This is a genomic window from Desulfofundulus thermobenzoicus, assembly GCF_009428905.1.
GTDB lineage: Bacteria > Bacillota > Desulfotomaculia > Desulfotomaculales > Desulfovirgulaceae > Desulfofundulus_A > Desulfofundulus_A thermobenzoicus.
In genome coordinates this window covers 1-42,789 of sequence record NZ_WHYR01000028.1, presented here as the reverse complement: position 1 = coordinate 42,789, position 42,789 = coordinate 1, and the positions used below count along the sequence as shown (strand labels likewise).

Genomic DNA, 42,789 nt, shown 5'->3' with positions numbered 1-42,789 from the left:
GCTTCCTCCGCCGCTATTCTTTTCACTGAATCTGGCATTTATACCATCTCCTTAATTCGTGATTTATAGGCTTTCTTATACCCGCACGACCCGCACTTCAATGCCGGCCGCCAGGGCGTCGTCGATGCCTTTCTTTTCTTCCCACACCGCCCGGCTGACCGCCAGGCCGTGCTTTTTCAGTTCCACTTTCAGTGTCAGGTATGCTCGCGCCACTTCCGGGTTGGTTTCCACATCCCGGTCAAGGGCGATTACTACTTCTTTTGCTTCAAGCGCCAGGACGGCCGGTATGGCCGGCCGCCAGGTGCAGGCGCTCAACGCGCCCACCACGACGGCGCCCAGGTGCTTGCTGGCGACGTCCGCCTTCAGCGGGCCTTCGGTGATCCAAACCCGGCGGTCTTTCACTTCCTCCGGCCTGGCCACGTGGGCCGGGGTGCCGCAGGAGCAGCCGCCCCGGCTTTGATGACCGCTGAAAAGCCTGTACTTCCCGCCCCGAGTGAAGTCCATGCGCCGCTGCAGGGCCTGGATCCGGCCCTTTTCGTCCCGCACCGGGATAAAATATCCCGGCTGACGGTCGAAGGTCCAGTAGGTGCCGCCTCGCGGCCCCCGGGCCTTGTAAAACCCGGGGATGCCGGCCAGGTCATAACCCATTTGGATCAGGCGCCTGCAGATCGACCAGGGTGCTTCGGTTTCGGGGACCGAACGGTAGCCGTTCTTCCGGATTTCCTCTTCCGTTAGGCCGCGCCGGTGGAGGTCTTCCATATGGCGCGGGTGCAGGTAAAGGAGTCGCAGGAAATCCCGGTACACCCGGTCACGGACTTCCACTGGTGCGGTTTGCGCCGCTGGTATCGAGTCGCTCTCTATCAGCGCCGGCAGGTTTATTCTGCCAGGTTCCAGCCAGTGCTGGTAGGCGGGTTTCCCGTTTTTTTGAATCACTGTTTTAAAAGAACCTTCCTCTATCCTCATGCAGCTTACCAGGCCGAAGCTTGTAAATCCGCACCAGTCGCCCTTGCCGCAGATGGGGCAGGGACGCCATGGTTTGACCGGAATGAAATCTTCATCGGGATAACGGTGCTCGGCATGCATCCCTGATCCCCCTCCTGTTGGCAATTTAAGCGATTTGTGTTGAACCTTTCCGGTACTGTTCGACTACAATCATATCCCTGCCCGCGTAGCCGTCCAGAATGTCTCCCCCTTCCAGGGTTAGCCGGACGTACCCGGCGTGCAATCTGTGCAGGACATCCACAACTTTTTTCCCGTTAATAAGGCAACCTTCTTCCACTTCTTCAATGGGGATCTTGATTTTCATTTTTCCGGGGCGGCGCCTGGCGCCGCCCCTTCACCTCCCTTGTGGTGATGGGCGGACCGGGCCGCCGTTAATCTTAGACCTCGCAGTCGGCCATTTCCCTTGCTTTGTTCCGGGAATCAACTTCCGCCACCAGGCGGCCCAGTTTCATCAGCAGTTTCCCCCAGGCTATTTCTTCCCGGAGGGAAATTTCCCGAAGCGCCGATACGGCCACCAGTGAAACGGTATCTTCACCGAGAACCTGTGCTTCATACACCCTGTAAACCGGCTTCATGCAGCATTTCCCCTTTCCTGGTTTTGGTTGCCTGCGGTCGCCCAGATGCGGTCCAGCACTTCTTCCACGTCGGCAAGCACTTTCATGACGAACCTGAGCGCCTGTCGCGGTTCACCGCCGGCGTAGCTCTGGATGTACTGCCACCCATGCCAGGCATAGCCCGTGTAACCGTAGATCTCGCAGAGCGTGCAGGCCACCGTTTCGGCAACCACTTCCCGCGCCGGATCCTGTCTTCCCACGAGCGGGCGGATGGTGTTATGCACCGCGTGCGCTAACTCGTGGAAGTACGTTTTAACGTCATGAGTGTGCAGGTTGATCCTTTTAAGTCCGGGCTGGAAACTGCCGTAGCAGCTGCCGTCGCCGGGGGCGTATTTGACTTCCCCCTTCTACTTTCACCGGGATGACTTCCTCATTCCGGCAAAAGTGCACCAGGTGGTCTCCGTCCACGGCCCGCGCGTTCCATACGGCAATGGTACCGCAAGCGTGGCAGGAACCGAGTTCCGGCCACGGTTGGGGGTCCGGTACTTTATAGAACAAGCGGTTCTCGTGCCACGGGGTACGGAACAGCACTCCCGGCTTGATCTTGTCGAATTTCACTTTCATGGGACGGACCCAACAGGCCCGCCCCATCCCCTCCTTTCCGTGGAAATGGTTTGGGCCGGTAGGCCAAGCTACAATAAGCCCCGTCCTTTTAACGAAACAAACTCCCCATCTCTGCCGACCACAACGTGGTCGAGCAGCTCAATCCCGAGCAACTCTCCCACTTCGGCCAGTTTCTTCGTTAAACCCATGTCCTCCCTTGAAGGAGTGGGGTCGCCGCTCGGGTGGTTGTGAACCAGGATCACTGCCGCCGCATTGCAGAGCAGAGCGGCCTTGAACACTTCCCGCGGATGCACTGGGGAAGAATTCAGGGTACCCACGCTGACCACGTGGATCGCGTTGGGTTCGTTCTTGGTGTTCAGATACACCGCCAGGCACTTTTCCCGGTCGGCATCCTCCAGAAAGTCCCTGACCAGGGCAACAACGCTCTCCGGACCGTTAATTCTCCGGGCGTCGTATGTCACGCTCGATTCCCTGACCATCTTCAAGCTCACTATTTGCACTCTCTTCGCGGGCATATTTACGGGGCGGACCGTCCCGGCCCGCCCCATTCCCTCCTTTTCATGAGAATGGTTCGGGCCGGGAGAGGCCCTGATGGTCTTAAAAACACAAAAAGAGGACGGTTAGGACATGAATGTCCTGTTTTCCGTCCTCTTTCTGGCCTTGGCGGCCGTATTCCAATCTTCTTACCTGCGGTATGCTTTGCTCCGATGGACTACCTCGGCAATATGAACCTCCTGGTTTTCAAACCGATACCGGAAGGTCACACGCCAGTCACCCACCCGAAGCCTAAAGCGATTATCCGCGTATTCCAGCTTAAGAACATCACCTTGGGGTGGAAACACCCGCAGGTTTCTTTCAATCGCCACTTTGATTCTTTCACGCACTTGTCTTTCTAAAGACTTGAGTTGCCGAATAGCCTTGGGGGAAAAGACTATCTTATACACCGAGTTCCCTCCAGACATCTTCGGCTTTTACGCCCTTACCGGCATCTATTTCGGCAAACGATTCTTCGATTTCAGCCGCTTCTTCCGGTGAAACCTTTTCAGTTGGCCAGGCCATGGAGTTAAGAATAACCCACAATGCCTGCACCTGTTCATCGCTCAACCGGTCAATAAGGGCCTTGACATGCTCCCTCGCAATAGCCATGGTAATCACCCCGAGATCATTATATCTCGTAGAGACCGTGTTTACCACTCCTCTTTCACTTACCATCGGCTTCCCTTTCACTCGTCTACCGCAAGGTCACCGCCAATGTGGCGATGATGCCGCCGAATCCCAGCAGCATGGTCACCAGAAGGCCGATTGACCAGCGGTATACACCGCGCATTTCCTGCCTGACTTCGTTTACATCTTGCCTGATCCCGCCAAGTTCTTGCCGAAACTCGCTTCGCAGGTTGTTCTCCATCCGGTCCATTCTTTCCACCAGGTAGAGAAACCAGTGCGGCGGCAACTCCGGCGGCAGTTCGCCGGTGGCCGCCGTTTCTTTCATGTTTTCCACGGTGATCACCCGCTTTCACCCCCCGGTTTATATCATCCCGGGGGTTATCCGGCAATCTCCACTTTTACGGCGAAGAGCTTATCCTTGCCCAGTGTACGATACCGGACTTTCGCCTGCTTGCCCACGGCTTCCGTCAGGGCCTTGCCATCGCCGTTTTTGGCGCAGATGCTAAATTTAACGCCATCAGCGTCAATTGCTTCAGCCCATACGGTGCCTTCCTTCTTACCGGGCTTGGTCCCATCAATGGTAAACAAGCCGCTTTTCAGCTCTTCTTGATCTTTTGCCTTTTGGGCAGGCTTGCTTCCGTCATTTTGCTGCGCCGGTTCCGGCTTGCCTCCACTCAGCGCCGCCAGCACTACCTGGGCGTCTTCCGCCTTGCCCGCGCCGATGAGGGCGGCGAGCAGGTTGATGGTGGCCACGGCGGCCGCCTGGCGGGAGCGCAAACATTCCAGTTCTCTTTCAGTATGCCCTATGTTGTTGCGGAGCTTTTCCCGGTTTTCGAGGTCCTGTTCGACCAAAAACTGGTCTTCCAGTTCGTTCATTTCGCCGGCGATTTTCTTGATTAACGCCGGGTATTCCATTGATTCTTTCACTAATTTTGCCAGCATGTCTTTCATTTTCCGGGCTGCGGGCCATCCAACCCGCGCCCATCCACCTCCTTTGAAAATGAATGGTCCTGCGGGCCGGAGGCCCTGTTTTCGTTTTTACGCTTTCTTTGCGTTATCGCACTGCCAGTTCGGAAGAAATGTGAAACTCAGCGCCGACATCAATGGTGCCGCGACCTTCAACATTTCCCTCCTTGAACTCCTTGATTGCCCGTTCCACGAAAACCTCAACGTCAAGGTCGTAGGTTTCTTCCCCGCAGCGCGGGCAATGGTAGTAAGGAATTCTTTCCAGATGCAGCACTGCGCCATCTCTTTTCACCGTTTCTTCTCTGAACCGAAGCTCGGCCTTTGGGAAGTGACATTCCGCGCAGATGTCAAACGACTCAAGCGGCTTTTCCACGATTCGCATCTCCTTTTACTATCGGGGCCTGAGGGTCCGGCGATCATTTTCCCAAATTTCCGGGTCAGGCTCATAGGCTGTGACCAGAATCACGGTTTTCCCGTGCAACGCCACAACCAGGTGCAGGATCCGTTCACCATTCCCACGGCCCATAATTACTCTCACGGGATCCGGATTGTTCCGGTACATCCCCGGCGCATGGCCCTGGATGATTTCCCCGCTTTTTATTACGCCGGCCAGTTCCTCCGCCGTTATGCCTCTTTTCCTGATCCGTTTCCAGCAATGCCTGGAAAAACGGATACGGGCACGGCGGATGCGGGCCATTTCTTCTTGCCACCGGTCTTTGCCGTCATACATTTCCCGGACTGCCTCCTTTCTTGCGAAATAGAAGCGCCCGGGGATTTTCCCGCGGGCGCTGGTTTCCAACGCCCGCGGAAGGGCTTGCAAAAAAGACAAAAACACCTTAACAGAGCAAGCCGGTTGCTTCTTGCTTTCGTCTGCCAAAGTGTTCTCCCTGGATGAGGGCGCAATGATGCCCTCACTTTTTCTTCTTTTCATGAACTTCCCAGTTTAACCATGCTGGGCCATGGACATGTCCGCCACATGCCTTTCCCGCCGCCGCGTTTATTTTTCGCCCTGGCGGCCCGCTCATAGTCCCAAGTATGTGGGCCACATATCCTCGGGGGTTAGCTCGGTATTTGGGTGTTGAGCGCACCTGGACAACCTTCTCTGAGGCTACTACGGCCGTCTTCGGGAGGGTGTCCAAATCTCCGCCGCCGCTGCGGGTATCAACCCGCTCACCCCAGGGGCCTCTGCAGCTCGGCCACGCAGGGCTAATCACCGCTCATCACTGTGATCGCGCCCCTTTGCCCGCTATGTCGGTTGGGTCCCACCGCCAGCCTCTGCTCATCGCTGAGACCAGGATATGGCGCGTCTGCTCATCGCCGTGACGCGCCCGCCATGAGAGTACACCCTGCTCATCGCGAGGAATTTTTCCCATGGCACCTTGCCAACGCATCCGCCTGCTCATCGCTGACGGCCGTTCCGGGGCTTCCACCCGTACCAGAAGAAGACATTCTGAATAGGCAAGGGGGTTTAAAGAATGTGTTTTTTTATTGATTTAAAATTAGCAGGTTGCCAGGCGGCTGTCAAGAGGTTCTCTGAAAAATTTTCCGGCGCAGTTCGCCCGGCGTGAAAAGCAATTCGTCCGCAGTGTACATTTTCCCCACCGGGGTCAGAGTTTTTCCTTCCCCGATGGTCGGGAAAATATATACATCAGCACCTGGAATAGGGTTCTCATCCCGGCGGGGGGCGTCAATAACCCACCGGGATATATTGTTGGAGACAGTGAATAGCATTTCCGCCGTAACGCCATTCTTTCCGTTTCGAGTCACGCGCCACTTGAATCCGGGTACTTCGTTTTTCGCCAGGGCATAGAAAAGACCCAGCGCCGCCAGGCGGCAGGCTTCTTGAGCATCCTTCGGCGGTCTGGCGTCGGCTGGATACCAAAGACGAAACTGCCCTTTATATTCCCCAATTTCGGCAAACACATTAACCCAGCGAACCATGCCCGACCACCATAGACTGGTAAACGCCGAACCGGCCACCTTACGATGGCAGGACAATGTGGTGGCGGCTGCCCCGGTAGTCAATGCCGTAGCTTCAGCCAGTATCTCCATAAGTTCGAAGGCTCTACCGGTATAATCTATGGATTCGCTGTCTCCTCCTCTGTACTGGGCCGCTCCCATGGAAATTCCTTTCGCGTAATTAACATTTTTACTCATGCCGGCTGCCAGTCTCCTTCCCCTTCCGGTTCTGGTTCAGGCCAATCTGCCGCGTATCTGCAGGTGCATTTTTTTCGCCGCCGGGTCGAACATCGTAACCATAACGGCTACGCGCTCACCTCTCCGCAGCAAGCCCCGCAGCGGGGCGGAGGCGATTCCCATCAGGCCGGGCTTCACTTCCACGAACACCAGACCGTCCCGCTGGGCCAGCACGGTGCCGGCCACCACGTCACCGCGCTTGTACTGGCCGGCCCACGGATCGCTTTCCAGGTCGGCCATGTTCAGCCGGATGACGCCGGTCTGCGCGTCCACCTGCACAACCTTTGCCTTTGCGGGCTGACCGGGACGGAAAAGCTCGGTCAAGCGGGCTGTCTGGTTTTTTGTGGCCTGGCTGCGGGTGAGTTCCACCAGCACGCCGCCGCCGGCGTCCACAATCAGGCGATCAGGTTTTTCGTTTGTACGTGGAAAAACAGCTTTAACCATCACGTCGATCACCATGTCCGGCTTCAGTGCGGCTAACAATTTCTCGGCGGCGTCCGTCACGGCCTTACGGCGGGAGCAGGCCGCAATGCCGTTTTCGCGATCAAGATTGATGATTTTTACGGCTATTTGCTGGCCGACAAAGTGGAGCATCAGGCTCTGGTCGTCCAGGCCGGATTCGCTGGCGGGGACGACGCCTCTTACGCCGCCGCCCAGGTCCAATTCCCACACGGCAGTGTCAAGGTTGTCCGGAAAGGTGACTTTTTCCACCTTAGCGGGGACGGTAAATCCGCGCCGCTTCGCAAAATACAGGTACTCCCATCGCTCTTGCTCCTGGATAAAACCTTCGGGTTTGATAACAGCCGACATTATGGTTCACCCCTTTTTTCAAATTCAAATTCCACTTTGCCGCCTTCTCCCAGGACCAGCGCGGCGTTGAAGTCCTTGCCGGCCCTGGATTTGAAGCCCTTGATTATGCCGGTTTTGCCTTTCTGGAGGAGTTCCTGGGCCTGTTTGGCTGTGATCTTCTTACCGGCTATTTCTTTCCAGATGACGAATTTGCATCCTTCCTTCCAACCAACACAGCCGAAACCTTTTTTCCCCTCGATGATGTCCTTGCCACATAAGGGGCATTTGCCCAGGGCCTGGGCGGCATGGTCGGCAAATTCGAAGTTGACTTTGCCGTCTTCCCCCAGGGTCAATATGGCGTCGAAACTCTTGCCTGCTTTGGATTTGAATCCTTTGAGGACACCGGTCCGGCCTTTCTGGAACAGTTCTTTTGCCTGGTTGGATGTGATTTTCTTGCCGGCGATTTCCTTCCAGACGGCGAATTTGCAGCCGTCCTTGTACCCGCTGCAGCCGTAGGATTTGGCATATTCCAGCACGTCCCGGCCGCAAAGGGGACATTTACCCAGCACCTCCTTTTGTTGTTTTACCCCGTCATTCGCTTCCTGCTCTTTGGCCATTTGCACCACCTCCCAGGTGAAGTTTTTGAGGCCGACCAGCCACAACCGGGCGTCATCCAGCCCCTCCTCTATACGCTGCAGCCCGTCTTCCCACCGCGCGGTCAGTTCCACCGATTTCAGTTCTTCCGGCACCAGGTCTACGAGCGTTTCGCCTTTCCGGGTGGGCACCAGGGCTTTTTTCTGCCGCTCGATAAACCCCCGTTTGATCAGCGTTTCAATGATTGCCGCCCGGGTGGCCGGGGTGCCGATGCCGCCGGCGGCTTTGAGGGTTTCGGCCATTTCCTTGTCTTCCAACATGCGGCCGGCGTTTTCCATGGCCGCCAGCAGGGTGGCTTCGGTATAACGGGCCGGCGGCTTGGTTTGTTTTTCGGGAGTTTCCGCTTTCTGCACGGCTACGGCTTCGCCCTCGATCAGGGGCGGCAGCGACTGTTCTTCGTCGTCCTTTCCGGCTTCCCGGTCGTCGTGTTTGCCGTATACCGCCTTCCAGCCCGGGTCCAGTTCCACGCGGCCCTTGGAGATGAATGTATCTCCGTTGGATACGGTGGTTACTCTGGTTACAGCGTATCTGGCGTCTGGATGGAAGATTGCCAAAAAGCGCCGGGCCACCAGGTCGTAGACCAGGCGTTCGTTTTTGCCCAGGGCGGACAGGTCCGGTTTGACCGCCGTGGGGATGATGGCGTGGTGGTCGGTGACTTTAGCGTCGTCTACGTAGCGCCCGCCCGGGGCAGGCGGGTTTCCCGGGACCAGGCCGGCGTATTCGGGCGCCGCCGCCAGTGCGGCCAGGCGTTCTTTCAGGGTGTCCCGGGCGATGGCTTCCGTCAGGTGCCGGCTGTCGGTGCGGGGGTAGGTTAAAAGCTTGTGCTTTTCGTACAGGGCCTGGGCCGCGTCTAATGCCTGCCGGGCGGTGAGGCCGTATTTTTTGTTTGCTTCTTTTTGCAGGTCGTTCAGGTTGAACAGGGTGGGAGGCTGTTCCCTTGCTTCCTTCTGCTCCACCCGGGTAACTTTGCCGGTGGGGCCGATTGCCCGGGCGACGGCCGCCGCTTCTTCTTTGTCGAGCAGCCGGTCCGTTTTCTCACGGATCCATTTGCCCCGGTAGGTTTCGCCGGTGTCTTTCCGGAAGGTGGCCCAGATTTCCCAGTACGGCCGGGGTTTGAATGCCCTGATCTCCCTTTCCCGCTGCACCACCAGGGCCAGGGTGGGAGTCTGCGCCCGGCCGACGGAGAGCAGGGTGTTGTGTTTCACCGAGAAAGCACGGGTGGCGTTGATCCCCACAATCCAGTCGGCTTCGGCCCGCACCCTGGCGGCGGTGGCCAGGTTGTCCAGTTCGCGGCCGTCACGGAGTTTTTTGAAGGCCTCCCGGATTGCGGAGGGGGTGGCCTCCGAAAGCCACAGGCGCTTGACCGGTTTTTTACAACCGGCAACAAGGTAGATGCGGCGGAAGATCAGTTCCCCCTCCCTGCCCGCATCGCAGGCGTTTACGACGGCGTCGATGTCATCGGAATGCAGCAGTTTCTTTAGTGTGTTGAGCTGTTTCCTGGTTTTTTGGATGGGGTTGAGTTTGAACTGCTCCGGCAGGATGGGCAGGGCCGCCAGGTCCCATTTTTTCAGCGCCGGGTCGTAATCTTCCGGTTCGGCCAGTTCCACCAGGTGGCCGAAGGCCCAGGAGACGACGTATTGCCCGTTTTCCAGGTAGCCGTCCCTGGACGTGAAACGGCCCAGTACACCGGCGATGTCCCGGGCCACGGACGGTTTTTCGGTGATGATCAGGGTGCGCACTATTCCCTCTCCCCCTTCCCCCGGGTTATGGCCGCCAGGTCCGGGTTGCTGGTGACCACCGCCTTTTCCACCTCGCCCCAGGCCCTGAACCTGATCACCCTGCCGGCGTTCCATCTCGCGCCCTTCCCGGCGGGCAGCTTCCTGTTGTACGGCCAGTCTTTCAGCCACAACGCCGGCACTTTGTTGAGCAGGGCCGCCGCGAGCACTGGGTCGTCCTCGAAAACCGCCACGACCTGCAGTTCTTTCGTGGCCACCTCCACCTTCCCCCGCCTGTCCAGGCCGCACAGCACCTGGTCCGCCGGGAAGCCGTGCTTCTGCAGCCAGCGCACGGTGAGAAAAAGGGCGTCACCGGGGCGGGAGCTGATGTAGGCTATGCGGTAACCCAGCTCCGCCAGGGTCTTCAGCGTTTCGGCCGCGCGGGGGAACGGTTCCGCCTTTTGGAACAGTTGCATGCCTTCACTGCCGTAGAAGAATTCCGGCGGCACCTCCGGGGCCGGGTATTTCTTCAGGGATATTTTGAACATCCGCACCAGTTCCAGGTTGGTGTTTGCCACGGTGTTGTCCACGTCTACGGCGATCCACATGCACTTTCACCCTTTCTTCTAGATGCGCCAGGACCCGCCGGGGGTCCACGCCCGCCAGCTCGAATATGCCGCGCTCGTAGCCGTCCTCCCGAACAGCCTTCCGGATAAATTTTCGAGCGTCGCCTTTGATATGCCTGGCGGAATAGTCACGGTCGTTCACCCTGATTGGATTAACCGCGTCTTTTACGGCCTGGATTATGACGGCCTGCGCCAGGCGGACGTATGCCGGTTCGAACATACCAACACCGACCTTTCATCAAAAATTTCCAATAGGATATCCCTTCCCCTAAGAATTAAAGCTTCAGGAATATCGCTGGGTCGATACGTGGTTTTGATTTTTGTTTTTCCGACTCCACCGGCGCGGGCGCCGGGGCGGTAATCCCGCCCGCCGCCAGGGCGTCCAGTTTTTCTTCAATTCGCGCCAGGCGCTCTTCCAAACGCAGGGCCAGGTCGATCCACTCTCTGATCCTGGCCGCCCGCTGCCCCGGGGGATATAACCATACCGGATGGTTTACCGGTAACCGCAATTCCAGTCGCCGTAAGGTTTTATTCGCCACACATACCCCTCCGTTGCCGGTAATTTTGGTTTGAGTTGTTGCCCTTCATGTTCAACATACCGGTATTTATTCACTGATTTACTGCGGTTTCCTTTATTCAATGCGGCCTGATATATACCGGTACATATTACGGTCTTTCACTCTTGTTGTACCGGTAAATGTTCACCGTTTTGTTGTCTTTTTCTTTATGCGATATGGCTTCACGCTTACCGGTACTTATTACGCCCCGCCAGCTTTCAAAAAACCTCTGGCGTTGGCCCACTGGGCGTCCGGCAGGATTTGCGCCGCCGGGAAAAGCTCCCGCAGCAGGGGTAGCGCCTCCGCCCCGCCGCCGGCCAGGTATACCTTGCGCACGAATTCCCCACGACTGCCCCAAAGCTTGAATACTTCATCGGCGATTGCCCTGGCGGTTTGCTTCTTGGCCTTTTCGATTTCCCCGGTCAGCTCAATTCTCTCTCCGCGGTACCAGACGTACCCGGTGCGCATGGCCTCCAGCGCTTGGGCATGGGGCAGGAGCGTACCCGTTTTGTTCTTAAAGCTCTCCGCTACGGCCTTTTCCAGGGCGGACGCGCCAAGGTTTACACTGCCGCACATGGTCTTTTCCAATCCGGTGGATACCCCGTTCTCTATCTTTACTGCCACGCAGTCGGTCGTCTTCCGGCCCACGTCCACCAGCGCCGTCACACCATCCTCCGGCAAATCAGGGGCGGTCAACAGGGCGGCGGCGCCCTGGGGGTAGACAAGTGGATAGTTGAAGGAAATCCAAACCGGTTCGCTTCCATCGACGGACACCCAGCCGGCCAGGCCGGCCATATGACGGGCCAGTTTTTCATGGCCTTTGCTCCAGTCGCCAGCCGGCAGGCCAACCACCAGCTTGGGTCTTACGCTTCCGGAGGACCAGAGTGCCGGCCTGCGCGGCCAATCCCAGCACAGAGCTGCGGCGGTGAGCAGTACCACGTCGTGCATCGGATGCTCGTGCTTGTTCCGGTCCAGGGTGTGCTGGACATTTTCACCTTCCCTGAGCGCCAGGTCGCCGACGAAGTAGGCTTCCTCCGGGCCACCTTCAGTTCCCCGGATAATTTTCACCAGGTGGCCTACATTTGTATCCCGCAAGTTTACACCTTGAAATGCTTCAAGTGCCAGTTCCCTGGCTGGAGCGATGACCGAAGGAAAGATGATTTTTTTGCCAAGGGAAGAAATTGCCTTTGTATACCCGTACCCCACGTCGATGGCCAGTACGGCCGGTTTGGCGATTGGTTCGGTTGCCAGCATGTGATCACTCTCCTTTTTAAAATGAGCCTAAAAAAGAAGAAATCCGGCCGAAAGGCCGGGATGCCATTGCGTTTATAGAACTGTCGTATTTTGTTCAGCGTAACAGCTGCAGCACTCGTCAGGGTATGATAGGATTACCAATTCCTTTATTTTCCCCCGTTTTGTGGGGTCTGAATTAATTGCCCTGGCCGCGCTAATGGTTTTAATGTTGCAGCCGGAATAAAGCTTCCGGACAAAATCGGTGTTGGAATTACTCAACATGATATAACAACCCCGGGCGGCCAGTTCATGAAACACCTCCCTCAATCGCTCGTGCTCTTTTTTGCCGAAAGATCCCCGTGTATATCCAGTGAAATTAGCCGTAGCGGACAGAGGAACGTAGGGCGGGTCCAGGTAGACAAAATCACCTGGCCGGGCGTTATCCAGAACCAACTGGAAGTCTCCCGCCATAAGCTCGGCGCACTTAAAGGCAATGCTGGCATTTCTCAATGCTTCCTCATCCACGATTCTGGGGTTCTCATAACAGCCGAATGAAACATTGAATTGGCCCTTGCTGTTGACCCTGTAAAGTCCATTAAAGCACGTTTTGTTTAAGTAAAGAATTCTGGATGCTCGTTCTATGTCCGACAATTTAGAAGGATCTGTTTGCCTAATCGTGTAATAGTAATCCTCATTATATATATGCTTTTTTGATATGTTTATTAACATTGAAACATTGTCCCTGACAACTTTATATAAATTTATAAGCTCCTCAACGAGGTCAGAGAGAAAGGCTTTGGCATTTCTTGATTTCAATGCTGGAAAAAGATAAAAGAACAGTGCTCCGCTACCCACAAAAGGCTCGTGATAGTTGTTAAATTCTAAAGGCAAGTATTGAGAGAGTTGTTTAACTACTTTAGATTTGCCACCTGCCCATTTAACAATTGGCTTGTACTGCCCAAGACTCATAAATAAAAACACCCCGCATCTATAATATTCTACAGGAGCGGGGTATCGCAAATCCGGTTTAAGATTACCTGGGATCATTTTTGATCATTTGCGATCAAATAGCGGGATCGTCTCTTTTTTCCTTAATCTAGATCTTTTTTCTGGATCTTTTTATGGTCTCCTGCACACCAGACACCAACTCTGATCGCGCCTATGCAATTGGTCGGAATCCGGCCTGCCTTCGGGGCCGAAGTCCAGGCTTATTTTTACTTCCTCGCAATGAGGGCACCATTTAAGCAAATACTCGCCATCAAATCCGACTATATTGGTTACCCGATTTCCATCCGCATCGGTACCATTGTGTCTTTGGCCGTCTCCGAACTCAAAAGGCTTTTCGTTACCGTTAATCACCCGACCATTGTCCAGTACCACCGGAAATCTTACTATCATTGCTCTTGCCCCCATAACGTTTTTAAAAATTATTTCAGAAGATGGAACCAATTGCAAGGGGAACACTGTCTAATCTTGTCGGGGCGTTAACCCCTTCCCGGTAACCATTCCCATCGCCTGCAACCTTCCCCAGGCACCCGGACCACTTCCACCGGAGCCCCGTCGCTCCTATTGACTGTTATAGCAGATTTGCTATAATAATTTTGGAGGATAAAATAATGGTTGAAATTGAATATTTCCATCTTTCAAGCGGGAAAGAACCAGTCAAGGATTTCATTAATGCTTTATCGGCAAAGGACAAAAGCCGCATTTTTCGCGGCTTTTCCCTGCTCGAAGAGTTTTGGCCCCGGCTCGGCCAGCCCCATGTCAAAAACATTACCGGAGAGCCCTCCCTCTGGGAATTAAGGGTTCAAGGAAACAGAAACACCTTCCGCATCTTCTTCGGCCACGGAAAAGGCAAAATAGTTCTGCTCCACGCAATAACCAAAAAGGGCCAACGAATCCCTCTTAAAGACATCCGGTTGGCCGCCGAACGACTAAGACAATGGAAGGAGGCTTAAAAAATGACCACGTTTAGGGAACATCTGAAAGAGCAACTAAAAGACCCAACCTTTTGTCAAGCCTGGGAAGAGGGCGAGCTTAACTACCAAGTTGCCCGCGCCTTAATCAAACTGCGCCTGGACTTAAACCTCACCCAGCAAGAATTGGCCCGCAGGGCTGGGGTTCCGCAATCGGTCATAGCTCGATTGGAGAGCGGGAAGCACTTACCTTCTCTGCGTTCGCTTGAAAAAATAGCTAAAAATTTGGGGTTACAGGTTAAACTGGACCTGGTGCCGGACGCGGCAAAAACGGGAGACGTTCCCGCTTTTTAACCAACCCGTAACAAAAGTTTTCGTGAAATAAAAACCGGACACCCCCGAAAGAAGCACCCGGCCTTTGGTAAACTACCTGCTCACCGGCCCGAACAACCCCAGCAGAGCATCAAACTGCACACCTGGCCCCGCCATCTTCCCGGCCGTCCTGCTGTCCACTTCCCCGCACAGAACCAGCCGGCACAGCGCCCCCAGCCGTACCTGGGGGTCGGGATCGTCCACCAGAAAGAGCGCCAGGTATTCCGGGCACCCTGGGTGGCGCACCGCATGCCAGCGCATCTTCGGATTTTCGGATAACGCCAAGGAAGCGAGTTTTTGCAGAACAGCACCGTCCGATTCCATCAGTTCTTGCTCCCCCCTTGTATCGCCCACACTCCGGCCACAATCAACACCAGCCCTACCCCCTTCGCCGCAGTGAATGGTTCTCCGAAGAACGCCGTCCCGGCTACCTGCACCAGCACGAAATTCAACGCCAGCAACGGGTACGCCGTGGAAAAGGTACCCGGCTTATCATGCTCTCTTTCCGGCCCTGCTTTTATTGTTCCATGCCGCCGCGCAGGTTTTGCTGCAGAACTTTCGTTCCGCATTTTGGTTAAAAACTCTACGCCGCAGTTGAGGCATTTAAACCGCCTCCAGTGTCTCTGTCTCTCCGGCGGCACGAAACTGCCGTACAGGTATTGCCGAAAAGAGTGATAAAGTCGTCCACGTCCAGGACAAGGCATAGCAAGAAGATGCCAAGCCAGTAACCGATCTCGAATTGAGTCGAATTATGGTGAAGAAGATCTATTATCGGTAGCAGGATTCAAAAGCAGCGGTAAGGAAAATGAGATAATAGCCGCCAGCAGTCCAATTGTAACTGAGATTTTTAATGAGGCGAAAGGAACCAATGCAGGCAGCCAAAAGCATGTGAACATGAAGGTTAGCCATGAATTTATCATACTGCATTGAATACTCCTTTGCATCCGAAACATACAACATGTATTCACAAACTTCAAAATTTCCCGACGGTATACAATACCACTATATATTGCCAATACCCAAAAGCATATGTAACTTGTCCAGTAAACCACAAGGGTCCAGAAAAACACGTAAACCCAAATCCCGGTTTTGAATAGAGCAAGGTCTTTTGTCAACCGTAAAATAAACAGAGCAATGTAACTTATCGACATTACAATCGTTGTTGTTAATTGTAAATTAACCATGACAATTACCTCCGGAGGAAAAAGATAAAAACAGAGAAAGACCCCCTTGTGCCTCTTTTTGTTGCCATCGCTCTTTTTATATTCACAAACGAAATGGGCGCTATTTATGGTTTTTTAGCGAATCAGTTGTATGGGATGCTCGCTGAAGCTTCTTTGCCATTTTATATCCCACCTCCTCATATACAAGAAACAGTGCTTAAAGCATCACTAATTGATCTGCTTATTTCTCCTTCAACCTTTTTGCAGGTCATGAAAAGTATTCGTGATATTTCTTCTACATTATCAAGCAACGATGCCTTCAAATTCCTACAACTGCTTTTAAATATATTTAGCTTGCTCAATGTTTACCTTTCCTGGCGATATGAAACCTATCTGTTTTCATTGATATTGTCTCTTTCGCTGGCAATAGCATATGTTCAAGTGGAAGTTCTCCTTGTGAAATATCTGCTTGAGATAATTTCATTATTGCTTGGCAGTATTCCTGCAATACTTTAAATAAACCATAACAATGCCCAACCATAACGAAATAAATAAGAAAGTAAGGCTTATAAAAAGACACAAGTCAATACAAGAGGAGATGGTTTCATACGCTCGATTGTGAAAGATAGTTTGAGTTTGAATGGATGCGACATTAAGTGAAATTCCCAAGGAAAAAAAGAATAAAGAACCTAATAAAAATATGCTCAGCAATTTTTTAAGATAGCACATCTTGTTTCCTCACCACTTTTTCCACACCTATCTTTTTCGTTCCAGTTAACACCCGAACCACTTCCCGCGGAAACCCCTGGCCTGTGCTACATTGGATATAGGTTGACAGATTGGAACTAACTGGGATATAAATCAGCCACCCGGCCTTGCCCCCCAGGTGGTTGAGTATCCACAGCGCTCCCCTTATAATGGTAATTGCCACATCAACAGAATAAGGGGGAACAGATGTGTATACTCATCCTACAGCATTCACGTATCTGCGTAGCCGCATGGTGAAGTAGTAGACGTCTATGGACCGGGCCTTCCCGGCAAATGCCGGGTTGACACCAAACCTTTCCCGGCGCGGTAGCCCCTGGCTTTAGCCATGGGGAGGCTCAGCCCCAACAGGAAAACCGGACGCCCTTGGGGAAAAGGCATCCGGCCCCGATCAACGATGGTAATTCTCTTCCTGCTTCGCTATCTTGCAACGCTCACGGCCCGTGTCGCAGGATCCCAGCCGACCTTGTTAACTTGCTGGACCGATTTTCCACTGGGTCCCACTTCCACTGATGTACCAAAAATCAAAAACTACTTTATCCGGCACCCGGGGGAAGACCGGAAAAAATTCCGCCGGGTAAACGCCAGTGCGTACCCCGAAAGTGGGGGAGTAACCCAGGATATAATTCCCGCGGTTAACGTAATCCCTGGTATCGAAAGTGCCGTGGGTCGTAATGTATTTATAAGGCTTTGGTTGGTAGTAAGTTTTGGTAAAGCTCGCCTCGGTAATGTTTATATCCAACAATCGGTACGTAATACTAAATTCCATACTTGTACTGCCGAAGGGCGGCAAAGTTACGAACGGCACCTCCTTAACTTCCCTGTCGGAAAACTCTCTATAATCGCCCGTATCCGGGTCATAATCCCGATAGGTATAGTCTATTATTACCGCCCCCAGATTCCCTGACACAGCAAATGGCGTGCCGTTCTTTAATGTAAGGCTTACAGTATTGCGAGACGTTATGCTGATTTCCCCGGTAATGCTTTCAGCACCTGGTGCGCTTATCCTGTACCCTGGCACCACGTCTGTACGCAGCTCACCTTTGTTAGGGTTATCCGGGGAAGGGATAAAGGTGTACTTCCGGGCAAAGGCGGGTTCGGCCACAAGCAAACCGGGTCCGGACGGGCTCCAGGGCAAGCGTTCGAGGATCCACCTGCGCCAGTCTTCCCCCCACAACTCCATGCCAGCCTCCACGTTTTCATCCCTGCTCCAGGTGCGCCACAGGTCAATCCAGGGTATGTTTACCGTAGGTTCCACGTACATACCGCTCTCTGAATAGGCATAGAACGGCCCTTTGCGATTGCCGTCGTAGGAGTTGCCCCGGTCCCAGATCGTCCCTTTATCTCTGTATAATATCGCCACCGGCATGGAGTAGGCCGGGATTGTTTCTGTATAAGCGAAGGGGTCATGGATGGCTGTCATATGATATTCCCCCTGCCAGGCCTGGCTCAGCTGGGCGGCATCGGCCATGGTTCCGGTGCCGGTCACGGCCGGCCAGGGTGTCTTGACCCAGATCTCGCTCCGGGGCGCGATGGTAAATCCCCCATTACCTCTGTTGTTATCGCCGCCATTCACGTCGACGGCGGCCCGGGTATCGTTTCTGAATTTAACGACTGCCGTCTTATCCTCCGCAATTTGATATGGCCAGGGCGTATTGGCGTTGGTTTGCGCCCCGTTGGAACTGTCGCGAGATAAGCCGTTTAAACAGATCGGCCCTTCCACGGGTTCTAAGTTGATCTCTTGCTTGCCCTCGTCAAGGTCGGCCCAGGTTGCAATATCATAACCGTCCAAAACCTGTTCCTCTTCCTCAACGTACTTGCCATAGTTAATCCAGGCCCTGCCCTGCCCGCCGGCGTCCTTGACGGGCTTTCCTGTTGATGGGTCGTAAACAACAAAAGCCGGGGTCCCGCCGACATCAACCCAGCAACCGTAAACCTGTTGCCCGTTAATTACTTGCCATTCCGGTGTACCGGCGCCAGCCCACGCCGGGAGGCTAAAAATTAGCGCCGCCAACAGCCCCAGAGCTGTTCTTTTGGACTTAAGCCGGAGCAACAGAAATTCCCCCTTTCAAATCTTTATAGAAATCCGCCCCTGAAAACCCACGGGCTTATCCCGTGGGATGAAAGGGGCGTCGCCCGTTAGAGCGATAAATACTTCACAGTCATATGCCCCCGCCCGTTTTTGTCACCTTTGTACCCATCTGCCGTCCGGCAACTGCTCCCAGTTATCCCCGTCGGGTCTTAGCCTCACGCGTATCTTCGGTTCCGGCGCGAAGTTAACCGGCACCTCCTGCCAGTCATCCTGCCAGACCCGCCTTTTTTCGGTACGGTATCTGGGCGTCTTTTCCCATTTCACGGGCCAGTAATAGCCCGTGGCTTTATCGATGGTAAAGCTCTTTTCCGGCGGTTTTGGCGGTTCCTCATCCTTCCCCGTTGAGGCCTTATTGTCCTCGTAAGTAGTTTCTTCCTGGCTTGTGCCGTCATTCCGCCGGTACTGTTCTTTCTGCCAGGTGCCGCCGGAATAGCTGTAGTCAATTGAGGCTATGATGATGTAATTCGTCAGGTTAAAAGCAGGAATTGATTCAACAAAATCGCTGTTTGGCTCAATCAAGCGATCCATTACGCCTGCAACATATGATATATTGCCGTTTTTGTCCTGCTTGTAGAAACGGATATTCACTTTACCGCCAACGGGAAAAGTAGAACGGAAGTAGCCGGTTATACGCGAGCCGTCATACTCTACCCTGGTAACCGCAAGGTTGCCGGGTAGTACCGGCGGTTCCCCGCCGCCACCACCGCCGCCTCCGCCTCCGGGCGGCGGAGCGCCCGTGTCGGAGGCCCGATCTATGTTTTCGTTGTAGCCCCGGGGCAGGGATACGCCTAAAATGGACGAAGCCCTGTCCCACATTTCTTTCGTTTCCCCCGGGGGCAACCCGGGCGGCGCTATGGCGCCATAGAGCTTCTTGCTCCCGTATGTGGCCGTCATTCCGTAATCGATGACAGCCGAAGGAAAGGATAAATGGCCACCCTGGATGTTCAGGTTGACGTTGGCCGTAACTATCACGTCGTAATCTTCGGCCGGTTTGGGCACGTATGTGAGATGATTGGGTTTCGCCGCCACCCAGTTGCCCATTCTCTGATGCGCTATGTCTTTGTTGTTTCTTGATACCACGGGTCTGTCGTCGTCAAACTGGTAGAACGGGGGGATGTCCACGTTGGCATACGTTGCCACCAGGTTCCACGTCCCGGTGGTTTTCCCCCGGGTGTATACCCGCACGGTGATGCCTTTGAGCCACAGCGGAGTCTGGTTAATCACAGACCAGTCGTACAGGGCCGATTTGCCGTCATCCGTATCCGGCACCTTTTGCACGTCGGTCACGAAAATGTTGTACGGGAAGGATACCCCGCACTGGCCGCGCCAGGTTTTTTCGGGGTACCACTGCGTGGGATAGCCGGGGGCCGTGCTCTGGCCGTCGCCCGCGCCCCTCCCGATGTTGTTGGCCATCAAAGCGGCGGCTTCTTTCTGGGTCAGGTTCGTCGGGCCTTTGGGGTCGCCGACGAAAACCCGGGCCTTCTGCCACAGGCTGGGCGTGGAGCCGCTGCCCATTTCTTTGACGTAGTAGGATTGGCCTTCGAAACCGGAGCCGTCGTTTTTGATGCAGTCGATTTGTTCCTGGCCTATGTCACCGGGCGGCGTAGGAGGGTTCCACGCCCTAACCTGTTCCCCCGGGATGTCCTGGACCGTCACGTCCAGCGGCAGGTCCCGGATGGCGCTGGACAGGGGCCAGATTGGTTTTGTGTAATAAGTCGTCCCCGGCACAAGCACATCTTTCAACAGATTCTCGTTGTAGTCCATGGAGATCAAGTAGTAGCCGCTGTCCTGCGGAATCTGGAACCCAAGGAGAAAATTCTTGATATCCTGCAGGTTTTGCGACCGGTACGGGTTGTTCAAGTTCGTGTCACTCACCGCCGGGTAGCCGAAGGACTCGTGCGCGCCCACGTATTTGTCGAACACGTCCACCGGGTAGAGGCTTCCTACCCACACGGCCCCGTCCGTGCCCAGTTCATTGCCGTTGTAGTTGATGAAAAAGTCTTCGTACTGGCCCCGGCTGTAGGTGTTTATGCCATTGGCGGCATAGGCGGCGGGGGGTTGGTGGTTACTAACCTTATCCCATTCAGCTGCAAATACAGGTGATACAGTGTTCAAAATAAGGGCTACCAACAAAACCAACACCAAAAATGTTTTCCATGCTTTCCACAATGCGAATCTCCCCTTTCTTTAAATTTGTCCATAAAAAAGAAGAGCATCGTTTATTTCGATGCTCTTCCAACGGTCATTACAGTGATCTCCAAACTACGTGTGAATTTCCGCTCCATACGGCCGTACAGGCACTTGGATTAATCTTTCTCCTGAAACATGGGTGGCTCTCTTGATTCGGTCCATCTCCAAAGCCACCTCAGCATCGAAGTATTGTTCCCCGCATTGCTCACAAACATAAGCAGGGACGTTCGTAATAACCACCAGCTTCCCACGCCAGTTCCGCTGTACGTCCACCGTTTTAGGGATCGTTTTCCCTCCGCAAAATCTACAATCAGTCATTGTTATCTCCTCCTGGTTCTCTCGTCTATCCACTTGGGCTCTTCCGGGTGGTAAGCGGTGATAATTACCAGCTTTTAGGGCATGGTTGGTTATACGCCATTTCTTATCTTTTACGCACTTTTTTATGATTGCCATGTCCAAAAAGCAACCTCCTCCATTCCAGACATTAGCAACCGGTCTATCTTTGCAGGGGATCTAGTGCCTTTATTTTACTCAATTTCAAGGCAAGTAACAATACTGAATTTATTGTGTCTCAGAGGGTTTATAATCGATCTCCGTATGGGCTTTTCCCGTCTTAGCATCTAGGTGTCCCCCTCCGTGCCCATTAACCACTGCCGGCTCAGTTCTTGATGCAAATAACAACCAGATATCCGATACAGTTCCGATGCCTACCATCGGTACGCCATCTTTTACGAAAAGGGGATAGTCCAGTAAATCATTTGCTACCCAGGCTTCATCAAGATGCTTCGTAAAATTATCCGCGAATCCCTTGCAAACCCCGTTTTTCGAACCGACAGTCAATATCTTATAATCCTCTACATGACCATAGAAACCCCACACCCCCAGGTGCTCCCCGTCCCAGACGATGTTCCCCCGGGGCACACCGAAGGCTTCGGCCACGGGAATGAAGGGGACGTAGAAACCGGCAAATCCTTCTGCAACTACATTGTAACCCTCTTTATAACATGCAGGAGTATACTTTTTGATAAGTTCCACATCTTCTTTGTTTGGAGAAACCATAACCGGCTCCATCCCCAAATCCACCTGAAACATGCCCCCGTCGAACCTGGTGGCCGTGGCGTACCGGTTGCCCACCTCGAAATCCAGCCGCTTGATCTTCGGCTCGAATCCCCACTTGCTCGGCGGGGCCACGGCGTTCTCCGGCACGCCCAGGGTGCCGTTCTTAGCGGCGGTCAGGTCGATGGGGCCGTCCTGACTCAGTTTGTTCACGGGCGGTTTGGGCGGTTCCGGCAGGTTACCCTTCGGTCCCACCAGCACGGCCCGGCTTTTGGGCTCCCAGCCCACTTCGTACCCGAAGGCCTCGGCCACCCACCGGGCCGGCAGGTACGTCCGGCCCTCCCTGATCAGGGGGGCAACGTCCATGGTTTTCGCCTGGCCGTTGACGTAAAGGGTCTTGCTGCCGACGACCAGCTTCAGGGTGATGTCGTCCATCGCCAGGGTGACGGTGTTCGCCTTTTCGTCCCAGTCGATGTCGCTGTCCTTTACCCCCAGGGCCAGGGCCAGGTAGCGCACCGGCACGTAGGTCCGGTCGTTCCCGATGAACGCGGCGGCGTCCATGGCCTTCTCCTGGCCGTCCATGGTGTATTTGCTCTGGCCGATGACGAACACGGCCTTATGGGTGGGGGCGGCCAGGGCCGGCAGGGCGAAGGCCAGCAGGGCCAGAAGCAGGCCGGCTAACAGGATGATTGGTTTGCGCATGAGCGTTCACTCTCCTTATTTGTTATGTTATATGATTAGACGCTGAATATGTTGAATTTGTTCCCAAATGTCACCTTCTTTCATAAAGGTAGAGTATGATTGTCCCGATGAAAGAATTGGCCCGGCGGAACCGGGCACTAATCTATGGATAAGTCAACAGCGTATTCATATGATATTTCTTCGCCTTGTCCGGTAGATAAATATGCCTTTTCTTCATGAGAATAACTGGAGATGCGCCGAGAGCCCCATCCTTGAAATTGTTTTAATACATCTTTAAGCGTTCGCAACTCGTCTTCAGACAGAGAAGAGCCTCGTTCTGCCACAGGTATGATGCGCTCCGCCAGATAATCTCCAACCGGCACGGGTTCGATTTTTATTTTGTGTTCCCATTCAAGTTCCCCTAAAAGAAAGGTAAAGTTGTCAGGAACAGGCCCTAAAGGCAAATGAACATATACCGCTCCCGAGATGCCTACTCCATGACGTTTGAAGTGCAAGAAATCGGCATACCAGAGCAATTTTAAAAGTTTGGTTTTGAGCAGTGGCGCTTCCATTGAGGAAAACCACAAAACCATGTCCCGGAATTTCTCTACAGAAAATGGCACAAAACCGGTAAACACATTAGCCTCGCATTTTTCTTCATGCCTAATTTTAGAAGGATGATTGCACTCTCGCGTCAGAGCGTCAATTCGTTTGAGCAACCCGTCCATTTCGTCTTTTTCGAAGTTTCTCTTTGTCGTTTCCAGCAATCCAAAGGCATAGGATGGATTCGCTTTCAGCGCGGCCAGCACCGCCGCATGGGCTTCGCTGGGCAGTGCGCCGTTTTCGTACCGGTGCAGGGTAACGTAACCCCACCCCAACAGTTTGGCGAAACTACGCAGACTGAGACCGAATTTACCCCGCAGTTCTTTTATATCCTCCGGGGCGGGGATGTTTTTCCGGCGGCGGTATTCGTTATACGCCTCCTTGAGCGCCGGGCCGGTCAGCTCGTCGTCAAACAGTTCCAGCCCGCAACCCTGGCAGCGCCATACTTTTGTGACGACACGAATGCGTTCCCCCCGAATGTCGTAGTTTTCTTCCCGTTCCGCTACCGAAAAAACGGTTTCCCCGCCACACTGGTCGCAGTATTTAATCATTGTCATTCTCCTTTCTAGTTGGGGAATTTTCCCTGAATGGGTAGCGGCCGATAGGTTTTCCCGCTTCGTGAAAGGAAAGGCACCTGACTTGGTTTCCAATGATTTTCAGCTTTACGTAAAATATCGTTTGTTCAATTGTCGGGGCGAAAATCCAGACGGGATCTGGATAATTTGTATCCCTATCCGGACATGGGCCGTCTACATAGTCCTGAACTGTCAGGGCAAAAATGTGGGGCAATATGTCCCGCGTGCCTGTATATCCGAGGCGAACCATGGCGGCTTTGTTCTTTTCGGTCCAGACAAGATCAAAGCTCGTTCCGGCAATTATTTTCAGCCGCGTCAAGAAAAGCAAGACATCTTTCTTGGTGCTCAAGTCTGCGCCTCCATATAGCATATGCATTCTGTTATCAATTTATAACAGAAACTTAAAAAATACAACTTTTATATTCTGGGTACTATTACTTCTTTTCGGGGTCATGCTCCACTTTTCTTCACTTTGTTCTCTATATCTCCAGCGTTCCCGCTTTAGGGGTGGCGCAGGCTATCCTCGCTCACCGCCGGGTAGCCGAAGGACTCGTGCGCGCCCACGTATTTGTCGAACACGTCCACCGGGTAGAGGCTTCCTACCCACACGGCCCCGTCCGTGCCCAGTTCATTGCCGTTGTAATTGATGAAAAAGTCTTCGTACTGGCCCCGGCTGTAGGTGTTTATGCCATTGGCGGCATAGGCGGCGGGGGGTGTGTAATTTTGGGGATCTTTCCATTCCAAAGCTAACGCCGGCTGTACAATTCCAACAACAAACATTACCAGCAAAACGAAAATTGAAACCGCTTTCCGCAATGACATTCTCTCCTTTCCTTGCAATTTTCCCATAAAAAAGGAAAGCGCCGGTGTTACCGGTGCTTTCCTGAGACATATAGGATTTTTAACGAAGAGCTAAAGTTACAATGGTACCGATAAACCCGGCGATTACCGTGATTACCATTCCGATAACCCAAAAACGGAGGTTGTCTATGCGTTCACTTAGCTTCTCTTCCACATGGTCTATCCGGCCAGTCAGCTTACTTTCGACACCAGTCAGCTTACTTTCGACACTGTTGATCCGGTCAGCCAACTTGCTCTCCACGCTATTGATCCGCTCAGTCAACTTGCTTTCCACATGGTTGATCTGTTCAATTAACCTGTTTTCCACCCGGTCAATCCGCTCCGTAAGTTTCTCGTCCAGGCGATCAACCCGCTGAAGCAGGAAAAAGAATTCCTGCGACACCAGATGGCGCGGCGGTTCATTGCCGGGCGGCTGTTCGCTGGTGGCCGCCATCTCCTTGATCGCTTCTTCCGGCATGGCCATCACCTGCCTTTATCACCCCCATTTTACAATATTGCTAAGCAAGATACAACACTTTAATGTGAGACCCTATGATTGATTTCGGTATAAGCAGTGCCCGCTTTTGCATCCAGATGCCCTCCGCCTTCCCCATCAACTATCGACAGCCCTGCGTGTGGTGCAAATAACAACCAGATATCCGATACAGTTCCGATGCCTACCATCGGTACGCCATCTTTTACGAAAAGGGGATAGTCCAGTAAATCATTTGCTTCCCAGGCTTCATCAAGATGCTTCGTAAAATTATCCGCGAATCCCTTGCAAACCCCGTTTTTCGAACCGACAGTCAATATCTTATAATCCTCTACATGACCATAGAAACCCCACACCCCCAGGTGCTCCCCGTCCCAGACGATGTTCCCCCGGGGCACACCGAAAGCTTCGGCCACAGGGATGAAGGGTACGTAGAAACCGGCAAATCCTTCTGCAACTACATTGTAACCCTCTTTATAACATGCAGGAGTATACTTTTTGATAAGTTCCACATCTTCTTTGTTTGGAGAAACCATAACCGGCTCCATCCCCAAATCCACCTGGAACGTGCTACCGTCGAACCTGGTGGCCGTGGCGTACCGGTTGCCTATCTCAAAGTCCAGCCGCTTGATCTTCGGCTCGAATCCCCACTTGCTCGGCGGGGCCACGGCGTTCTCCGGCACGCCCAGGGTGCCGTTCTTAGCGGCGGTCAGGTCGATGGGGCCGTCCTGACTCAGTTTGTTCACGGGCGGTTTGGGCGGTTCCGGCAGGTTACCCTTCGGTCCCACCAGCACGGCCCGGCTTTTGGGCTCCCAGCCCACTTCGTACCCGAAGGCCTCGGCCACCCACCGGGCCGGCAGGTACGTCCGGCCCTCCCTGATCAGGGGGGCAACGTCCATGGTTTTCGCCTGGCCGTTGACGTAAAGGGTCTTGCTGCCGACGACCAGCTTCAGGGTGATGTCGTCCATCGCCAGGGTGACGGTGTTCGCCTTTTCGTCCCAGTCGATGTCGCTGTCCTTTACCCCCAGGGCCAGGGCCAGGTAGCGCACCGGCACGTAGGTCCGGTCGTTCCCGATGAACGCGGCGGCGTCCATGGCCTTCTCCTGGCCGTCCATGGTGTATTTGCTCTGGCCGATGACGAACACGGCCTTATGGGTGGGGGCGGCCAGGGCCGGCAGGGCGAAGTCCAGCAGGGCCAGAAGCAGGCCGGCTAACAGGATGATTGGTTTGCGCATTAGTTTACGCATGTTTACCACGCTCCTTTATGAAGTTTTCGCCGGGTTAACAGCCCCGGCGGATCGGGATAAAGTTGACTACGGGATACATACCCTGATACAATAAACAAAAACGATTGAAAGAAGGGTATCGGCCGTATGCTACCCAAAAGAAAAATGGACGATTATGAAAAAGATTTAGTAAAGGCGCGCATCCTTTCGGAAAGAATTGCAAAAAAAATGAGAGCCGCCGGTATCACCCAGGAACAAGTAGAGAAGGATGTACATGAAGCTTTTCGTGAAATCAAGCGAAATCGCCGTTCCAATCGTAATTGATACGAATGTGCTGATCCCCTCGCTCTACATGGCCACCCCCTTGTTGCATTTTATTGACCTCCTATATAATGACAAACTGCTTCCGAAAAATCTCAAGCAAAGTGCCGCAATCGGAAATACGCAAGGCCGAAAATATTCTACGCGAGTTTTTGCAAACGAAGGAGGGAAAATAAATTGACAAAGTTCGTCACTATGAACGAAATTGCCGAGCGTCTTGAAAGCAAACCGCATATCATTGAAGAAATGCTTAACGATGAGCCTCGCTACCAGATTGCCAGGGCTATTATTGCCGAACGAACCAGACGCGGCTGGAGTCAGGGAACCCTTGCCCGTAAGGCCCGTCTGACACAGGCTCAGGTATCCAGGCTGGAAAGGGCGCGTATTGGAAATTTCGTTACCGTCTTAAAAACCCTTGATGCACTAGACCTTAAATTGGAAATTGTACCATTAAAGCACCATAAGGTATAATTTACACCGGCCGCAGTCCTGGCACCAGAATCACCAGCAACGCCAGGAAAACGACGAACAGGTAGAACCGGAACATTATGCCTTAACCATCTCCTTTTAGAAAAGACACCCAATCTTGCAGAAAATCCCCGGGGGTACCGACGGCAAAGTTCACCTTTCCTTTCCAATCCCCGCCAAGGAAATGCTTATCCAGGCTCAACAGCCAATCTGCCTTGCCGGATATGGCCGCCGCCGGTATGGGGGCGTCCTTCTCGTTTATCAGCGACCTGGCGTATTCCAGATCCTCATCGGTAGGATCTACAATTTTGAACGGCAGGACCTTGAACAGGGCGTAGTAGCTGTCCACACAGCCGGGCAGCTTTTTTTTGGACGTTCCTCAGCACCTCGCCCACCACATCTTCGGATATGCAGGGAACAATTATCCCCAGCTCGGCCAGGGCCAGCACCTCATGGGGACCGCCACTCATTGAGGCAAGGGCGGCTATAATTACACTGCTGTCCAGAAACACCTTAATCTGTCCTGTACTCATGACTGCCCTCTCTCAACTCGGCCAGCAGTTTTCTTCCATGGAACTGATAACTGCGGCTCGCCGGCAGCGAGTAAGCCTTTTCACGATTGTAAAGGGACCCCTCCTTTCTTCCGGCAATTCTGCGAATATAAGTTCCAACCTTTCCACATTTTCATCCAGTTTGACAATAACGATATGCCGTTCCGTCTGTTCATCACTATATAAATCTATAGCTATTTCCCGGGGAGCGGTAAAGGTATAGGAGTAGCAATTTCCTCGAATTTTTTCCCCACTTTTCAAAGTTAAAACAACCTGTGGAACTATTTTCTTTTCCCTAAGTCTTAACAGTTCTGCATCGAGAAAAGAGTCTGCGAATATTTTCGGCTTTCGCCTTCTACGCCATGGTGGGAATCGACCTTCATTCGATAACCTCGTGAGGAACCCACCTGTAATACATGACCCATAAACCAATAGCACAACGTATAATGTGACGGAAGACATCGATACCGGCTTCTCCAAGAGAACCCGCATACCTTTAAGAACAAGAATCATGAGACCGGCCAGCAATTCCGCTAGCTCTTGATAGTGATGAGATATTAAGGCAATTGACGACCAGATCAGCACTGTGAACACAAAAATTAACAGTCCGACCATAAAGGCGTCCATAAGCCAGAAATATACGGGTCTCTTTTCCTTGAATCCCTTCGCTGACCAAATATACATTAAGCCGGGCAATATAATTAAGTAGAAAAGAGCCCCGGGTATATTAACCCATTTTGTTATGTCCACCGGAATCACCACCGAAACTAGAAAAATCAAGATATCCTCCAACCAGTTCTTCCTTGGTCAGAAAGTCCCAACAATTTTCTTTTTTAAAAATGAGCGAGTTGATAGCATATATTAGCGACACCACCAATGCGCTCGGGATAGCGGGAATTATCCAAAGCGATGCGAACCATGCAGGAGCAAAATAAAACGATGAAATAAGTACCGTGAACATTAAAACCGAAATCAAAACTGTCGCTTCCATTGGTTCAAGGTGATTTGCATAATTACGCAATGCTGATCCTGCAATAATAAGCCAGAATATTGTATATAGAGCATAAACAGGAAATTCAGCGGGCATTTCATCGCCAAGAATCCACGCCCAGTATCTCTCCCGAAAATACAATAGAGTTTCCATAAACTTCTTCGACATTATAATTTTCCCTCCTTCTTATTCTTCACATAAAAAATAAGGCCGGGTTTCCTCGGCCTCCATTGCTCTATCCATTTTGCCCCTGTCCGGCCTGCCCGCCCTGGTTTTGCGCCTGTTCCGGCGCTTTCTCCCAGCGCACCGCCAGCGCATTGTCCCCGCACTTGCCGTACACTTCATCGCCATACCCCGGCGCAAGCCCATTCAGGATCTGCCTGCTTTTTCTGATATCTTCCAGACACCTTTCCGCCTGCTCCGCAGATTTCCCTTCCGCATCCATGAGGGCCAGGTTCAAAAACTTAATTGAAACGGCCTCATCCAGCGCAACCCATTCGAGCTGACATGGGTTATCCATATCAGCCGATAAAACGCTTTCCTTTCCATTCCACGAAAACCGGAGGCATTCACCTTTGATTGACGTGCCGTTTTTTAACGCGATTTCCAGGTGTGGCCGCTTCCCGGCTTTCCGGAACCGAACAAAGACATCAAGAATCGTATTGGCTGGTTTCACCCGAACGCCGCTGGAACAGCCAGCCAAGATTCCACGAATAACCACAAATAAATGCCCGGCAAATCTTACGACACGGCCGAAAAATCCTCGCCTGAACAAGTTGCGCGCCCATCCGGGAGGCGTGTAAAAACCGGTGATTAAGAAAAGTTCCAAGAATCCGGCTACGCACGACAAGGCATAACACATGGCGAAAACGGCGGCCACGGCTAATAAATCCATTGAGCCATTCGCTGAACTCCCCTCTGTTATCGCCGTCAGAGTAGCGGTGAATCTTTGTAAAATACTGGACCTGCCGGTTAAAGCAAAAACCCAGAATAAGCCAAGAGTTGTCGCCAAAATAAAAGCACCGTAAAATATCGATGCCGGAGCGGCACGATCCTGTTGTTTTCTGCCGGCTGTTAACAACGCCAGGTTTCCCGGCAAATAAACAAGAAGCAAAAACAGCAGCACCGCAAGAGTAAGACCGCTTACCGCCATTTACGAGCACCACCTCTCAAAATCCAAATTTTCACCAATTATTTCTTGAAAAGTAATCGTTTTTCCTTTTTCTCCACGGCGTTCCCTTACCATGTCAACCCAGAAGGCAAAAATATACCCCGGGAAAATGCCGCCAACGCTTATGACCCCTGCCCAGAACATCATTTTGAGCATGAAATTGACCGGCGCGGCATTCCCGGCACGACAACCCCACAGAAAAACCACTATCAGCGCCGGGACACATAAAAACAGCAATAGCAAACTAACGCTGCTCAAGCCTATAAACGGTTTCATCCACCACTCATCCCACTTGCCGAGTATCCAATGTTCCATCATTTTTTGCGCCGTTTCATTCACCATGCATCCCCCCTATGAATCGACAAGGGCCGGGTTTCCCCGGCCCCTGATCTACTGCTTTTGCCCCTGCTGCCCCTGCCCTTGCGGTGAGTTCCAGTGCACCGAGACGGCCCTGTCCCCGTTGACCAGCAGATCCACCTGCATCCCAGCAGAACCAAAAAGAAGGAAATGCATGGTGAAGTATCGAATCTCTTGGAAAGTTAGGGGAGTGCGAGGGGGCAACTAATCAAGATATCAACATCAAAAGACAGGTGGTAAGAAATAACCCGGTCAAAACAAAATCTCCTATATAGGTCCTTGTTATGTAGTTATTGGTTACCGTACCATATATGGCCATTAGAGATCCTACCACCAATTCAATACGTAGCAACCACATGAACCATTTTTCAGGGAGAATTGCAAAATGCCATACAAAAACAAGTACAAAAATATAATAAATTATGTGAAACCATTTATTAATCAGATAGTCATAGCGTTTCTCCATGTTGTACTCACTTTTATCCACTTCTCGTTTGTATTTATGGGTGTCATTATAACATTGTTTGGCATTGGCGGAGCATTCTTTTTGATATTTTGTCATTTCATATTGACCCTCCTTGGTTACCCATTATTTATTGTTTTAATCAAAAACTATTTTAACATGCATTTATCATTAGAAATATTTTTATTCGGTCCATACGTTTATGTATTTATTTATTACGCCATTATGGTAATGATTAATAACATATTTCACAGGATAAGTAAAACGCATTATTTATATGCCTTCTTGTCGTCGCCTTTCTGCTTCTATTTCGCGTTAAAAATTCTATCTACCGACAAAACTTCACTTATAATTCCTTTAAATTGCCTTTATATGGAGATGCATTTACCTGTAAACCTCAAGTTTAAAAGAAATCCTTGCCTTAAAGATACGCTGGTGAATGATGTGCACTCTTACATCCATTTTCTTCAGAAAGCAAAAATTATTCGCAAAGTAATTATATATACTTATACACCTCTTGCAGTTAAAGGGCTCCTAAAAATAGCAAATACAGATTTAAATATATCCTGCATCGCAACCCCGACGCTAATTGATCCAGAGAAAGCAATGTCAGTGCGGCCAACCAAAAAGAAATGGTATTTCTACACTATTACTTTGAAACAATGATAAAGGCCGGGTTTCCCCGGCCCCCCTGCACTGCTATTTTTGCCCCTGCCCCGGCTGTTTTTGCGCCTGTTCCGGCGCTTTCTCCCAGTGCACCGCCACGGCCTTGTCCCCGTTGACCAGCAGATCCACCTGCATCCCGGGCTTCAGATACCGGCTCAGGTCCGTGGCCTGGCCGGGCTTGCTGACGAAGTTCATGCCTTCCTGAACATTGGTATACCGGTCCGTTTTCACCGTGATGGTCTTGCCCTCGAACTGCGGATCACCGGAGTGCTTCACCTTCACGGTGATTTCGTCCGGCTTTACCGAAACCACTTCGCCGCTGCGCACCATTTTGTTCAGCTGTTCCTGCTGCTTTTTGGCCATTTCCATCATTTTTACTTTAGGCCGGTGGTCGGCCAAATACCAGTGGCCACCAGCTCCCAACCCGGCCCCTACGATCAGGGATGCAATGACGATAACCGCTAAAACACTCTTGCGCAAGTACAGCAATGGGTATTCCCCCTTCTGTTCACTTTTGCCTTTCCCGGAGATGGGCAAAACAGCTTACCGATCCTTATCAAGTTATCGAAAAATAGAAGCAGCAGAAATCCCGCACCTGTTCGAAGAAGGATCCCACCAGGCGCATTTTTCTTCGTACCAGGGACCGAAGTAATTTCTGCTGTTGACGGACCTCTGCCTCAACGATTCGAGAAAATCCACGTTTGAAACCCTCCATTTAGTTGAATTTTGGCACCGCCTGTCCCGTTCCCTTAGCGCTCACCGGTATTTTGTAGTAGGATCGGTCGCCGGTCATCATCGCGGCGGCCGCTCCGGCCCAGGGGGCTTTCATCCGGGCGTTTGCGGAGATGTAATAGGAGTCTTCGCTTATCTGATCCCCCGTCCATCCCCCGAGTTCCACCCCCTGCTGCGGAAACCTGCCGCTGTTGGCGGCGAAGGCGGCCCGGGCTTCACTTTCCGCCTTCGTTTCGTCTTTAATCACGGCCTTCCATTCGTGCACGATCTCCCGCACTTCTTTGATAACTTCTTTGGTCTCCGTCTTTTCAACCATAACGGGGTTCCCGTTTTCGTCGAGTATGACGTTGCCGTTTTCGTCCGTAGCCGGCACGGTGACGGTCTCCTCTACGGTCTCCGTGATGGGAACGTACTCGATATCGACTGGGACGGGCTCGGCGGTGAGGGCCGCCGCAAGTGCTCCGGCGTCGGAAGCCGTCTGCAGTTCCGCCCTGGCTATGTGCGCCCGGCCGAAGTCTACCGCGAGTCCCCAGGCGAAAATTATTATCGGCAACGCCAGGGCAATGAACAGGGGCAAGAATCCATCTTCATCCCGCAATTTTATTGCACCTCCCGCTTAAAGACCGCGTAGCCGCCGGTTGTAATGTACCGGGACAGAAAAGACGCCCGTTTGTCCAGCAACTTGGGCAATCCGGGCACGGCGTTGGGCATGTGGTAGTAAACCCACGCCCGGCAGTAAGTGCCGTCGTCCTGCAATACTACGTCCGGGTGAGACGGGTTCGGGCTGTAAGGATCGAAGGCCTTGCGCGGTTCGCCCGGCCTGGAGCCCCCGATTCTTGCTCCGGTGTAAAGGGTGGTTTGAATCACTTCGGCGGCCCGGGATTTGGACTGGTTCATGTCGTGCGTCACCGCCAGGGTGCGGGCCGCCTCCCTGGCGGCGCTGATGCACACGCTCTGGGAGTTGGTGTACATCCCGTAAACCAAAATCCCAAAAACGCAGTAAAAGAGAAAACCCATGAACAAAACGAATTCGAGGATGTATCCTTGTTCGCTCTTGAGAAATCTCGTTATGGAAACCACCTCCAAAATAAAACCGCCAGCACGCAGGCGGCATAGTAGGGCGCGAAACAGTGCTTTTCCCCTTCCGGCACGATTCCCGCCCGGATTTGCGCCAGGGCGGCGAAATGGCCCCGCACCCAATTTTTTAAGCGACCTCTTCGAAACTCCCGCGCGGCGACCATAACGGCGCACAGGACCGTACCCAGCCAGGCGGCCAGTCCCGCGTCGTGAAACCCGATCAGGGACGATACCGCCGCGCTGAGTTTAGCGTCCCCCATGCCGCCCAGACCGAGAAGCGCAATGGGGAAAAAGAGCAAAAAACCCGCCGCCGCGTCTAATGCGGCGGACCGCCAGTCAGGGCCGGCAAGCAGTATGCCGGCCACTATGGCGGGCAGGGTCATGCCGTTGGGAATTTTTTTGTCCCTCCAGTCCACATAGGAGACTACGACCAAAAGACGTAACAAAATGATCAACTTTACGGCTATGATAAGCTATCACCCCCCCAAAAAAAAAAGGACGGGATTGAAATCCCGTCCCTTCGCTTAGTTGCCGTTGATGCCGGCGTTAAGGTAATTGCCCGTGCTACTATAGGCGTCGTAAGCAGGGGTTTTAATATATCTCTGGTAGCCCCAGTAACCCAGTCCGACCATGATTGCCGCAATGAGCAGCCATTGCAGGATGCCGCTTTCGTCCAGCATCAAATCCGCCAGGCGCTTCAGATCCTTGAGCAACCGGTATCACCTCCTTTCCAGGCGGTCGATCCCCGCGCGGCAACACTGGCTTTCAGCGCCAGATTTGCAGGAAGTTCAGTGTTACGCCGCCAACCATGAAGATGCTGCCGGCGATGACGCAGGCCGCAGTGACCACGATGGTGACCTGCACTTCCGCTTTCTGTATGGCCGCAATATCTTCGGCGTCCCGGCGGGCGTCCAGGGAGCGGGCCAGCCGGCGCAAACCTTCGGCCAGCCCCTCCCCGCCGAAACGGTCCGCCGCCGCCAGCTCCGCCGCCAGTTCGTGCGCTTCGGGAAGGTCAATGTTCCTGGCCAGATCCTGCATCGCCCCGGCCAGGGTTTTCGCCCCCCTGGACACGTCTTCCAAAACGACTTCCATTTCCCGCGCCAGGGGGTCCCGGTGCGCTTTGGAGGCCATGTCCGCTACGAGAGCCATCAGGGATACCCTTCCGGCCGTTCCCACCGCCAGCTGGCGGATGAAATACGCCAGACTGCGGCGCATTTTCTTCCTGGCCTTTTCCGCCCTTTCTTTCAGCCATACGCCGGGAAGCAGCACGCCGGCGGCCAAAACCGAAAGGGCGGGGATGATTCCGACCCCCAGGACGATGCAGAGAATGGAAAACACCAGGGAGCACCCGGCCAGGAGCAATCTCAATCCCTGGTATTCGTCCGGGGTCAACCCAAAGGGAGACCCGGCCATCCTCAACATGACGGCCACCCGTGGACCGCCGACCAGATCCACCAATACCCGGGGCGCACGCCGCTGCACGGCGGACCCCAGTTTGCGCAGGCGTCGAATCAGGTTCTCTTTCGCCTCAACCTCCATTTTTTCCGCCTGCTCCTGAAGGGGGTTGCGGCCCATCCAGGACCAGGCGGCCACGAGGAGGCAGAATATACTGAGGCCTGCCAATACTGCGTAGAACATGCTTTCCCCCCCCTATTCCGACATTCCCACCCTGCGCAGGATGGCGAACGTTATTACCCAGCAGGCGACGAGCGTAAGAACGGCCACGGCCAGCAATGTCCTGCCCTGGGCGGTCTCCACCATCACGCGGTAATCTTCGCCGTAACCGAAAAAAAACCAGAGAAACATGGCCACGGGCACTATGCTGGCCACCGCGCCCTCGACCCTGACCTGCGTAGTTTGTGCTCCCACCCGGCGCACCCTTGCCCGCCGGGCCGCGATCTCGTCCGCGCAGGCGTCAAGCAGATCCAAACTGTTCCGCCCTCCGCCCGCGCGGGAAAGCTGCCTGACGGCGTCGGCCAGCATCCAGGCTTCGGTGATGTTCACCCGCCCGGCCATTTTCTCTACGGCGTTTTCAATTTTCCCTCCTTTGCTATCCTCGACCACGCGCATAAATTCGCTGCCGACAATACCCCCCACTTCTTTGGCGGCGTATTCGAACGCCCTTTTGAGCTCTGTGCCGCCTCTCAAACCCCTGCCCAGCGCCCTTACCGCTGCCCCGAGATCTTCCGCGAATGCCATGCGCAGGCGGCTCTGGATCAGCTGGCCGTAGAATCGCGGCGCGGCAACGAAGGCGGCGGCGCAAACAAGAAGGGCCAGGTGGGGGCGCAGAAACATGATCGCCAGCCCGCCGGCAACCGCCGCCGAGACCACGGCAACTTCAGCGGCGGGTTTTTCTTCAATGCCGTATATGTCCGTACACCACAGCCGGCACCAGAGCGACGGTCCGGCCCGCCTCTGGTCGTCATTCTGCATCGCTTCCGCTTGCTCTTCCAGCGGGTTTCGCCGCAAAAACAAAACAATGCCCCATGCCAGCAGGCAGGCGGCAATGAAGGCCATCACCCCCGTCAACAGTAGAATCACACCACCAACCCCTTCCAGTTCCGGTAAGGCCGCTTTTGACGGAGCATTTCCATGCCGTTTCCGGGCAGGCGCTCCAAACGGTCCCCGTATCCCAAACGGAACAAAGGCTCGATCACAGGGTTGCCATCGTAACCCACGGCGGCGATTTCCACCACCCGCCGCTTTCCGTCTATTTTCCCCATCTGCACCACCACGTCGATGGCCATGGCCACTTTGCGCTCCACCGACTGCCTGTCCTGGTGCGCCTGCCCTTCCTTTGAGAGCATCACCAGGTCGGGCAGGCGGTCCAGAATGGCGTCTCTCGGGGTTTCGGCGTGAAAGGTGGTCATGACGCTGTGCCCGGCGGTGGTGGCCACCAGCACGTAGTAAGCTTCTTTTTCGCGGGTTTCGCCTATAATGTCCCAGTCATGCTGGTGACGGAGCTGCTCTTTAATTAACTGGTCAAGGGTCACCGCCCCGGTGCCCTCGATGGTTGGGGGTTTTTCTTCCAGGCGGCGCACGTCGCGGCGGCGGAACTGCAGCTCCACCACCTGTTCGCAGACGGCTATGGTCTTGTCCTGCCCGATGAGATCGGCCAGGGCGTTCAAAAGGGTGGTTTTCCCCACCCCCACGATACCCGTGACCGCAATGTTCAGACCCACTTCCACCACTTGTTTGAGATAAAAAGCCGCCTCTTCCGTCAGGCTCCCCCGCGCGATCAGTTCCTCCATGGTCAGGAATTTGGGAAACTTCCGGACGCTCAGGAACGCCCCGCTGACTTCCAGCGGGGCGATGCTGGCGTGCAGCCTCGACCCGTCCGGCAGCTTGCAGCTTATGACAGCTTCGCTTTCGTCGATCCTCTTCCCGGACAGGCTTACCAGTCCCCTGATGGTGGTGAGCAGGTGATCCATGTCCCTGAAACGCACGTCGCTCATGATAAACCTGCCGTCCTTCTCAATTTTTACCACGTCCGGGGCGTAGACCTGTATCTCGGTGACCAGGGGGTCTCTCAGCAGTTCATATAAAGGGCCGTAGCCCATGACGTCCAGCGCAAGGCTGCGGGATAGTTCCCGCAGTTCGACGATGGACATGTCCGGCCTCTCTCTTTCCAGCTGTTCCCGGAAAAGCCTTTGCAAATAATCCCTGTGCCCTTCCGGATTCTTTAACGTTTCCCGGTTTTCTTTGCGGATACGCTGTATCACTTTATAGCGTACTTGTTCCAGTTCCACCGTTTATGCCCCCTTCTTGAAGACATTCATAAATCTGCTCCAGAAGCCTCTTTTTTCTTCGCCCCAGAGTTCGCTGCCCACCACATGTCTGGCTATTCCCGATACGGCCCGGGCGAAATCCCCGGCGGGATACTTAAGTACGGGCGGCTCCCCCTTGTTTGCCGCCCGGTCTACGTTTGGATCTTCCGGCAGCGCCGGCGTCAACAATGGCACTTGCACATATGCGGCGATGTCCTTTAGTTTGTATTCCACTCCCCGGGATCGCCGGTTCAGCACCAGCCTGATCCGGGCCAGGTCCAGGCCCCACTTGTTGACCAACTCCTCCAGGTCCGCCTTAATGCTCTGAATTGTGGGGTAATCCGACCTGGAGACAAGCAACACAATGTCAACCATGGAAAGCACGTAGGGCACATAGTTGTTTTCCTTGCGTATGGAAGTGCCCAGATCAAATATTACTGCGTCGCAGTGCCGGTACAGGGTTTTGTACACTTTTTCCATCAGTTCCTGGGTTACGAACTCTTCGTCCGTCGCCCGGATGGAGCGGGGCAGATAGTACAACCCGCTCGGCTTGTGCAGCAGCAAGTATTCCTTTACCGTGTCCCAGCTGGCCTTATCCGGCATATCCAGCCACGCCGGGAGGGTCACCCGCGGTTTGCTGCACCCGAGCCAGTAACTTAAATTGCCGCCGTCGGCGTCGGCGTCCACCAGGGCCACCCGGAAGTCTTTTCTGAGATTTAAGCCCCACCGGGCCAGCATACAAGAAAGGTTTACCGCCAGGGCGGTTTTGCCGACTCCTCCCCGAGTGCTCCAGCACGCCAGGGTCAGTTTTTCGATTACCCTGGTTCGCTCCCCCCGGCCGATCATCTCCCTTTGAGCCTGAATAATGGCCTCGATGGGTACCGGATCGCGCTTAGGGGAGGCCGTTCCGGGTAACATTGCGGCTACCTCGGCGGCAGCCCTGTCGGCGGACACGGGGACGATCCCGCGTCCGGCCGCCCGCCGCCAGAGGCCTAAATCCGCCAGGGAATCCCGGTCCAGCGCCACAAAGATTCTGCGGTCGCGATGCAGATCGGCTATTTCCATCGCAAAGGACAACCCGTCCGGAAAGCCCACCACCACGGCCCCGTCCCCTTCCGCCAGAACCTCCAGCGCGGAAGAAACGTCGGTGGCCACGTTGACCACCGGCGGGGCTCCTTTAGGCCACCCGGACAAAAAATTGTCCACAAAGTCACGCGTCCCCATAACAGTCACGTTGTTCAGCTCACACACCCCCTACTTTTTGAGTACGGCGCAAGCCACTACCGCGCCGTCCGCCATGGCTTTGTTGTATTTTTCGTTTTCAGGGGCAGTTAATCCAATAACCACTCCTTTATCATTTACTGCCAGAACGGGTATGTTGTCCGCTATCGTCTCCTGTCGGCCTTCTTTTCCCTGGCCGCTTTTGTAACGCGCCACGACGCGCACCAGATCCCCGGGGCGCACCGTGCCCGCCACGTTGGTCTCCACGTCGGCCTTTACGGCAACAGCCAGCCGGTCGGGGTACTTTGCGGCAAGTATGCCGCTTACCCCCGCCTGGTCGGGGGGCAACAGCATCCCCTGCCGCAAAACGGTCCCGGCGGGTATGAACCCCCTGGACACCCAGCCCACAAGCCGGTCGGCCGCAGGAATCGCGTCCTTATATAGTGCCGCCCGGGGCACCGGGACCACCTTCAGGTCTTCGGGCGCCAACAGTCTCTGTTGGTCTATGTCCCGGGCGGCCACCACGGCAGGAAGGGCGCCGATTTTTTGATTCACCGTGATGATTGCGCCAGCCGCAGCCAGGATGCCGCATATCAAGCCCACAACCAGCATTAACCGGTAGTTTTTAAGCAATTGTCCCGCCCCCTTCCATAAGTCCGATTGCCGCCGCAATCTTGCCTATGCCTATGGCCACGGCGGCGCTCCGGAACAAGGCCGGCTCTCCGGCGGCCAGGGCGGACCAGCAACCTTCCAAATCGTTTTCGACGACGATTAAATGGCGTTTAAGTAGGTTTTCAATGGCGGCAATGGGAACACCAAAAGCGCCGCTTTTGTTAACAACCGCAATGCCGTTGAGGGTTTCGCCGTATGCTGCCGTTATCTCCACTGCCTGTACGCCCCGATCCAGCACCACGATCGTTTTGCCCGTCTTTATGCCGCCATTATGAAATCCATTTGGGTCGTTTAAGATAATCGCGTCGTGCTCAGGTACCAAATCTGCAATAATTGGATCGACGGCGTCCGGGTCCGGCACCACCAGGGTTCCCCAGCGGGTGTCGTACACCGCCGGGGCCTCGATTTTGGCCGCGTCCGGTACCCCCAGGTGGAATCCGGCGCAAGGCGGGTTGCCTAAATCGACCAGAGCCATTTTCAGCCCCGCTTCCGCGGCGTGGGCGGCTAAAGACGTGGCGATGGTGGTGGTGCCGGACCCGCGCTTGAAACTCGTAACGGCGATCAGTCGTCCGGTGGAGTGGTCATATGCTCCCGGGGTAAAATTGGTCACCGCAGGCGGTTCCCATACGGTTTGCGCAGGCATATTCGTTATCGGTTCGTCAGATGCAGTTGGGTTACTTATTGGGCCATTTGCCGTGTTAACAGACAGTGTAGCCTTACCCGCGCCCCCCTTGAAGTCAAACACCGTTGGGCAGTCAAGCTCCAGCGCGTTTCCGGGCGACCACACGGGGGGATCAAGGTTCACTTCGCTTTCCATTGCCCGGCGGATAGTTTCCGTCAACCGCGATGCCCGGATGGTTTCCCCCGGCGGGCAGGTCAACAGCCATTCTCCGGGTAGGCCCAGGTCAACCAGTTCACGGCGTATCTTTTCGGTTTGCTCGTTTTCTTCCCCCAACACCACCAGTACCGGCACCGACCAGCCGGTGGCCTCCAGGGCGTCTTTTACCACAGTCGTCCTGCCGGTGACCACCACGTCCGGCGGGTTAGCCGGATCAATATCACCGGTGGCCACTTCCACGTCTTTCAAATTGCGTTTGAGCCAGTTTGCTGCCGGACTGTTATCCAGCATGAGCAAGACTTTTTTCAGAGCGCTTCTCCCCTTTCCTGATTAGTTTCTTGAAAAAGCTTCGCAGCCTGGACAATAAGCCGCCCTTCGGGTGCGGAGCCGCGTTGAAACCGGGCACCAGCGTTCCGGCCAGGTTTTCGATAGACTCCTTCAATAGCGAGTTCTTTTTCAAAAGCACCGGCAGGGTATGCTGCAGAAAGGCTGCTTCGTCAATCGCCTGCCCGTCTTCCGGGATGACGAAGGAGAGTTCCAGGCCGGCCATCCTGGCCACTTCTTCCGGCCGGCGCGGGGCGCGGGGCCGGTCCCGGTTGACTATGAACCTGACCCGTGAAGGATCTACCGGTTTGCCCGGGCCGACCACCTGGTCGACGGTACGCACAGCCCCGGATATGGACATCTCGTCCGGCGTGGCTAACAGAAACACCACGTCGGCCATGGATAGAGCTTTCCTTTCGCGGTGCTCCAGCGCGCCGCCGGCCATGTCCACCACAATGTAATCAAAATGGGCGGACAGGATGTCCAACGCCATCCCCATCAAGCGATTCGTGACCACATTGACCTGGTAAGACGCTTCAGGGGATGGAAGCACGTGCATGCCCGCCGGGCCGGAAGCCAGGAAACTTTCCACCGCCAGTTTATCGGAGGCTTTCTCCAGGGGGAATTCGTCCCACGACACGATATCCACCGCTGGCCGGGAGTTGGGAAAGAGGTAACTCGTCGCGCTGCCCGTCTTAATGTCCAGGTCAACCAGGCATACGGCGTGGCCGTGCCGCCGCAGTACGGCCGCTAAGTTCATGCTCAGCGTGGTTTTACCCACGCCACCTTTGAGGCTGTACACGGCGATGATCGTCGCCCGTTTTGTTAAATCGGGCAGGTTACTTTCTGGCGCCTCGTTAATTTCACAGGAGATTGGGATATCCGGTTCCTGCACCCCTTCAGTCGCTGTTTCAGATTTCTCTTCTTTTGCAATTTCTTTTGCAACTTCTGCTCGGGTTGACCGAACGTTTCTGCCCGGTTGTGGCGCCGGGCCTTTTGTCCGTCTTATCCGGACACCCAGTTTGGAGGCTACTGCCACAGTACTGCCGGCTACCGTCACGCCACTGCCGGTGGCGGCACGCCAGAGGGCCAGGGATGGGGGATTGACCAGAAACACCCTGGCCGGCAGGTACATCCGCGCGGCCTCCAGGGATTCGTCCGTAATCACCACGTCATCCTGACCGGGGGTCCCCCGCTCCATTATGCCGTCAAACGTCTCGCGGCAATGACTGATTAGCTCTGGGCTGCCAAACACGTAAATGTTTATGTTTGATCACCTTCCTTTTCATAAAATTGCCCCGCAAAAATACAGCCGCCGGCTTTCTGTGAACGGTCAATAATTTTGGATAAAAAATGGCCAATAATTTTGGACGATTTTTTCCAGTTAATGAACATAATATCGTTCTGGGTGGTATGGAAGGAGCCCGTAGGGCGACTGGAATACCGCCCAGAACGGTGGCCGGACGGCTGCCCGGCCACTTCGGGCTAACCGCAAAGTATTGTGTTCCGGTGCTTTAGCCGGTAACTGTCACCAGTCATGTTAAATAATTCGCTGTTATGCACAAGCCGATCCAGAATAGCGGTGGCAATTACCGGGTCCCCAAGGAATTCTGGCCATTCATCAAACCCCTTGTTGGATGTGATGATTATTGATGTGTTCTGGTATAGTTTTGATACCAGCTGGAAGAACAGGTTTGCCTCCGGCCGTGAAATGGGCAGGAAACCAACCTCATCTATGATCACTAAATCTGCCGTTGTGATTTGTTTTAACCGCCGTTTGCTTTTGGCCAATATTTCCGCTGTTTTCAAGGTGCGCATCAGTTCGTCCATGGTGATAAAGCTAACATGATAACCAAGCTCCACCGCCCGGATTCCCAACCCTACAGCTAAATGGGTTTTCCCGACTCCCGGCGGGCCCAGAAACAAAAGATTAAAGGCTTTTTCCACCCAGTGCAAATCCAGCAGTTGCTGGATTTGCCGGCGGGTTACAGAGACTTGAAACCCAAAGTCAAATTCCTCAATAGTTTTCTGATAGGGAAAGGCGGCCTGTTTCATCCTTTTTTCAAGAGACTTGGCGTTCCTGGCAGTCACCTCTTTTTTTAATAACCGGTGCAAAAAATCCAGACAGGAAAGGTTCTCCAATATCGCTGGTTTGAGGAATTCTTCCAGGCTATCCCGGATGGTGGTTAGCTTTAGTTCACCAAGGATGACTTTGACCTCCTGTACCTGGCCGGTTTTCACGACTTTTCACCTCCGGTAAGCCCGGCATAGACCGCAATATCCCGTTGGGCAGCTTTAATCCGGAGATGATCGGGCAGGGAACCTGCCTTCCCCGACACGATTGCTGCAGTTGGTTGCTCAACTCGGCTCAGGAGGTATTCAGCAACACTGCGGCAGTCAACTGCACTGTAGAGCTGGTATGTCAGGCAGTAGTCAATGGCCCGGGCCACCAGATCCGGGGAATACTTTTGCGCCAGCTTTTGCATCAGGCCGAACTGCTCCCGGACATAGCGTGCCTTTTCCCGGCGTATGGTTTCCAGGAATGTAGCGGCATTGTTGCTTCCATCCAGTAGCTTTAGCGTTGTGGCGAAAAGTTCATCGATTCTTTTGGTGTTGTCCCGGAGGTGATGGTTGTTTTGGATTAATACCCCTTTCTCCAGGCTGATTTTATGCCTGGCAACAACTGAACCGGTTTGCGGATGGCGAATGGTCAGTATGCCTGCTGCTTCTTCTACTACCAATTCCAGCCCGGGTTCGTAGGTGCCAATGGGCACGGAGTAGCGGTTGCCCTTGTACAATATGGTGTTGTCTTTTCGCACCACCCTGGTTAAAATGTCTTTAGGGATTGTTCTTGTACAGGGTATCGGGCGCAGGTATTGCCTTTCTACGAGGAATACTTCTGCCGGTACCTTTTTTGTTGTTCCATGGATCTCCCTGTTGGCTGTCCGTTCCAGCCAGTCTTTGCAACTTTTGTTCCAGGTGTTGATGTCGGTAAATGGCCGGTTGGCTGCAAAATTGCCCTTCATGTACTTGACCAGGGCTTCAATCCGGCCTTTGCTTTCCGGGTCGCCGGCCCGGCAGAGCCAGACTTTGAAACCCATGGCCTGTTTGAAGCGCT

Annotated in this window: 54 protein-coding genes; 5 read left to right on the top strand and 49 right to left on the bottom strand. The window is 53.9% G+C overall.

Annotated elements, in window-relative coordinates:
• Window positions 1-75: 75 nt before the first annotated feature.
• From GFC01_RS11150 to GFC01_RS11060, 19 genes are all read right to left on the bottom strand, one after another.
• Window positions 76-1,083: a toprim domain-containing protein gene (locus GFC01_RS11150; RefSeq protein ID WP_152947209.1), complete on the bottom strand. Its 1,008-nt coding sequence runs from the start codon at window positions 1,081-1,083 to the stop codon at window positions 76-78.
• A 25-nt stretch (window positions 1,084-1,108) separates the two neighbouring features.
• Window positions 1,109-1,306, bottom strand: coding sequence for a hypothetical protein (locus GFC01_RS11145; protein ID WP_152947208.1), 198 nt, complete (start codon window positions 1,304-1,306; stop codon window positions 1,109-1,111).
• Window positions 1,307-1,379: 73 nt separating this feature from the next.
• On the bottom strand, window positions 1,380-1,577 hold the full coding sequence (locus tag GFC01_RS11140; RefSeq protein ID WP_152947207.1) for a hypothetical protein: 198 nt from the start codon (window positions 1,575-1,577) through the stop codon (window positions 1,380-1,382).
• Window positions 1,574-1,816 carry a hypothetical protein gene (locus GFC01_RS18780; RefSeq protein ID WP_194174916.1) on the bottom strand — a complete coding sequence of 81 codons (243 nt, stop codon included), beginning with the start codon at window positions 1,814-1,816 and terminating at the stop codon, window positions 1,574-1,576. The genes GFC01_RS11140 and GFC01_RS18780 overlap by 4 nt, the downstream gene beginning before the upstream one ends.
• An 82-nt stretch (window positions 1,817-1,898) precedes the next feature.
• Window positions 1,899-2,207, bottom strand: a complete 309-nt coding sequence (locus GFC01_RS11130; RefSeq protein WP_152947206.1) for a hypothetical protein — start codon at window positions 2,205-2,207, stop codon at window positions 1,899-1,901.
• A 41-nt stretch (window positions 2,208-2,248) separates the two neighbouring features.
• A complete protein-coding gene (locus GFC01_RS11125; RefSeq protein WP_341473914.1) occupies window positions 2,249-2,671 on the bottom strand; it encodes a JAB domain-containing protein in 423 nt (140 codons plus the stop codon).
• A gap of 192 nt (window positions 2,672-2,863) precedes the next feature.
• A complete protein-coding gene (locus tag GFC01_RS11120) occupies window positions 2,864-3,124 on the bottom strand; it encodes a type II toxin-antitoxin system RelE/ParE family toxin (RefSeq protein WP_194174915.1) in 261 nt (86 codons plus the stop codon).
• Window positions 3,117-3,326: a hypothetical protein gene (locus tag GFC01_RS11115; protein ID WP_194174914.1), complete on the bottom strand. Its 210-nt coding sequence runs from the start codon at window positions 3,324-3,326 to the stop codon at window positions 3,117-3,119. The genes GFC01_RS11120 and GFC01_RS11115 overlap by 8 nt, the downstream gene beginning before the upstream one ends.
• An 85-nt stretch (window positions 3,327-3,411) precedes the next feature.
• A complete protein-coding gene (locus GFC01_RS11110; RefSeq protein ID WP_341473913.1) occupies window positions 3,412-3,687 on the bottom strand; it encodes a hypothetical protein in 276 nt (91 codons plus the stop codon).
• 35 nt (window positions 3,688-3,722) lie between these two features.
• Window positions 3,723-4,295 (bottom strand): hypothetical protein, encoded by a 573-nt coding sequence (locus GFC01_RS11105; protein WP_152947202.1) that lies wholly within the window; start codon window positions 4,293-4,295, stop codon window positions 3,723-3,725.
• A gap of 103 nt (window positions 4,296-4,398) precedes the next feature.
• The gene (locus tag GFC01_RS11100; RefSeq protein ID WP_194174913.1) at window positions 4,399-4,683 is read right to left on the bottom strand and encodes a YgiT-type zinc finger protein; all 285 of its coding nucleotides are present in this window, start codon (window positions 4,681-4,683) and stop codon (window positions 4,399-4,401) included.
• Between the two features lie 18 nt (window positions 4,684-4,701).
• Complete coding sequence (locus GFC01_RS11095; protein ID WP_152947200.1) at window positions 4,702-5,040, bottom strand: DUF4258 domain-containing protein; 339 nt, start codon at window positions 5,038-5,040, stop codon at window positions 4,702-4,704.
• 791 nt (window positions 5,041-5,831) lie between these two features.
• Window positions 5,832-6,467, bottom strand: coding sequence for a hypothetical protein (locus GFC01_RS11090; protein ID WP_194174912.1), 636 nt, complete (start codon window positions 6,465-6,467; stop codon window positions 5,832-5,834).
• 36 nt (window positions 6,468-6,503) lie between these two features.
• Window positions 6,504-7,316: a hypothetical protein gene (locus GFC01_RS11085; protein ID WP_152947199.1), complete on the bottom strand. Its 813-nt coding sequence runs from the start codon at window positions 7,314-7,316 to the stop codon at window positions 6,504-6,506.
• A complete protein-coding gene (locus GFC01_RS11080) occupies window positions 7,316-9,688 on the bottom strand; it encodes a DNA topoisomerase III (protein WP_341473912.1) in 2,373 nt (790 codons plus the stop codon). Before GFC01_RS11080 ends, GFC01_RS11085 begins: the two co-directional genes overlap by 1 nt.
• Entirely contained in the window at window positions 9,688-10,272 is a 585-nt protein-coding gene (locus tag GFC01_RS11075) for an LNS2 domain-containing protein (RefSeq protein WP_152947197.1), read from the bottom strand. Before GFC01_RS11075 ends, GFC01_RS11080 begins: the two co-directional genes overlap by 1 nt.
• A 293-nt stretch (window positions 10,273-10,565) precedes the next feature.
• Window positions 10,566-10,829 (bottom strand): hypothetical protein, encoded by a 264-nt coding sequence (locus GFC01_RS11070; protein WP_152947196.1) that lies wholly within the window; start codon window positions 10,827-10,829, stop codon window positions 10,566-10,568.
• A 219-nt stretch (window positions 10,830-11,048) separates the two neighbouring features.
• Window positions 11,049-12,101: a ParM/StbA family protein gene (locus GFC01_RS11065; RefSeq protein ID WP_152947195.1), complete on the bottom strand. Its 1,053-nt coding sequence runs from the start codon at window positions 12,099-12,101 to the stop codon at window positions 11,049-11,051.
• A 72-nt stretch (window positions 12,102-12,173) separates the two neighbouring features.
• Window positions 12,174-13,049 carry a DNA adenine methylase gene (locus tag GFC01_RS11060; RefSeq protein ID WP_152947194.1) on the bottom strand — a complete coding sequence of 292 codons (876 nt, stop codon included), beginning with the start codon at window positions 13,047-13,049 and terminating at the stop codon, window positions 12,174-12,176.
• Between the two features lie 647 nt (window positions 13,050-13,696).
• Between GFC01_RS11060 and GFC01_RS11055 the strand changes: the two genes are divergently transcribed.
• Together GFC01_RS11055 and GFC01_RS11050 are read left to right on the top strand one after the other, a co-directional pair.
• Window positions 13,697-14,038, top strand: a complete 342-nt coding sequence (locus GFC01_RS11055) for a type II toxin-antitoxin system RelE/ParE family toxin (RefSeq protein ID WP_152947193.1) — start codon at window positions 13,697-13,699, stop codon at window positions 14,036-14,038.
• 3 nt (window positions 14,039-14,041) lie between these two features.
• Window positions 14,042-14,350 carry a helix-turn-helix transcriptional regulator gene (locus GFC01_RS11050; protein ID WP_152947192.1) on the top strand — a complete coding sequence of 103 codons (309 nt, stop codon included), beginning with the start codon at window positions 14,042-14,044 and terminating at the stop codon, window positions 14,348-14,350.
• 72 nt (window positions 14,351-14,422) lie between these two features.
• On the opposite strand, the gene GFC01_RS11045 is transcribed toward GFC01_RS11050, so the two are convergent.
• The gene (locus GFC01_RS11045) at window positions 14,423-14,692 is read right to left on the bottom strand and encodes a hypothetical protein (protein WP_152947191.1); all 270 of its coding nucleotides are present in this window, start codon (window positions 14,690-14,692) and stop codon (window positions 14,423-14,425) included.
• 908 nt (window positions 14,693-15,600) lie between these two features.
• On the opposite strand from GFC01_RS11045, the gene GFC01_RS11040 reads away from it, so the two are divergent.
• On the top strand, window positions 15,601-16,047 hold the full coding sequence (locus GFC01_RS11040; protein WP_152947190.1) for a hypothetical protein: 447 nt from the start codon (window positions 15,601-15,603) through the stop codon (window positions 16,045-16,047).
• Window positions 16,048-16,765: 718 nt separating this feature from the next.
• Here the strand turns inward: GFC01_RS11040 and GFC01_RS11035 are convergent.
• From GFC01_RS11035 to GFC01_RS10995, 9 genes are all read right to left on the bottom strand, one after another.
• Window positions 16,766-18,349 (bottom strand): hypothetical protein, encoded by a 1,584-nt coding sequence (locus GFC01_RS11035; protein ID WP_152947189.1) that lies wholly within the window; start codon window positions 18,347-18,349, stop codon window positions 16,766-16,768.
• A gap of 132 nt (window positions 18,350-18,481) precedes the next feature.
• A complete protein-coding gene (locus GFC01_RS11030) occupies window positions 18,482-20,518 on the bottom strand; it encodes a hypothetical protein (protein ID WP_194174911.1) in 2,037 nt (678 codons plus the stop codon).
• Window positions 20,519-20,650: 132 nt separating this feature from the next.
• Window positions 20,651-21,031, bottom strand: coding sequence for a type II toxin-antitoxin system MqsA family antitoxin (locus GFC01_RS11025; protein WP_243137499.1), 381 nt, complete (start codon window positions 21,029-21,031; stop codon window positions 20,651-20,653).
• Window positions 21,032-21,139: 108 nt separating this feature from the next.
• On the bottom strand, window positions 21,140-22,336 hold the full coding sequence (locus GFC01_RS11020; RefSeq protein WP_152947186.1) for a copper amine oxidase N-terminal domain-containing protein: 1,197 nt from the start codon (window positions 22,334-22,336) through the stop codon (window positions 21,140-21,142).
• A gap of 137 nt (window positions 22,337-22,473) precedes the next feature.
• Complete coding sequence (locus GFC01_RS11015) at window positions 22,474-23,469, bottom strand: type II TA system antitoxin MqsA family protein (protein ID WP_194174910.1); 996 nt, start codon at window positions 23,467-23,469, stop codon at window positions 22,474-22,476.
• A complete protein-coding gene (locus tag GFC01_RS11010; protein WP_152947184.1) occupies window positions 23,462-23,842 on the bottom strand; it encodes a hypothetical protein in 381 nt (126 codons plus the stop codon). Before GFC01_RS11010 ends, GFC01_RS11015 begins: the two co-directional genes overlap by 8 nt.
• Window positions 23,843-23,994: 152 nt before the next feature.
• On the bottom strand, window positions 23,995-24,309 hold the full coding sequence (locus tag GFC01_RS11005; protein WP_152947183.1) for a hypothetical protein: 315 nt from the start codon (window positions 24,307-24,309) through the stop codon (window positions 23,995-23,997).
• 85 nt (window positions 24,310-24,394) lie between these two features.
• On the bottom strand, window positions 24,395-24,811 hold the full coding sequence (locus GFC01_RS11000; RefSeq protein ID WP_152947182.1) for a hypothetical protein: 417 nt from the start codon (window positions 24,809-24,811) through the stop codon (window positions 24,395-24,397).
• A 59-nt stretch (window positions 24,812-24,870) separates the two neighbouring features.
• Window positions 24,871-26,073 (bottom strand): copper amine oxidase N-terminal domain-containing protein, encoded by a 1,203-nt coding sequence (locus GFC01_RS10995; protein WP_152947181.1) that lies wholly within the window; start codon window positions 26,071-26,073, stop codon window positions 24,871-24,873.
• Window positions 26,074-26,199: 126 nt separating this feature from the next.
• On the opposite strand from GFC01_RS10995, the gene GFC01_RS10990 reads away from it, so the two are divergent.
• Both GFC01_RS10990 and GFC01_RS10985 read left to right on the top strand, forming a co-directional pair.
• The gene (locus GFC01_RS10990; protein ID WP_152947180.1) at window positions 26,200-26,376 is read left to right on the top strand and encodes a hypothetical protein; all 177 of its coding nucleotides are present in this window, start codon (window positions 26,200-26,202) and stop codon (window positions 26,374-26,376) included.
• 174 nt (window positions 26,377-26,550) lie between these two features.
• Window positions 26,551-26,844: an XRE family transcriptional regulator gene (locus GFC01_RS10985; RefSeq protein WP_152947178.1), complete on the top strand. Its 294-nt coding sequence runs from the start codon at window positions 26,551-26,553 to the stop codon at window positions 26,842-26,844.
• Window positions 26,845-26,926: 82 nt separating this feature from the next.
• Here the strand turns inward: GFC01_RS10985 and GFC01_RS19390 are convergent, their stop codons facing one another.
• The 20 genes from GFC01_RS19390 to GFC01_RS18775 all read right to left on the bottom strand — a co-directional run.
• The gene (locus GFC01_RS19390; RefSeq protein WP_243137491.1) at window positions 26,927-27,190 is read right to left on the bottom strand and encodes a hypothetical protein; all 264 of its coding nucleotides are present in this window, start codon (window positions 27,188-27,190) and stop codon (window positions 26,927-26,929) included.
• Window positions 27,191-27,386: 196 nt separating this feature from the next.
• A complete protein-coding gene (locus tag GFC01_RS10975; protein ID WP_194174909.1) occupies window positions 27,387-28,184 on the bottom strand; it encodes a DUF6338 family protein in 798 nt (265 codons plus the stop codon).
• Window positions 28,120-28,551 (bottom strand): hypothetical protein, encoded by a 432-nt coding sequence (locus GFC01_RS10970; protein WP_152947176.1) that lies wholly within the window; start codon window positions 28,549-28,551, stop codon window positions 28,120-28,122. The genes GFC01_RS10975 and GFC01_RS10970 overlap by 65 nt, the downstream gene beginning before the upstream one ends.
• Window positions 28,552-28,618: 67 nt before the next feature.
• Window positions 28,619-29,536 carry a hypothetical protein gene (locus tag GFC01_RS10965; protein ID WP_152947174.1) on the bottom strand — a complete coding sequence of 306 codons (918 nt, stop codon included), beginning with the start codon at window positions 29,534-29,536 and terminating at the stop codon, window positions 28,619-28,621.
• The gene (locus tag GFC01_RS10960; RefSeq protein ID WP_152947172.1) at window positions 29,537-29,896 is read right to left on the bottom strand and encodes a hypothetical protein; all 360 of its coding nucleotides are present in this window, start codon (window positions 29,894-29,896) and stop codon (window positions 29,537-29,539) included.
• Between the two features lie 223 nt (window positions 29,897-30,119).
• Window positions 30,120-30,473: a hypothetical protein gene (locus GFC01_RS10955; protein ID WP_152947170.1), complete on the bottom strand. Its 354-nt coding sequence runs from the start codon at window positions 30,471-30,473 to the stop codon at window positions 30,120-30,122.
• A gap of 600 nt (window positions 30,474-31,073) precedes the next feature.
• Window positions 31,074-31,529, bottom strand: coding sequence for a hypothetical protein (locus GFC01_RS10950; RefSeq protein WP_152947168.1), 456 nt, complete (start codon window positions 31,527-31,529; stop codon window positions 31,074-31,076).
• Window positions 31,530-31,755: 226 nt separating this feature from the next.
• Entirely contained in the window at window positions 31,756-32,370 is a 615-nt protein-coding gene (locus tag GFC01_RS10945; RefSeq protein ID WP_152947166.1) for a TadE/TadG family type IV pilus assembly protein, read from the bottom strand.
• A gap of 2 nt (window positions 32,371-32,372) precedes the next feature.
• On the bottom strand, window positions 32,373-32,852 hold the full coding sequence (locus GFC01_RS10940) for a TadE/TadG family type IV pilus assembly protein (protein ID WP_341473915.1): 480 nt from the start codon (window positions 32,850-32,852) through the stop codon (window positions 32,373-32,375).
• Entirely contained in the window at window positions 32,840-33,295 is a 456-nt protein-coding gene (locus GFC01_RS10935; protein WP_194174908.1) for a prepilin peptidase, read from the bottom strand. The genes GFC01_RS10940 and GFC01_RS10935 overlap by 13 nt, the downstream gene beginning before the upstream one ends.
• A 78-nt stretch (window positions 33,296-33,373) precedes the next feature.
• Window positions 33,374-33,562 carry a hypothetical protein gene (locus tag GFC01_RS10930; protein ID WP_152947160.1) on the bottom strand — a complete coding sequence of 63 codons (189 nt, stop codon included), beginning with the start codon at window positions 33,560-33,562 and terminating at the stop codon, window positions 33,374-33,376.
• Between the two features lie 52 nt (window positions 33,563-33,614).
• The gene (locus tag GFC01_RS10925; RefSeq protein ID WP_152947157.1) at window positions 33,615-34,487 is read right to left on the bottom strand and encodes a type II secretion system F family protein; all 873 of its coding nucleotides are present in this window, start codon (window positions 34,485-34,487) and stop codon (window positions 33,615-33,617) included.
• Between the two features lie 12 nt (window positions 34,488-34,499).
• Complete coding sequence (locus GFC01_RS10920) at window positions 34,500-35,390, bottom strand: type II secretion system F family protein (protein ID WP_152947155.1); 891 nt, start codon at window positions 35,388-35,390, stop codon at window positions 34,500-34,502.
• Window positions 35,387-36,598 carry an ATPase, T2SS/T4P/T4SS family gene (locus GFC01_RS10915; protein WP_152947153.1) on the bottom strand — a complete coding sequence of 404 codons (1,212 nt, stop codon included), beginning with the start codon at window positions 36,596-36,598 and terminating at the stop codon, window positions 35,387-35,389. Before GFC01_RS10915 ends, GFC01_RS10920 begins: the two co-directional genes overlap by 4 nt.
• Before the next feature lie 3 nt (window positions 36,599-36,601).
• On the bottom strand, window positions 36,602-37,822 hold the full coding sequence (locus tag GFC01_RS10910; protein ID WP_194174907.1) for a nucleotide-binding protein: 1,221 nt from the start codon (window positions 37,820-37,822) through the stop codon (window positions 36,602-36,604).
• 48 nt (window positions 37,823-37,870) lie between these two features.
• Complete coding sequence (gene cpaB / locus GFC01_RS10905) at window positions 37,871-38,470, bottom strand: Flp pilus assembly protein CpaB (RefSeq protein WP_152947149.1); 600 nt, start codon at window positions 38,468-38,470, stop codon at window positions 37,871-37,873.
• Window positions 38,463-39,638 carry a CpaE/TadZ family protein gene (locus GFC01_RS10900; RefSeq protein WP_152947147.1) on the bottom strand — a complete coding sequence of 392 codons (1,176 nt, stop codon included), beginning with the start codon at window positions 39,636-39,638 and terminating at the stop codon, window positions 38,463-38,465. Before GFC01_RS10900 ends, cpaB begins: the two co-directional genes overlap by 8 nt.
• Window positions 39,628-40,872 carry a CpaE/TadZ family protein gene (locus tag GFC01_RS10895; protein WP_152947145.1) on the bottom strand — a complete coding sequence of 415 codons (1,245 nt, stop codon included), beginning with the start codon at window positions 40,870-40,872 and terminating at the stop codon, window positions 39,628-39,630. Before GFC01_RS10895 ends, GFC01_RS10900 begins: the two co-directional genes overlap by 11 nt.
• Before the next feature lie 284 nt (window positions 40,873-41,156).
• Window positions 41,157-41,912: an IS21-like element helper ATPase IstB gene (gene istB / locus GFC01_RS10890; protein WP_174699793.1), complete on the bottom strand. Its 756-nt coding sequence runs from the start codon at window positions 41,910-41,912 to the stop codon at window positions 41,157-41,159.
• On the bottom strand, window positions 41,909-42,789 hold an 881-nt coding region (locus GFC01_RS18775; RefSeq protein ID WP_194174906.1), incomplete at its 5' end, for a transposase. The genes GFC01_RS18775 and istB, both read right to left, overlap by 4 nt.

Coding starts and splice junctions, on each gene's coding strand:
- GFC01_RS11150 (WP_152947209.1), bottom strand. CDS start 1,083: ATGCATGCCGAGCACCGTTATCCCGATGAAGATTTCATTCCGGTCAAA.
- GFC01_RS11145 (WP_152947208.1), bottom strand. CDS start 1,306: ATGAAAATCAAGATCCCCATTGAAGAAGTGGAAGAAGGTTGCCTTATT.
- GFC01_RS11140 (WP_152947207.1), bottom strand. CDS start 1,577: ATGAAGCCGGTTTACAGGGTGTATGAAGCACAGGTTCTCGGTGAAGAT.
- GFC01_RS11130 (WP_152947206.1), bottom strand. CDS start 2,207: ATGGGGCGGGCCTGTTGGGTCCGTCCCATGAAAGTGAAATTCGACAAG.
- GFC01_RS11115 (WP_194174914.1), bottom strand. CDS start 3,326: ATGGCTATTGCGAGGGAGCATGTCAAGGCCCTTATTGACCGGTTGAGC.
- GFC01_RS11105 (WP_152947202.1), bottom strand. CDS start 4,295: ATGAAAGACATGCTGGCAAAATTAGTGAAAGAATCAATGGAATACCCG.
- GFC01_RS11095 (WP_152947200.1), bottom strand. CDS start 5,040: ATGTATGACGGCAAAGACCGGTGGCAAGAAGAAATGGCCCGCATCCGC.
- GFC01_RS11090 (WP_194174912.1), bottom strand. CDS start 6,467: ATGAGTAAAAATGTTAATTACGCGAAAGGAATTTCCATGGGAGCGGCC.
- GFC01_RS11085 (WP_152947199.1), bottom strand. CDS start 7,316: ATGTCGGCTGTTATCAAACCCGAAGGTTTTATCCAGGAGCAAGAGCGA.
- GFC01_RS11075 (WP_152947197.1), bottom strand. CDS start 10,272: ATGTGGATCGCCGTAGACGTGGACAACACCGTGGCAAACACCAACCTG.
- GFC01_RS11065 (WP_152947195.1), bottom strand. CDS start 12,101: ATGCTGGCAACCGAACCAATCGCCAAACCGGCCGTACTGGCCATCGAC.
- GFC01_RS11060 (WP_152947194.1), bottom strand. CDS start 13,049: ATGAGTCTTGGGCAGTACAAGCCAATTGTTAAATGGGCAGGTGGCAAA.
- GFC01_RS11055 (WP_152947193.1), top strand. CDS start 13,697: ATGGTTGAAATTGAATATTTCCATCTTTCAAGCGGGAAAGAACCAGTC.
- GFC01_RS11050 (WP_152947192.1), top strand. CDS start 14,042: ATGACCACGTTTAGGGAACATCTGAAAGAGCAACTAAAAGACCCAACC.
- GFC01_RS11045 (WP_152947191.1), bottom strand. CDS start 14,692: ATGGAATCGGACGGTGCTGTTCTGCAAAAACTCGCTTCCTTGGCGTTA.
- GFC01_RS11025 (WP_243137499.1), bottom strand. CDS start 21,031: ATGGCAATCATAAAAAAGTGCGTAAAAGATAAGAAATGGCGTATAACC.
- GFC01_RS11020 (WP_152947186.1), bottom strand. CDS start 22,336: ATGCGCAAACCAATCATCCTGTTAGCCGGCCTGCTTCTGGCCCTGCTG.
- GFC01_RS11015 (WP_194174910.1), bottom strand. CDS start 23,469: ATGATTAAATACTGCGACCAGTGTGGCGGGGAAACCGTTTTTTCGGTA.
- GFC01_RS11000 (WP_152947182.1), bottom strand. CDS start 24,811: ATGCCGGAAGAAGCGATCAAGGAGATGGCGGCCACCAGCGAACAGCCG.
- GFC01_RS10995 (WP_152947181.1), bottom strand. CDS start 26,073: ATGCGTAAACTAATGCGCAAACCAATCATCCTGTTAGCCGGCCTGCTT.
- GFC01_RS10990 (WP_152947180.1), top strand. CDS start 26,200: ATGCTACCCAAAAGAAAAATGGACGATTATGAAAAAGATTTAGTAAAG.
- GFC01_RS10970 (WP_152947176.1), bottom strand. CDS start 28,551: ATGTCGAAGAAGTTTATGGAAACTCTATTGTATTTTCGGGAGAGATAC.
- GFC01_RS10965 (WP_152947174.1), bottom strand. CDS start 29,536: ATGGCGGTAAGCGGTCTTACTCTTGCGGTGCTGCTGTTTTTGCTTCTT.
- GFC01_RS10960 (WP_152947172.1), bottom strand. CDS start 29,896: ATGGTGAATGAAACGGCGCAAAAAATGATGGAACATTGGATACTCGGC.
- GFC01_RS10955 (WP_152947170.1), bottom strand. CDS start 30,473: ATGACAAAATATCAAAAAGAATGCTCCGCCAATGCCAAACAATGTTAT.
- GFC01_RS10925 (WP_152947157.1), bottom strand. CDS start 34,487: ATGTTCTACGCAGTATTGGCAGGCCTCAGTATATTCTGCCTCCTCGTG.
- GFC01_RS10900 (WP_152947147.1), bottom strand. CDS start 39,638: ATGCTGGATAACAGTCCGGCAGCAAACTGGCTCAAACGCAATTTGAAA.
- GFC01_RS10895 (WP_152947145.1), bottom strand. CDS start 40,872: ATGGAGCGGGGGACCCCCGGTCAGGATGACGTGGTGATTACGGACGAA.